Genomic DNA, 57,671 nt, shown 5'->3' with positions numbered 1-57,671 from the left:
TTTTTCCCACTTCAGTTCGGAGTTGGCAAACGAACTTACCACTTTACCGGCTGCGAAGGAGTTGCCCAAAATGTAGTTGTTGGCCCCTACGAACGCTAAGCTCGGGTAGTTACCGATGTCGTTGTTTCCCGTCACCCCAAAGCTGGCGCGCAGTTTCAGGTCGGTTAGCCAGTCGTTTTTCGGCATAAACGATTCCTCCGTTACCCGCCAGCCGATCGAAGCGGCCGGGAACGTCCCGTACTTGTTTTTGGCCCCAAACCGGGAGCTTCCTTCCCGGCGGAACGAGGCCGAGAAAAGGTATTTGTCTTTGAACGAGTAGTTTGCCCGGGCCAGTGCGGCCAGGTTGACCCAGCCGAATTCGTACGAATTGGAAGACCGGATGGAGGCCGCTCCTAAATAGGGAACCAGGTCATCGGGGAACGTATTTCCGGTGCCGGAAAACCCGCGCACCCGCTCCTGCTGAGCCGTGTAGCCGACCAGAAAGTCAAGGGAATGCTGATCGCCAATTTGGGGGTTATACGTTAGCAACTGATCCAGCGAGTAGTTGACCAGTTCTTCGGTCGTATTGGTTGAGGTGGCAATCCGCGGAGGGGCGCCAGCCGTACCGGATGCTACGGAAAGACCGATGGTAGACGGAATATATTCCTTGTACGTGTTGTTGTTCAACTTGACGTTAGCCGAGGTTCTGAACTTGAAATTTTTCAGAAACGATACCTCGACAAACGCGTTGGTCAGCAGGTCGGCAATGCTTCTTCTGCGAAGTACGTTTTCCAGCACATACAGCGGGTTCGGAAAGCCAAAAACACCATCGACGCCGTTGCTATACGGTTTTAGACTCCCGTCGGCATTGTAGGGCGTATCCCGCGGGTCCATCAGCAGCGCACCGCCCAGCAAGGCACTCCGGCCATTCGTGTTTGCCTGGTTTTGCCGGGTATAGGTTCCGTTGATGTTCAAACCTACATTGATGAACTTGTTGACCTGTCCGCCCAGGTTGGAGCGCACCGAGATCCGGTCGTAATCCGTATGCTTCACGACGCCATCTTCCTTGTAATAGCCGACCGACAACAGTGCCTTGAGGGGACCCTGACCGGACGAAATCGTCAGGTTGGCATCGGTGTAGGGCGCGTTGTTGTTCAGGATCAGGCCATACCAGTCGGTTGAGTATTTCGTCTGTTCCGGATAGCGGAAACCGATCGGCACCTCTTCCAGTGTTGGCTCCCGTTTCTGCAGGATACGAATCTGATCTTCAAAGATTTCCTTTTTAAACTGGGCAAATTCTACGCCATTCAGCATTTTCACCCGCCGGGAGTCGGGCAGGGTCTGAATCCCGTAATCCAGTGAAAAATTGATATTGGTTTTTCCTTCTTTGGCATTTTTGGTCGTAATCAGAACCACTCCATTCGAGCCCCGAGCTCCGTAAATGGCCGTCGATGCGGCATCTTTCAATACCGAGATGCTTTCAATATCATTGGGGTTCAGGTTCGGTCCAATGTCCGTTCCAACGGCAAATCCGTCGACAACATACAGGGGATTACTGCCCGCACCCAGCGAACCAACCCCCCGTACGCGCACCTCGAAGGTACCGCCGGGTGTTCCGCTTTTCTGCTTCACAACGACCCCGGCGGCCCGGCCCTGCAACATCTGGTTCATGTTGTTGGCCGGCTGTTCGCCGATGTCTTTCATATTGATGACCGATACGGCGGAGGTAATATCCTGTTTCCGCTGCGAACCATACCCCACCACGACCACTTCATCGAGGGAGCGGTCGCCTACGGAAAGTTGCACATCGACCCGGGTCCGGTTGCCGACGGCCACTTCCTGCGACAGATACCCCACAAAGGAGAAAATCAGGGTCGCGTTGTTTTCCGGAACATCCAGACGGTAGCTGCCATCGGCGTTGGTAGAGGTTCCTTTGGTAGAGCCTTTCAGCACGACGCTGACACCCGGCAGACCTTCGCCTTTTTCATCTTTAACGGTGCCGGTAACGGTCCGGTCGAGCGGGATATTTTCATTCGCATACAGACTCGTTACGGCCAGCATCAGCAGGCACAGCAGGAACGAAGCCCGAATGAAAGTACCCGGTATGGGTATGAATTGTAAGCGTTTTTTCATTGCTTTTTTGTTAAGGAAGTAGAACAATGGATACTTTTTTTGCGGTTTACACGCTGCCTGGTTGTGTGGCAGCGGGGTGGTTGCCCAGACGGGCTAACCTCAAATCATGGCGGTGCCGATCAGGATCGGTTCGGCCACTTTCGGGAGCATCGGTAGAGAATTTTACGCATCAGTCTTGGGTTTAGTGAAAAAGATAGGTCCTGGGCAGCGGCACGTTATCCGTCGTGCTGCCACCATTTGAAATGGATTGTGTGATTTTCGGATTCATTTTCCCGCTGAACCCGGTGCTGAATTTTTGTCCATAACCGTTCTTCCAGTTGCTGTCTGGAGAGCTTACCGGTTTTTTCTTCCTGATCCTGATCCAGCAAGCTATACCAGTAGTCCATCATCTGTTTTTCTTCCGATGAGCAGACGCCATCCATGTAGCGCTGGAGCAGTTCCAAAAAGCTTTTGTGATTCGTTTGCATTCTCAGTCACAAATCCGAAATCGTCAGTATAGGGAAAGGAATTGACTATAACGGTACGTCAATCCTGAGAAGATAAACCGCAAATCGTACTGTTAAATAATTAAATATTTATATTATTGTACAGGTAATTTCTAAAAATTCTTTGTTTTGTTATAGGCAAGCATACGCCACGAACGGACATTCAGGGAATGCAGGTGTGGAATAGGATAAATCTAAGAATTGGCTTATTGTGATCTATTTTACGGGTACGTAAACACAGGTAAGTACAGGATAGCGTGTAGGCACAAAATGGGAATCTTAGAATAATAATTTATTCTTTTTGGGGAGTGTTCTCCGCAAAAACGTCAAGGCAGACCCACTATCGCTATCTTCTATGGACTACTCGGTTTTATGTGATGCCGTTTTGGTAAAACTCTTCCAAACTGGGGACGAAGAGGCTTTTCAGGCGATTTACCGCAAGTATTGGCATCCGCTTTTTGCCGTAGCCCGGAAAAAATTGTACTCGCAGGAGAATGCAGAAGAGCTGGTTCAGGATCTTTTTGTGGATTTGTGGGAACGGCGGCAAACCATTCAGATCGATGATCTGAAGAATTATTTATTCGGAGCGGTCAAATATAAAATACTGAATCAGATTAAAGCCGTGTTGATTCGGCAGAAATACGAAAATATCAAGATTGCCAGCCTGTCCGACTACGATTGCCATACCGAAAATTTACTGGCCTACGACGATCTGACCAAGGCTTTGGAGCTGGGCATTGCGCATCTGCCCGATAAAACCCGGCAGATCTTCCGGTTAAATCGAATGGAAAATCACTCCGTTCGTGAAATTTCACTTCAGCTTTGTATTCCGGAACGAACTGTCGAATACCACATCATGCAATCGCTCCGAACGCTCCGGTGTCATTTGAAAGAGTATGTAGGGGCGGTTTAAAGAGTAGATACAACAGGATTCGCAGCCTGATTTTCATGCAAATTCGACTCTGAAGAAACCGTAAACGCCTAGAATCGTTGTAGATTTGACTAAAATCTACGTCCATGCGATTTCCCAAACCTGCCCAATTTTCTGTTTTGCTGTCTTTTCTACTGGTGCTGGACGCCGGTTTTGCCCAAACACAGCCGCTTTCCACCAACATTCGCCTGAATCAGATCGGCTTTTACCCCACTGCCGCCAAAGTCGCTGTGGTCGTTGGCGATGCCTCGGGTGAATTCCGGATCACCACGCCGGATTTGAAGAAAACGGTTTTTAAAGGCACACTGAGCGAAGCCCGCCAGAATGCGATTTCGGGCAAAACCGCCCGGACGGCGGATTTCTCCGCGCTGAAAACCACCGGCACGTTTGTCGTCCTGATTCCCGGTCTGGGGCATTCCTATCCCTTCGATATCAAACCCAATGTTCACCGCGCCGTCGCCGTCGGTTCGCTGAAAGGCTTTTATTATCAACGGGTTTCGACGAATTTGCCCGCCCGTTACGCCGGGCAGTGGAGTCGTCCGGCGGGCCATGTCCGGGAAGATGCGCAGGTGCTGGTGCATCCTTCGGCGGTTTCGGAAGGGCGTCCGGCGGGTACGGTTCTGTCGTCGCCGGGCGGGTGGTACGACGCCGGAGATTACAACAAATACATTGTCAATTCGGGCATTACCACCGGCACGCTGTTGGCCCTCTATGAAGACTTTCCGCAGTTTTGCCAGACCTTCAAAACCGCTATTCCCGAAAGCGAGAACAAGATACCGGACCTGCTGGACGAGTCGCTCTGGAACCTGCGCTGGATGCTCACCATGCAGGACCCGGCCGATGGCGGGGTTTATCACAAACTGACCAACGCCCGGTTCGACGGTATGGTGATGCCCGACAAAGCCACCAGGGAACGGTATGTCGTTCAGAAAAGCATCACGGCGGCTCTCGACTTTGCGGCTGTGATGGCGCAGGCCGGGCGGATTTTCAAACCGTTGAGCCGTGAACTGCCGGGATTGTCGGACTCCTGCGTGACGGCTGCCGTTCGGGCGTGGAATTGGGCAAAGAAAAACCCCGATCAGTATTACCGTCAGAATGCGATGAATGAAGCGTTCGACCCGGATGTGGTCACCGGCGAATACGGCGACCGCGACGCCAGCGACGAGTGGATATGGGCAGCCGCAGAATTGTACGTAACCACGAAGAACGATGCCTATTATACGGCGGTCAACCTGTTTCCGGACGATAAAATGCCCTTGCCCTCCTGGGCGCAGGTTCGGCTGCTGGGCTATTACACCCTGGCCCGGTTCGAAAAAAGCCTGACGCCACTGGGTCAGAAAGACCTTCCGCAACTCAAAAAGCGGCTGGCCGGTTTTGCCGATGAACTGATCCGGGGCGTTGACCAACAGGCTTATCAAACCGTGATGGGCAAGTCGGCGCGGGATTACATCTGGGGCAGCAGCGCGGTCGCGGCCAATCAGGGCATTGCGCTGGTTCAGGCGTATCGCTTGACGAACGACAAAAAATACCTGCGCAACGCCCTGACCAACTTCGATTATCTGCTGGGCCGCAATGCGACCGGCTATTGCTTCGTCACCGGTTTTGGCGATAAGCCGGTGATGAATCCGCACCACCGGCCCTCGGTTGCCGATGGCATTGAAGCCCCGGTTCCGGGCCTGTTGTCGGGCGGTCCCAACGGCAATGCACCCAAACAGGATAAATGCGAAGGCTATACGGTCACGTCGGCGGATGAGCTGTTCATCGATGCGTCCTGCTCGTACGCGTCCAACGAAATTGCGATCAACTGGAATGCTCCGCTGGTGTATCTGGCCGGGGCACTGGAAGCGTTGCAGTCGGCTCACTGAAGAAGCTAACCATTCGATTTTGCCATCTTTAGTTTCGCCTTGGCCCGGTAGTCCAGTGCCCCGGGTTGCACCCGGGGTTATCCAGCGTCAAGCCTTTCAGGCTTGTTTTTTATGACGGATCGGTACCAGCCGTTATTGCTTACTCTTCAGTATTTTAACGGTTTGGGCTTGGCGGGAGCTGGCAACCCGAAGCAGCAAGATACTCGGTGCGGCATGGTGTACGGAAAACCGTTGGTGTTCCACTTCGGAAGCCCGAACGACCTCTTTTTCGGCCAGCACCCGGCCTTGCAGGTCGGTTAACAGCAACCGTAAGGGTTCGCCTTCCGCCCCCCGGACGTCGAACGAAAGCTGGTCACCCTGGATCGGATTGCCGAGTACGACCACGTCGAGCGGTTTTGGCGTTTCGGCCGATTCGGTAGCGATGCGGCTTCCGTTCGGGCAGGTCAGGTTTTTGGGTGCCCACTTCAGTACATAATTGCTGTTGAAGACCTTGGCGCTGATGACGTACGTCAGGCCGTTTTTCAGACTTGCCGGGGTCGGGAAACTGTAGGCGTGAACCCCGTTGCCTTTGCCCGAATCCTTCAGGTCCTGCCGGAAAATGTTGGCGTCGATGGTGCCAATGGAATTGCCGTTCGCAAAGAATTCGACTTTCATGACGGTGTTTGGCAGGTTTTTATCCCAAACCCAGCCACGCATCGTGCCGCACTCTACCTTGTCGAGATACCCTTCGAAATTACCCGTTACCACCGGCCCGGGACCGGGGTTGTTGACGGCGGGCTGAACGATGACTGTGGCACTGGACGCCGGGCTGATGCAGCCGCTGACGACGCAGTGGGCGGTATAAACGAACGTGCCGGTCGCCGAGGTCGGAACGGTGATGTTGCCTGTGCCGGTCGCATTGTTTGGCCCGCTCCAGTTCAATTGTCCCGAGCAGTTGGACGCCGTGAGGACTACCGCCGGGTCATTTTGGGTAACAGTTACCTTGTTTTGACCACCGGAAGCCAGGTTCGGCGCGGGCGGACTGACGCAGGGATTCAGACGGAACAATTGCTTGGTGCCGTTTGAACCCGTGGCGGCAAAATACAGCACACCATTGAGGGGCGTTAATTCATACGGTGATGAATCGGCCACACCCGGATTGATGTCGGCAATCGGGAACGTCCCGGCTTCAGTGCCATCGCTTTTCCAGAGTTCAAAACCGGTCGTGGTGGTTTTGGCACTCATATACAGCACACCGCCCATCTCGGCGAAACTGGTCGCGTCCGATGCTTCCTGGCCGGGGTTGATGTCTTTCACCAGGGCGGTTCCGGCCGTCGTGCCGTCGGTTTTCCAGAGTTCCCGACCTTTGCCCAGCGTATTGGCGGTAAAGAAAATCTGGTTGTTGACCACCGTCAGAAAACCGGGTACGCCGTTGGCTTCGCCCGGTGCGCCGGGAAGAATGTCTTTCAGCAGCGTGGTTCCGGGGGCCGAACCGTTGCTTTTCCAGAGTTCGATTCCGGCATTCGGTTCATAGGCTTTAAAATAAGCGACACCGTTGAGGTTGGTCAGAAAGGAGACTTCCGAAGGAGAAGAACCGGGATAGATGTCTTTGACCAACACCGTTCCGGCGGCCGTCCCGTCGCTTTTCCAGAGTTCGCTGCCCGTCGCCGAAGTCCATGCTGCAAAATACAGGGTGCCGTTGATGTTAGCCGGGTAAGCAATGTTGGATCCATTGGCACCGGCATAGATATCTTTCACCAGTACTGTACCAAAAGAGGTTCCGTCGCTCTTCCAGAGTTCGGAACCGCTGGTGCCGTTGTTGGCCTTGAAAAAGAGCGTGCCGTTGACGTTGGTCAGGTACTGCGGATCGCCATCGGCGGTTCCGTAGTTGATGTCTTTGACCAACACCGTTCCGGCTTCGGTGCCGTCGGTTTTCCAGATTTCACTGCCATGGGTGCCGTTGTTGGCCCGAAAAAACAGCGTGCCGTTGACATCGGTCATCCAGGCGGGATTCGACTCGTAGCCACCGCTTCGAATGTCTTTCACCAGCACGGTTCCGGCGGCCGTTCCGTTGCTTTTCCAAAGTTCCTGGCCGTTGGTGCCGTTATTGGCCGCAAAAAACAGGGTGTTGTTGACCACGATCATGCGCACGGGTGACGAACTGGCCGCGCCGGGATTGATGTCTTTCAGCAACATGGTTCCTGCGGCTGTTCCGTCACTTTTCCAGAGTTCGGCACCGTTGATGCCATCGTTGGCGTTGAAATAAAGGGCGCCATTGTACTGAATGATTTCGGTAATACCGCCGGGAAATGTTTTGAGGGAAAGGGGCGCCTGAGCCTGAACGGGAAATGTACTGACAAAGCTGAGCCAGCACCCCAGAACGAGGTGAATAAACGTAGATTTCTTCATGGTGTTCAAAAGTAAATGGTGTGGAGAACGTAACGATGGCGTAAAACTAGGCAGGAAAAGCGCCGGGTAGGAATATGAGTTAACAACAGGGGAGTCCGAACGAATAATCGGTGACATTTGGCAATAGCTGACAACAAAAGAAACGACCCTACCCCGCGCTGTCGGTGGGCGGGGTAGGCAAAAACCGTTCGGAAACGTTAGTGAACGTGATCCGGTTGCAGGATTTTTTTGGATTTGTTACTTTGGACCGACAGAAAGACGTAGTAACTCAGTCCGAACAGCATGATGAGAAAACCGAGATTGCCGTAAAAACCGGGCCAGCCGACGCCTTTGAAAATGATCTCACCGAGCAGTGTAAAGAAGATGGTGGTAACCTGCGTCGCTTCGACCGTGGCCAGGGCCGTGGGGTTTTTCCGAACCAGTTGAATGGCTTTGAAGAATAAAACGCTTCCCAGAACCCCTGAAAAAAGAGCCGCCATCAAGGACGAAAACACCTGCACTTTGGCCGGAGGACCGGATTCATAAAAACCGTAAACTGCCAGGAGAATCAAAACCGGCAGGCTCCCCAGACACATACCCAGAACGCGTTGCCAGGCACTCAGGTGAATATTTCGGTGTTCCAGATCAAGCATCAGTTTGCGGTTGCCGAGCGGCCACAAGAAGGCGGCCACCAGCGTTAACCCCAGGCTGATCAGCGTTGAATCGCCCAGGTGGAACGATTGCATTTTCTCAAGCTGCATCACCGCAATGCTGACCACGAGCAGGGCCGAAAGCAGCAGGGCCTTCCGGGGAATGATGGCCCGGTGATCTGAATAAATGAATGGCGCCAGCAGCAGGCCCGCCAGAATGGTGATTTCAAAACCGGCGGCTACGAGCCAGCCGGGTGCGAAAAGCGAGGCAAACGTCAGGAAGGCGTAGAAAATTCCGAAGCCGACGTTGCCCCAGATCAGAAACGTGCCGGGCATCTGTTTCAGGACGACCAGCAGCGGTTTTAACTGACGGTTCCCGGCAACGATGATCAACAGAAAAGGAAGCAGCAGCCAATACCGGAGCGATGCCGTCCAGGCCCAGTGTGAACCGGAAAAAGCCATCAGACTGTTGACAATCAGCCCAACGGAGAGGAACAGGTTACTGACCAATCCCAGCGCAATGGCCTGGATTACGGTTTTGCTTTCTTTTGTCATTGATTTACAGTGGGTTGTATTCTTTCGGCCGAAACGCAACGCAATGACATGAACACAAATCCCCCTACCCGGTGTGTTCCGACCGGCCCCAGGCTGTATGGTAGGGGAATGAATTCGATCAGGCGGGAATCACGCCCAGTTCCTGACCAATTTTGGTGAAGGCAGCCACCGCTTTTTCCAGGTGCTCCGGCTCATGACCCGCCGAAATCTGCACCCGAATCCGGGCTTTGCCCTTGGGAACAACCGGGTAGAAGAAACCGATGACGTAGATGCCTTCTTTCAGCAACCGGGCGGCAAATTCCTGCGCCAGCGGTGCGTCGTAGAGCATGATCGGCACAATCGGGTGTTCGCCGGGGATGATGTCGAAACCGGCGGCCGTCATCGCTTCCCGGAAATACCGGGTGTTGGTTTCCAGTTTGTCCCGCAGGTGCGTCGACGCATTCAGCAACTCCAGCACTTTCAGCGATGCGCCGACAATCGATGGTGCCAGCGTGTTGGAAAACAGGTACGGCCGCGACCGTTGGCGGAGCAGTTCAACGATTTCTTTCCGGGCCGCCGTAAAACCGCCGGAAGCCCCGCCGAGTGCTTTTCCGTAGGTGCCGGTGATGATGTCGATTCGCCCCAGAACGTTGCGGTATTCGGCGGTGCCGCGCCCCGTTCGGCCCAGAAAACCGCTGGCGTGGCATTCGTCGATCATCGTCATGGCACCGTATTGGTCAGCCAAATCACAGATTTTATCCAGTTGGGCGATGGTTCCGTCCATCGAAAAGGCGCCGTCGGTAACAATCAATTTACGGCGTGACGAGGAAGCGGCCTGTAGCTGAGCCTCCAGATCGGCTATGTCATTGTGTTTATACCGGAACCGTTTGGCCTTGCACAGCCGGATGCCGTCGATGATCGACGCGTGATTGAGTTCGTCCGAAATGATGGCATCTTCTTCGTTCAGCAAGGGTTCGAACACGCCCCCGTTGGCGTCGAAGGCAGCCGCGTATAAAATGCAGTCTTCCGCTCCGACGAACTCGGCGGTTTTTTGCTCCAGTTCCTTGTGAATGTCCTGCGTACCACAGATAAACCGCACCGATGACATGCCGAAACCGTGGCTCTCAAGCGCCTGGTGAGCCGCTTCGATGACATCGGGGTGGGAGGAAAGTCCCAGGTAATTATTGGCACAGAAGTTCAGTACTTTCTGTCCGTCTTTCACGGCAATAATGGCCGACTGCGGGGAGACAATGATCCGCTCGGATTTGTAGAGACCGGCTTCTTTGATGCTGTCCAGTTCCTGCTGAAAGGATGCGCGGGTAGTTTCGTAAGGAGTCATGTTATTTCAGTTGGGATTGTGGATCGTAAATTAGGGTAAGTTGGGTAATCATTTCGCGGGTCATGGCGGGCAGATCGTAGTGCGGTTGCCAACCCCAGTCGTGCCGGGCCGCCGAATCATCGATGGTTTTGGGCCACGAATCGGCAATTTCCTGCCGGAAATCCGGTTTATAACGGGTCAAAAAATCCGGAAAATACGTTTGAATGGACGCTGTCAGTTCGGCGGGCGTAAAACTCATGCCGGTCAGGTTATACGAGGTCCGCACCTGAACCCGATCTTCGGGCGCTTCCATCAGTTCCATCGTCGCCCGAATGGCATCGTCCATGTAGATCATGGGCAAGCGGGTGTTTTCCGACAGAAAACACTCAAACGGCAGGTGTTGAACGGCTTTGTGGTAAATGTCGACGGCATAATCCGTGGTTCCTCCGCCGGGCATGGACTGGTAGCTGATGACGCCGGGGTAGCGCAGCGAGCGAATGTCCAACCCGTATCGTTTGTGGTAATACATCGACCAGTTTTCGGCGGCCACTTTGCTGATTCCGTACACCGTCGACGGGTCCATGTAGGCGGTTTGCGGTGTTTCGTATTTGGGAGAATGATCGCCGAAAGCCGCAATGGAACTGGGAACGAACACTTTATCGAGTTTATAGGTCCGGCCTACTTCAAAGACGTTCAGCAGGGTTTGCATGTTCAGATTCCAGGCATTGATCGGGTCGGATTCGCCTTTGGCCGAGAGAACGGCGGCCAGGTGGTAAATCTGGGTAACGTTATATTTCCGGACAATTCGGGCCAGCTCGTCCGGTTGCGTGGCATCCAGGATTTCAAACGGCCCCTGCGGCAGGGTCGGCATTCGTAAATCCGACGCCACCACGGAGTCGACTCCGAAACGATCCTGTAGGCAGGGGAGCAGAGCCGTACCGATTTGTCCGTTGGCTCCGATCAGTAAAATAGTGTCTCGCTTCATGTACGTGTGGTCTCAGAAAGCTGAAAAAGGGTTGTTGATGAAGTCGTTCGTGCGTAAAAAGAGGCAAATGTGCTTTTGATAATTTCCTTTACAAATCTAAATAATAAACGATTTTAACTTATGCATTGGATAAAACTCAATAAATATTACTGTATAAATTCGTATTGGTAGGAATTTAATCGGAATCTGCTTTCCGTCGACTCTACTGGCAGAAATTTTTTCTAGACGTATCTGGCAGGAACCAGCATAGCGGGGTAAAATGCCGGCAAAGAGGTGTTAATCGAGCGGGAAACAGGATAGGAAAACCATTCGGTAATGCGTTCCTGGTGGAAGCGAACGGTTTTATTGAAAACGGGACAGAGGGAACCCGGTAATGGGTTTTTCAATTCGTTCAGGCGGTTTTCGCCAGGAAATGCCTGAAGAAGAAATCCAATAAAATAAATAATTTCCGGCGAACAGATTTCGGTTAGAATCGGGACATTCCAGATGCTATACGGGTCGCTTAGCGACCGAATGTTTGTAGAAAGCAGGTTGATTTTGATTTTTTTGGTCGCGTTGCGATCTGACAAAAAGGATGCTGCGGTGAAATGTGTGCTATAAACATCTGGTCGCTATGCGACCTCTCAAAATAGGTTTCGGTGAGACCTGGTCTACACATATTTGGTCGCTATGCGACCACAAGAGAGGGGAAATGGGCTTGTTTTCTGAAGAAACCGCCTTGAAAACAAGTAGAGAAAAAGAAGAAAGTCGTGAAAGAGAGAAGAACTGGTCTTTGCTCTCACGTCTTTCTTCTCACCTCTCACAAACCGTTAGGGCGTAATGGCCGGGATGCGTTGCTCGGTTACCAGTCGGTTGAACTCCGGAACCTGCTGATTGATAATATCTTTCAGTTTTGTCAGCGAACCGTCGACCTGTTTTTCCAGGGCTTCGTAAACCGTGTAGGACGCTTTGGTCGGCTTGGTATCGGCCGACGAAACGACCGAACTAACCCCCGCCAGTTTGTCATTCAGGCGGATGGGATAGGCCAGCGCATCCTGTTGCGCTTTTGATTTGGGTTGCATCAGCTCCGACTCTAGTTTGTCCAGCGTTTCGAGCATCGGCTGCGTCACTTTCTTGAATTTTGCCGCCACTGCCGGGTCTTTCACGTCCTTCATATACCCGTTCACCTGATTCCGGATCTGCCGAATCTGGTTGACGCCCTTGTGCGTTTCCGACAACTTGTTGTTGATCTTCGACAACAGATCAAACTGCGCTTTGTAATCCGCATCCGTCAGTTTCAGGCGGGGATCTTTCAGGATTTCGAACGGTTGTTCGGCCACCAGCGAATCTCCCAGCAAAAGCCGGACTTTGTATTGCCCCGGAACCACTTTGGCACCCGTTCCGCGGCCGGTCCACATCACGTTGATGCCATCAACCGGGGTTACATCCGGATACCGCATGTCCCAGACAAAAGCGTTCATGCCCGAAAGCGCCGGAGCCGTTCCCGGTCTTTTGGCTGTCGCATCGTCGTAAAATTCCTTCGCGATTTTTAGCGGTGTTCCCTTTTTGTCTTTGGTATTGGAATACGTAATGATCGTGTCGCCTGCCGTGGTCATGAAGAGCAATTTCAGTTCTTTGGCTGGTTTGTTTTTCAGGTAATACCGCACCAGAACACCGTTGGGCGCGTTTTCGCCTTCGTCCAGCGAGGGGCCGCTGCGCAGGTTTTCGGTGCCGCCGTCCATCCGGTAAGCCGGACGCGGTTTGAATAAATGCACCGATTTGCCAGCCAACGTTCCCTTGGCTTGCTGATCGGCGATCTCGTGCAGGGGCGTAATGTCGTCCATGATCCAGAACGACCGGCCGTGCGTGGCCACCACCAGGTCTTTCTCCCGTTTGTGAATCTGGAGGTCGCGGATGGGCGTGATGGGCAGGTTCAGATTCAGCTTCTGCCAGGAAGTTCCATCGTTGAACGATACATACACACCACGTTCGGTACCGGCATACAACAGACCAGCTTTGTTGGGATCTTCCCGAACCACATGGCAATATTCGTCCGCCGGAATGCCTGCCGTGATCAATGTCCAGGTTTTTCCGTAATCCGTTGTTTTGAACAGATACGGTTTGCGGTCGCCCGACATGTAGCGTTTGGCCGCCAGATACGCTTTTCCGGTCGTGTGCTCAGACGGGTGAATCATGCTCATGATGGCCCATTCCGGCAGTTGCGAAGTGGGCGGGGTAATTTTCTGCCAGCTTTTGGCACCGTCGCGGCTGATGTGCATCAAACCGTCGTCGGAACCCGCCCAGAACACGTTTTTCTCGATGGGCGATTCGGCAAAGGTGAAAACCGTCGGGAACGTCTCGGCACCGGTATTGTCTTTCGTGATCGGCCCGCCCGTATCGCCCTGCGTTTTCGGGTCATTGCGCGTCAAATCCGGGCTAAGGTCTTCCCACGTATGACCGTAATCGTAGCTGCGGTGAACGTGCTGCGAGGTCACATACAGGGCTTTGGGGTCGTGTGGAGAAAAGACAATCGGGAACGTCCACTGAAACCGGTATTTCCGGTCGGCAGAAGGCGCTCCCATGCTGTAATCCGGGTAGACGTTGATGCGCTGGTTTTGATCGGTCGCCTTGTCGTAGCGGGTGATCAAACCGTCGTAGCTTCCCCCAAATGTCACTTCGGGATTGTTGGGGTCGGACGTAATGTAGCCCGACTCGCCACCGGCCACCTGATACCAGGCACCAGCCCCGATTGAGAAATCCGTCGTGCGGCTGGCAATCCGGATCGCCGAGTTGTCTTGCTGCGCACCGTAGAGGTTATACGGAAAGTCGTTATCGAGCGAAACGTGGTAAAACTGCGCCGTCGGAATGTCGATGTCGGAGAACGTTGCCCCGCCGTTATAGGTCACTTCGGCCCCGCCGTCGTCGGCAATGATGAAGTTTTGGGGGTTCTTCGGATTCCACCAGATGTCGTGTGTATCGCCGTGGTGAACCGGAATCCGGGAGAAGGTTTTACCGCCATCATACGACTTTAAGGCATTCACGTTCAGGATGATCAGGCCGTTTTCGTTCTGCGGGTCGGCTGCCAGCATCATGTAATACCACGGACGTTGCCACAGGTTTTTGTCTTCGTTGATCAGTTGCCAGGTCATGCCCGCATCGTCGGAACGGTACAAACCGCCTTTGGCATTTTCGACCATCGCATACAGGCGGTTGGAGTTAACCGGCGAAACCGTGATACCGATTTTTCCGAGCAGGCCTTTGGGCATACCCGGTTTGTCGTGCAGGCTGATCCAGGTGTCACCCCCGTCGGTTGATTTGTACAGGCCGCAACCCGGTCCACCGCTGCTCATCATGTAGCTATTTCGGTAGGCCTGCCACATCGACGCATAAACGATCGACGGATTGTTGGGGTCAAGTTCCACCACGGCAGCTCCCGTGCTGTCGTTTTTGGCCAGAATGTGTTTCCACGATTTGCCGCCGTCGGTGGTACGGAAAACACCGCGTTCCTTGTTCGGCGCAAACGGATTGCCCAGAGCTGCCACGTAAGCAATGTCCGGGTTTTGGGGATGGACTTCGATGTTGCCAATCGCGTCGGCCATCTTCAGGCCCATGTGTTTCCAGGTCTTGCCGGCATCGGTCGATTTGTAGACACCGTCGCCGTACGAAATGTTGCTGCGAATGTCGGATTCGCCCATACCGACGTAGATGATATTCGGATCAGAGGGTGCTACGACAATCGCACCAACCGAACTGGATTTGAATGTGCTGTCGGAAATTGAAAGCCAGTTGGCCCCGCCATCGACGGTTTTCCAAACGCCACCGCCGGTAGTTCCAAAGTAGTACGTCAGGGGTTGGTCGACGTGACCGGCGGCTGCCAGGGAGCGCCCACCCCGGAACGGCCCGATGTTACGCCACCGCAAGCCGTTGAAAAGGCTTTCCGAAATTGTAGAAACGGCGGTGGAGGGGGAAGCGGTTTTGGCTTTTCGCTGGGCCACGGCCAGGTCGGGGCTCAGGAGCAGACCCAGCACGACCCAAGCAACGGCGGCTGAGGCCCGATTGCCCAAAAAAGATGCTGATAAATGATTTTTCATGAACGAAAGATAAGAGTTGTGCAGGGCCGTACAAGTCGGGCATAGGCCCGGGAGCACGACATCTGTGGGAAGTTTTTTCTGGTAAAACACCGGGCAACGACTGCTCCGAACACGCCGGGTCAGGCCGCACATAACGCGTCGGTCGGAGACAGTCGGGCCGGTATACCAATCAAGCAAGATCTTCAGGTTTTTTGCTACAGACCCCAAACCGTTTTTCTGTGCTTTCCTGCAACTCCCCTTCCAGAGTGGCAATGCACACAAAATCCGTTCAGGCAGTAAAAACCTGTTACAGTACGCAATGATGATGATCTGGATTGTCAATGACAACCCGATACAGTTGTTATTTCAACTGCTGGTTTTCGCTACAGGCTTCGAGTGCGGCTGGAAGCGGGTAGCGGGTGGTAAGCCTTGTAAATATTTCGTAAACTCCTCCCAAATATTAGAAGCAATCCAACCGATGTCAAGTTTAATAGTATTTTAATTTTGGCAAGTAATGATTTTCGCAGATAGAAAAAACAATATAAAAGAATAGTGCAAAATTCGGTTTGCTTTGTTTTGGATATTCAGGGAAAAACCAATATATCTGCTCACCAATCCAATTGTTTCGATGTACAATATATTCCGTCTATTTGACAATGGGTGGAGAAAATAATAAGCTAAATTTTGTTTTAACAATAAAAAACACTGTTGCAAGTTGAAATAAAAGAAAATATTATTGATCTTTTTCTTTGTATTAAAATTGGCTTTTTCCTAAATTTGCCAAAGAATATTCTTCGTAGCTCTCCAAGTACATTCTCAGGGTTTGCTTCATTCGCCAGCTCTGTTTATTCCCTTCCAGTCAAGCAAGAAAAGTAGCCGTTTGGAACCAATTCAGACGGAGTTTCCCATTTCTAACCACGAGTTATCATGGCTACTACTTTCTTACATACCGCTGCCAGGCCTGTACATTAACAGGGGCTGGTTTTTCAAATACACGAATACCGACTCGTCTACGGCGTCCGATCTGCCCGCCCGGTACGCTGGCTTTGTGCTACGTGTGTCCGGCCAGAGCGTAACCTGTTTGCAAACGGAAATGAATCGACCCCAATCACCGGACTAGTAGATCCGGGAAGGCTGCTACGTCCGTTGCCCATCTCCACCGGAGTTTGTGTAACCCAAAATCAACTCATCAAATGAAGCAAATTGCTACTGTTCTTATTCTTATTTTTTCCGCCCATCTTCTGCATGCGCAGGACCGCATCCTGAAAGGGATCGTGAACAGCCAGGAAGAAAATACCGGCATACCGGGCGTGAATGTAGTGCTGAAAGGCACTTCGATCGGCACGACCACCGATGCCAATGGTGCCTATCAGCTCAGCATCAGTACCAAAGGCGGAACGTTGGTTTTTTCTTCCATTGGATTCCAGAATAAAGAAGTGGTCATCGGAAACCAGTCGAAAATCGACGTGGTCTTGGTGACCGATACCAAGATTTTAACGGAAGTGATTGTGACCGGCTATGGAACACAGGCCCAGAAAACCATCACGGGTTCCATCGCGTCGGTAAGCGGTAAAGCCATCGAAAACATTCCGGCTCCGAGCAGCGACCAACTCCTCCAGGGACGGGCCGCCGGGGTGCAGGTGAGCGCCAACTCCGGTACGCCCGGGGGCGGCATGATGGTGCGGGTGCGGGGAACGACCTCCATCAACGGCTCCAGCGATCCGCTGTACGTCGTCGACGGTATTCCGATTCAGTCGGGGAGCCTTTCGGCAATTGGCCTGGGCGGAAGCACCACCAACCCCATCGCCGACATCAACCCGGCCGACATTGCCTCCATGGAAATTCTGAAAGATGCCTCTGCCACCGCGATTTACGGGGCGCGGGCGGCCAATGGTGTCGTGCTGATTACTACCAAACGCGGAGCCAATAAGAAAGCAAAGATCAGCTTCGGTACCTACATCGGTACGCAGAACCTGTGGCGCAAACCCGCCGTGGTCGACGGAACGACCTTCGAAACGCTGATCAACGAAGCTTCGGTCAACAACGGCCAGGCGGCCCCGTATGCCAATCCGGCCGGAACCATCAACACCGACTGGCGAGAGCCGGTTTTCCAGAACGGACTCCTGCGCAACCATGACCTGTCGATTACGGGCGGTACCGACAAAATCCAGTACCTGGTTTCGGTCAACAACTTCTTTCAGGAAGCCGTCATCAAAGGCTCCGATTTCAAACGGACGAGCGGCCGGGTCAACCTCGACTTTACGCCCATCAACAAAGTGAAAGTCGGAACCAGCGTCCTGTTCTCCCGGAACTTCCGGAACCGGGTTCGGAACGACGACAACATTTCCGGTGCGCTGGAAGGCTCCTTCTTTCTGCCGCCTAACCTGCCTTTTTACCAGGCCAATGGTTCGTATACCAAATTCGGAACTTTCGAAAGCCCGCTGGCGGCTGTTGAACACAACGACATCACGATGTCGACCAACCGGTTTCTGGCTAATGTATACGCCCAATACGACATTATACCGGGTTTGAGTCTGCGGTCCAGCTTCAGCCTGGATTACAGCAACATCCAGGAAGATCTCTACGACGACACGTTTCTGAACAACGGTGCTGCGGTCAACGGCTCGGCCCGTTCGGTCAACACGCGGGATGATAACTGGGTGCAGGAGAACGTGTTGACGTTCCAGCGGAGTTTCGGCAATCACTCGATCAATGCGTTGGTGGGAACGTCGGTTCAGGAGTCGGTTTTCAGCCGGACGTCGGCTACGGGCCAACAGTTTCCCAGCAACGACTTCCGCAAAATCATCTCGGCGGCTGTTCAAACCGGTACGTCGGAAGGTTCCAGTTGGGGAATCGCTTCGGTGTTTGGCCGGTTTGTATACGACTACAAAAACAAATACCTGGCAACGGTGAACGTCCGGCGCGATGGTTCTTCCCGGTTTGGGGTGGCCAACCGCTGGGGAACATTCCCGTCGGTGGCCGTGGGCTGGCTGCTCTCCGAGGAGTCGTTCATGAAATCGGTGTCGGCAATCAACGTGCTGAAACTCCGGGCCAGCTACGGTTTTACGGGGAACCAGAGCGGGATTACGAATTTTCAGTCCCTGGGCCTTTGGGGTGGCAACCTGAACGACCTGGGCGATGTGTCCGGTTCTTCGGCGTATGTGAACTTGCCGGGAACGGCACCCGTCCAGTTGGCCAATCCCAACCTGAAATGGGAAACCACGGAGCAAACCAACGTTGGGCTTGATCTGGGTTTGCTGAAAAACCGCCTGAAAATTACCGCCGACTATTACGTCAAGAACACGCGGGATCTGTTGCTGGCTGTTCCGGTGCCCCGGACCTCCGGTTTCAATACGCTGGTGCAGAACTACGGTTCGGTGCAGAACAGTGGGGTCGAACTGGGTATCAATGCCGACGTCCTGCGCGGTGGAGCAGACAAGCTCGACTGGAATGTGAACTTTAACATTGCCACCAACAGAAACCGCCTGACCAAGCTGGCCGCGCCGTTCACCGTCTACAACCGGGATATTTACCGCTACGAAGAGGGTTACTCCATGTATTCGTTCTATTTCCACGAGCAAACCGGCGTCAACCGGGAAACGGGAGCGCCCATTTTTACGGATGTGAATGGTGATGGCAAGTTTGACGCCAACGTCGATCGCAAGATCGTGGGCAACGCCAACCCGGATTTCTTCGGCGGGATTACCAACACGCTGTCTTACAAAGGCTTCGACCTGATGTTCTTCTTCCAGTATTCTTATGGAAACATGCAGTTGCACTGGAACCGCTTTTTCCAGGAACACGGCGGTACGCGGAATACCAACTTCATGACGAGCCAACTGGATCGCTGGCAAAAACCGGGTGATGAAACGATGATCCCGAAAATGACGGCGGAAAACTATTCGGGCAATCTGCGCCCTTCGCGCTTTCTGGAAGATGGTTCGTACATGCGTCTGAAAAACCTGTCGATCGGTTACAGCCTGCCAGCTACGCTGTTGAGCAAAATTAAGCTGTCGAGTGCGCGGGTTTACGTGTCCGGCCAGAATGTCCTGACGTTCACGAAGTACACCGGTTTGGACCCGGAACTGACCGGAACGGCGGCCACCAACCTTACGCAGGGCATCGAGTTCTACACGATGCCGCAACCACGGGTGTATATGGCTGGTATCAACGTAAGTTTTTAACCGTTCTCAACCGCTACTGACAGGATGTACCCATTTAAAATTGACGCCATGAAAAGACTGAATCATATTCTTCTGACCACTGCTTTGTGCAGTGTATTGACGGCCTGTGATGTGCTGGATCAGGAACCGCAGGCCGAGGTGTCGGAAAGCGTTGCTGTTACCAACCTGAAAGGTGCCACGGCGGCCATGGCCGGGATGTATAACCAGCTCCAGGACGGAAACTATTACGGGCGAAACTTCATCCTGATGGGCGATGTCGCAGCCGATATTTCACAAAGCGTGGGAACCTGGGATTTTTACCGGGAAATGGACACCTACGTGACGGCACCGGCCAACCGGGAAAATGCCGCCATGTGGACCCGGGCCTACCGCGCGGTCAACATCGCGAACACGCTGATCGAAGCCGTTCCGACCCTGACGGACATTCCGGATGCCACCAAGAACGCCATTCTGGGGCAGGCGTATTTTATCCGGGGCCTGACGTTTTTTGACCTGACCCGTTCATACGGGGGCGTGCCGGGTGTAGTAGGGACGATGGGCATTCCGCTGGTGCTGAAGCCTTCCAAACAGGTCGACGATTCGTTGTTTCCGAGCCGGTCTACGCTGGTGGAGTCCTATGCGCAGGTGGAAAGCGATCTTCTGAAGTCACTTGAGCTATTGCCGGAAACGCACGCGAACATCACGACCACCCGTTCGCAGGCCGTGAAGGGAACCGCCCGGGCGCTGCTTTCCCGCCTGTATCTGTATACCAACCAGCCCCAGAAAGTGATCGAGTATGCCAACCTGGTCATCAACGACAGTAAATATGCCTTGCTGGGTTCTTACGAATCGATTTTCTCGGGGGCTTTTTCTACCGAATCCATTTTTGAACTAGCCTTTGGTTCCACCGACCAGAGCGGTCTTCGCAACTGGTATTTTCCGTCCAGTATGGGTGGCCGGGGCGACATTGCCATTCACGAAGGATTCTACGCCGAACTGATTGCCAATCCAAGCGATGTGCGGGGAAAAATGACGGCCCGTGACAATGTGGTCGGTGTCTATTACTCGACGAAATACCAGAAAGCCGGTAACATCGATAACGTTCATATTTTGCGGATTGCCGAGGTGTATCTGAACCGGGCGGAAGCCTTGGCCCAAACCGGAAACCTGACCGGTGCGTTGGCCGATCTGAACCGGATCAGAACGCGGGCCGGACTGGCCGCTTCGACGGTCACCGGTTTGCAGCCGACCTTGCAGGCCATCTGGCAGGAACGGAAAATTGAGCTGGCGTTTGAAGGCCACCGCTTCTTCGATCTGGTCCGGACCAACCAGGCCATGACCAAACTGGTGGCTGTTGCCCGGAAAAATGGTCCGCCGATTACGCTGACGAACGCGGGACGGCAGGTTTTCCCGATTCCCCTGGCGGACATCGATTCCAACAAGAATCTGGATCAGAACGAAGGCTACCGCTAGAGAATCGACCCGGAATTGGACGATCAATAAATAACCCATCCGGATCTCCTGATGAAGCGTTAAATTAACCCTACATACTTTTTTTGAAAAAACAGTCTATGAAATTACACCACTGTCTCATTCTGACGGCTTTAGGGGGGCTTCTGCTGACCGAGCCGGCCGCGGCTCAGTCGTCTTCGCCGGTGTTGGCGACCGACTCCCTGCATTTTAAAGGAATGACCTGGCGCAACATTGGTCCCAACCGGGGCGGTCGCTCCCTGGGGTCTTCGGGGAGTTCCTCGCGCAAACAGGAATACTATTTTGGCGCGGTTGGTGGTGGCTTATGGAAAACCGTCGATGGCGGGAATACCTGGGCACCCGTTACCGATGGTCAACTGCAAAGTTCTTCAGTGGGGGCGGTGGCCGTTTCGGAAACCAACCCGGATGTGGTCTACATCGGAACCGGCGAAACCCAGTTTCGGGGCAACATCATGCAGGGTGATGGCGTTTACAAAACCACCGACGCGGGCAAAACCTGGAAGAACATCGGTCTGAAAAATACGCAGGCCATTGCCCGGGTTCGCGTGCATCCCACCGACCCGAATACGGTTTACGTAGCGGCTCTGGGCCATCCGTACGGCCCGAACGAAGAGCGGGGTGTTTTCCGGACTACCGACGGCGGTACGACCTGGAAAAAAGTTCTGTACAAAGGTGACAAAGCTGGTGCGGCCGACCTCATCATCGACCCCACGAATCCGAAAGTGATCTACGCGTCGATCTGGCAGGTGTATCGCACGCCCTACAAAATGTGGGGGGGCGGTGGTGCCTGCGGTTTGTTCAAATCGACGGACGGGGGCGACACCTGGACCGAACTGACCAACAAACCGGGGATGCCCAAAGGGCCGGTCGGCAAAATTGGCGTGACGGTTTCGCCGGTCGATCCCAACCGCGTCTGGGCCATTGTGGAAGCCAACGACGGCGGTGTATACCGGTCTGACGATGCCGGGATGACCTGGAAATACGTCAACTCCGAGCGGAAACTGCGTCAGCGGGCGTTCTACTACTCGCGCATCTACGCCGATCCGAAAGACAAAGATGGCGTATACTGCCTCAATGTCGGTTTCTTCAAATCGTCGGACGGCGGGGTGAAATTCGACAAAACGATTACGGTGCCCCACGGTGACAACCACGACCTGTGGATCGACCCGGCCGACCCGATGCGGATGGTCTCGTCCAACGACGGCGGGGGAACGGTTTCGGTTAACGGCGGCAAAACCTGGACGGACGAAAACTTCCCGACGGCGCAGTTGTACCACATCACGGTGACCAATGATTTTCCGTACCATGTGGCCGGTGCCCAGCAGGATAACTCAACCGTGGCAGTGGCCAGCGAAGGCTGGAACCACATGCAGGCCCGGTCCAATTCACTCAAGAAATCGGAACGGTATTACGACGTTGGGGGAGGAGAGAGCGGCTACATTGCCCAGGACCCGAAAAACCCGGACATTTTCTACGCCGGTAGCCAGGGGGCGTTGTTGACGCGCTACAACCGGGCCACCGGTCAGGTGCGGGATGTGCAGGTGTATCCCCGGTTTTTCTCCGGCGAACCCTCCAGTGCGTTGCCCGAACGCTGGCAGTGGACGTATCCCATCGTGTTCTCGCCGGTCGATCCGAACCGCTTGTATGTTTGTTCACAGCACGTCTGGATGTCGACCAACGAGGGGCAATCGTGGCAGAAAATCAGCCCGGACCTGACGCTGGCCGATACGGCCTCCCTCGGAAAAAGTGGCGGGGTCATTACGATGGACATGAACGGCCCGGAAATCTACGCGACGGTTTTTGCGCTCGCGCCTTCGTTCCACGATGTCAACACGATCTGGGCCGGTTCCGACGACGGGCTGGTACACATCACCCGCGATCACGGCAAAACCTGGCAGAACATTACGCCGAAAGATTTGCCGAAACACACCCGGATCAGCATCATCGACGCGTCGCGGCACAAGCCCGGAACGGCTTACATTGCCGCCAAGCGGTATCAGATGGACGACCGCGCCCCGTATCTCTGGAAAACGGATGACTACGGAAAAACCTGGAAAAAAATCGTGACCGGCATTGGTGCCGGGCATTACGCCCACACGGTTCGGGAAGACATGACGAAGCCCGGTTTGTTGTATGCCGGTACGGAACACGGTGTTTATGTGTCGTTCAATGACGGCGACAACTGGCAGCCGATGCAACTGGGTTTGCCCGACACCCAAATCTCCGATCTGATCGTAACCGAAAAAGATCTGGTGATCGGTACCCACGGTCGTTCGATGTATGTGCTGGACGATGTGGCTCCGATTCGGGAATTTTCGCCCGAAGTCGCCAAAGCCGACGTGCATTTTTTCAAACCGTATAGTGCCGTCCGTCGGGTTCAGAATGCGGTTTTCCAGTACTACCTGGCGAAACCGTCCGACAAAGTGAAAATTGAAATTCTGGATTCGAAAGGCAATCTGGTTCGCAGTTTCGAAAGCGTCGATGCACCGGCAGCGGGAGAGAAAGCACCGGCGGCTGAGATGGAAGAGGACAATCCACGCGCTCCACGCGTAAAACCGCCGACGAAAAATGCCGGCCTGAACCGCTTCGAGTGGGACATGCGCTATCCGGGAGCCACCGAGTTCAAAGGCATGATTGTCTGGAGTGCGCGGCCCACGATGGGACCGCTGGCTCCTTCGGGAAAATACCAGATCCGGCTCACGACTGCTGGCAAAACCCTCACGCAACCGTTTGAAATCAAGCTCGATCCGCGTTTGAAGGGTGTAAGCGATGCTGATGTTCAGGAACAGTTCCAACTGGCGATTAAACTCCGTGACCAAACCAGCAAGGCGAACGACGCGGTGGTTCAGATTCGGGATTTGAAAGAAAAACTGGGCAAAACCAACAGCCCGGCCAACAAAAAGATCATCGAGCAACTGAGCATCGTGGAAGAAAACCTGTATCAGATCCGCAACCAGAGTGGTCAGGATCCGCTGAACTTCCCGATCAAGCTCAACAACCGCCTGGCGTCGTTGTGGCGGAGCGTTGAAACCGGGGATGCCAAACCGACCGACGGCTCGTATAAAGTGTACGAAGAACTGTCGGCAGAACTGAATCAGCACCTGGGCGAACTGGAGTCGATTCTGAAGACGAAGACTATCAAGAGTTTGTAAATTGACTAACTAACCCTGCCCACTACCAGCTAATCAGGACGAAAGTTCCGGTTAGCTGGTTCCTGTTTTTTTGAAACCAACCCGTGTTCCGCTTGCCATAACCTTTACCCATTTGCCGGATTGAGGACGTCGATACTCATACTGCTCCTGATGACGCTGGGTTTGCCTTTCTGGGGAACCTATACGCTCCTGCAATCCCAAAAATACCGGGTCAGGAAAGACGTGGAAAACCGTCTGGAAGAGGGCCGTACGGAATCGCAGCGGGTGACACTGAAACTGGCGGTTTCCGAAATCAAAACCAACCTGCGCTGGGAACACGACCACGAATTTGAATACCAGGGGCAGATGTATGACCTGATCGCAACGACGGTGGTCGGCGACAGTGTATTTTACGAGTGCTGGTGGGACAAAGAAGAAACCCGCCTGAACCGACAACTGGCGTCGCTGGAAGCGCTCGAAAAAGACGCACAACAGCAGGAAGAAGAATCGAACGAAGCCTCCCCCTTTTTACAACCGATTTTCTGCCAGGATCTGCTTTCCTGGATTTATCCCCCAACCAACTGGTTTCCTGAACAGAGGGTCGGCGGTTTTATCAACCAGTTTGCTCTCTACGTGGCCCTCACCCCTCCGCAGCTTCCGCCTGAACGGTCGTTTCACATCGTGTACGTTTGATTTCCGGGCTGACCATTTCCCGTCAGCTTTGAATAAGTGTGTCTGAATGCATGTGAAACGAATACCGAAGACAAGAGAATAAAGACAAAAGAGTAAAGAGCACGCCCTTGATGAACAAAGGGTTGTCGCTCTTCTCAGGTCTTTCGTGTCTTCCTAACCGGTAAGCTATGAAAAAAAATATAATTCTCTGGGCGTTGCTCGGGGCCTACGCGGAAAGCTACGCCCAGGTGATTGCCATCAAAGACCGGGAAGATTCCCGGCCGCTCGAACGGGTGACGCTTTCGAGCCAGGAACCGACGGTTTTGCTCCTTTCAGGAGCCAAAGGCAAGGTAGACATCACCGCTTTTAAAGGCGCTGACCGGATCGAAATCCGATCCGTTGGCTATCAGACCCAAACCGTCAGTTACGACGAACTGGCGAAAGCCGGGTTGTCTCTGTACCTCAAACCGTCGTCGCTGTCGCTGGATCAGGTGGTGGTGACGGCCAATCGCTGGAATCAGTCGAGCCGGGATGTGCCGGTCAAAATTACGACAATCTCGGCCAAAGACGTGGCGTTTCAGAATCCGCAGACTGCCGCCGATCTGCTGGGCCAATCCGGCGAAGTGTTCATCCAGAAAAGCCAGCAGGGCGGAGGAAGCCCGATGATTCGCGGTTTTTCGACCAACCGTCTGCTGATTACGGTCGACGGCGTGCGGATGAATACCGCTATTTTTCGGAGTGGGAACCTGCAAAATGTGATTTCGCTCGATCCTTTTTCCATCGAAAATACGGAGGTGGTTTTTGGGCCGGGTTCGGTCATGTACGGCAGCGATGCCATTGGGGGCGTGATGAGTTTCTATACGCTGATGCCTAAATTGTCGGACAGTGCAAAACCGCTGGTGTCGGGTTCGGTGGTGGGGCGGTATTCGTCCGCCAACAGTGAGCTGACGGGCCACGCCGACGTCAGTGTCGGCTGGAAAAAGTGGGGAATTGCCACCAGCATTTCCCACAACGATTTCGGCGATTTGCGCATGGGTTCGCACGGGCCGGAAGAATACCTCCGCAAGGAATACGTCGAGCGGATCGACAGCGAAGACCGGGTGATTCAGAACCAGGACCAGCGGGTGCAGCGTCCGACGGGCTATTCGCAGATCAATCTGATGCAGAAAATTCGGTTCAAACCGAACGATCGCTGGGATTTTAACTACGGTTTTCAGTATTCGACCACATCCAACTACGCACGCTACGACCGGCTTTTGCGCTACCGCCGGAATCTGCCGCGCAGTGCGGAATGGAACTACGGCCCGCAGGAATGGATGATGAACAACCTGACCATCACGAATACCGCAAGCGGAGGATTATACGACCAGATGAGCATCCGGCTGGCCCACCAGTTTTTTGAAGAAAGCCGCATCGACCGCGACCTGAACGATTCGGAACGGCGGACGACGCTCGAAAAAGTAAATGCTTTTTCGGCCAGTATCGACTTCAACAAGCAGTTGAACGACAAACAAAAGCTGTTTTACGGACTGGAAGCGATCTACAACGACGTGATTTCGACGGCTACCAATCTGGATATTTCCACAAATGTGTCCGTGCCGGGTGCCCCGCGCTACCCCAAATCGAACTGGGCGTCGTATGCGGCTTACCTGACGTACCAGCTAAAAGCCAGCGACAAAGTGACGTTTCAGGCCGGAGCGCGCTACAACCAGTTTGTCCTGAATTCGAAGTTCGAAACCACGTTTTACCCGTTCCCGTTTACCACCGCGAAACTTAACAACGGTGCCCTGACCGGCAGCGCGGGACTGGTTTATCACCCGGCCAGCACCTGGAGTTTGAGTGCGAATTTGTCCACCGGTTTTCGCTCGCCCAACGTCGATGATGTCGGAAAGGTGTTTGAATCGGAGCCGGGTTCGGTGGTCATTCCCAATCCGAATCTGAAGGCGGAGTATGCCTACAATGCGGAATTGGGCGTTGCCAAAGTCTTCGGAAACCGTGTAAAAGTCGACTTGACGGCGTATTACACGTATCTGGACAACGCGCTGGTTCGGCGGAATTTCACGCTGAACGGTCAGGACAGCATTCAGTACAACGGCGAATTGAGTCAGGTTCAGGCGATTCAGAATGCGGCCAAAGCGACGGTCTACGGGATTCAGGCTGGTCTGGAAATCAAGTTGCCAGCCGGATTCGGTCTTTCGTCACACTTTACTTACCAGAAGGGTGACGAAGAACTGGACGATGGCACCACCAGTCCGTTGCGCCATGCGGCTCCCTGGTTCGGCATCACGCGGCTGAGTTATACGGCCAAAAAGCTGCGGCTGGAACTCTACGGGATGTACAATGACAAGGTCGCCAACAACGAGCTGGCGCAGGAAGAGCAGGGCAAGGATTACATGTACGCCATCGACGCCGACGGAAAACCGTATTCGCCGGGCTGGTACACGCTGAATTTCAAGGCGCACTACCAACTCACGGATCTGCTGTCGATCAATGCGGGGGTGGAAAACTTCACCGATCAGCGGTATCGTCCCTACAGTTCGGGAATCGTGGCCCCGGGCCGGAACGTCATCGTTTCGCTGCGGGCGAGGTTTTAAGGCGGTTTTAAGTCGGTTTTCAGTTTACGGTTTACGGTGGCTGACGCAAGTTAGCCACCGTAAACCGTAAACCGTAAACCGTAAACCGTAAACCGTAAACCGTAAACCGTAAACCGTAAACCGTAAACCGTAAACCGTAAACCGTAAACCGTAAACCGTAAACCGTAAACCGTAAACCGTTATTGAATCACCGGTTTGGCCGACCGCGTCAGCTTCTCCTGTCGAATCCGTTTCGGGCCGTAGTAGAGGTAAAAACCGGTGACTGAAAACAGGATCAGCACGATGCCCATGATGCTGGTATAGAGGAGTTTGAACGGTTGTTCGTCCAGTTTGACCAGGGCGTCGAGGTAGGAACCGTCGTGTAGTTTTTCGATGAAATCGGACCGGCGGGTTTCGATGTGTAAGACCTGGCCGGTGGCGCAATCCAGTTGAATACCCGCGTAGTGATCGGCAAACACAAATTTCACCATGCCTTTCTGCGGACGAATGTCGATCCGGTCCAGTTCCGTCGACAGCTCGGCGGAAACCGAATCCCGCAGCGTGTTGAACGCAATTTTCTGGAGCGAATCGACGGGCAGCCAGGTTTTCGGATCGGCCGAAACGCCTTTGTACGATTTGGCCAGTAATACCCCGCCGGAATGTTTTTTCCAACCCAACAGCAGCCCCGTCACCGCAATGATTAAGAAAAAGAAGAAGAGGGTTCCGCCCAATACCCCGTGAATTTTTCGGTAGAATCGAAGCCTGCGCGAACGGTCTTTAATGTCTTTCATATGTAAAAGCAAGATACCAAATTCAGCGCGGGAACCCTACTGTTTTTGCCGCAAAAACCGGGTGGTTACGGGTGTAAACGCTGCCGGATTACGTATTCAGTTCCACCATCGCTTTGATCACGCCGTTGGCCGGATTCAGCCAGCCGGCGAATTCGTCCCGGACCTGACCAAACTGAACCCGGTGCGTAATGTAGGTAACCGGATCGATCAACCCTTTTTTCTGACAGGCCAGAACGTGTTCGAAATCCTGCCGGGTAGCATTCCGGCTGCTCATCAGCGTGGCTTCGCGTTTGTGAAATTCCGGATGGCTCAAAGAGACGTCACCCCGTTGCAAACCGACCAGGACATACCGCCCACCGTGGGCCATATACTGAAAGGCGTTGTTGATGGCCGTCCGGTTGCCGGTGGCGTCGACAATCACGGTCGGCATGTCGCCGTTGGTCATTTCGCGGAGTTGTTCAACCACATCGGCCGAGCGGGCGTCGATGGTGTAGGGCACCCGGAGTTTCTCCCGACAAAACGCCAGCCGGGATTCGTTGACATCCATCGCGATGACCTGACCACCCGCAATCCGGGCAAACTCCATGACTCCCAGACCGATCGGCCCGGCGCCCACCACCAGCACAAACTCGCCGGGCTGCACATCCGCCCGCCGAATGCCGTGGGCACCGATGGACAGCGGTTCGGCCAGGGCCAGTTCGTCCAGGCTCAGGCCGTCGCCGTGAATCAGCGAATAGCTCGGAACGCTCAGGTATTCGACCATACCGCCGTCGATGTGAACACCCGAAACCCGAAGCTGGGCGCAGCAATTGGTTTTTCCGACGCGGCAGGCCACGCAGGTTCCGCAGTAGAAATAGGGCATGAACGTAATCCGTTCGCCTTTCTGAAAACCGGGTGCATCGTCGAAATCGACCAGTTCTCCCGCCAGTTCGTGACCCAGAATCCGGGGATATTCGAAAAACGGCTGCGTTCCTTCAAAGGCGTGCAGGTCGGTTCCGCAGATGCCAATGCGCTGAATTTTTACGATGGCGTGGCCCGGAGTCAGCTCCGGTTTTATGCCGGGACGGTATTCAAACTGGCCGGGCGTGGTGCATACGAGTGTTTCCATTTCTTGTCGGGTGTCATTTGCCCCGCTTATATTTCTCCTGCAAAGGAAAAGTAAATAGTTGAAGATCGGTTCTGTTTTAATGCCCGATTCGTATGCTATTTTATCATACTGGCTGCGATCGACCGCATTTGGTGGACTGCACGGAGGACGAACCCGGAAGTGTTATTAATATATATATTTAATAGACACAGTATAAAATACGGTTTTCAACGTTATAAGATATACATTGTTAGCAAAAGCAGCAATACGCACAATTTAGAAGTAGGGGAGCGATACAGTCGTCAGTGGATAACCGGTTGACAGGTACCTAGTAACCCAAGAAGTTAAACATGACGACTACAAACGTAAAGTTTCTGAACAAAGACAAGTCTACTTTTTTTCCGGTACTCCGTACGAGAATTGAGCAGTACTTCCAGGAAAACGCCCTTTGCAAATCCGGCGGCTCGCCTATGGTGGGCAAAGCGATTTTTATGCTCAGCCTGTATCTGGTTCCTTACATCCTGATTCTGACCAATTTATTTCCGGCCTGGGCGATGCTGATTCTATCGGGCATCATGGGAATCGGGATTGCCGGCGTGGGGATGTCGGTCATGCACGACGCCAACCACGGTTCGTTTTCAACTTCACCCTGGGTCAATACGCTGTTTAGCGGCAGTCTGTATCTGCTCGGCGGCAACGTCTATAACTGGAAAGTTCAGCACAACACCCTGCACCATACCTACACCAACATCGACCAGTTGGACAGCGACATTACGGGAAAACCGTTCCTGCGGTTGTGCGACCAGCAACGCCTGCAAAAAATGCACCGCTACCAGCACATTTATGCCTTTTTGCTGTACGGTTTGATGACCTTCTCCTTTCTGGTGAAGGATTTTAAGCAGATCGGGGAGTTCAATCGGAAGTCCAAATCGAAACTGACCAAGCCGTTTTCGTCGCGCGAAATTCTGATTCTACTGGCGGGCAAACTGTTTTATGTGGTTTTTGTCGGCGTATTGCCGCTGGTATTAACCGACATCACGTTCGGACAGTGGGCGCTCGGTTTTCTGCTGATGAACTTTGTCGCGGGCTTCGTACTGAGCGTGATTTTTCAGTTGGCGCACATCATTGAAGAGGTTCACTCGCCGATTCGGAACGATCAGGGCAATATTGAAAATGCCTGGGCCATTCATCAACTGGAAAGCACCGCCAATTTCTCGGTTTCCCGGGTTTTGTCCTGGTTCATCGGCGGGTTGAATTACCAGATTGAACACCACTTGTTTCCGTCGATCGGCCACGTGCATTATCCGGCCATTGCGCCCATCGTGCAGGCCACGGCCCAGGAATTCGGACTCCCGTATTACCAGAAAACCTCGTTGATGGATGCGCTGGGTTCGCACGTCAACATGCTGAAAAATCTGGGACGACACGCCGGGCAAACCGTTGTTGCTCCGCGTGTCGTCTGTGTTCCGCAACCCGTTGCCAGTTCGCAACAGGTCTGAAAACCGGAAACTGCCCGTTTTTTTCTATCGTTTCAGAATCTTGATCGTCTGCACCTGATGGCTCCCGGCCACCCGCAGAAGATACATTCCCGCCGGTTGATTCAGGAACGGCAGGCGGTTTTGTTGGATGGCCTGATCGACCTCCAGCCAGGTTTCGGTAATCGTTCTTCCGTTCAGATCGGTCAGGTGAAACCTCAGGTGCTGGCCTTCCGCATTCTGTATTTCGGTGTCGAACGCCTGACCCGTTACCGGATTCCCCAATACCGTTACTTTCCAGGTTGTCCCGTTTTCCGCCGATTCTACAGCCCGGCGGGTGGCACTGGGGCAGGTCAGCGTCTTCGGTGCCCACTTCAGCGTATAATTGCTGTTCAGGACTTTGGCCGTAATGAGGTGTGGTTGGGCATCCCGTATGCTTTCGGGCGTCGTGAAGTGGTATACGTGCTTGCCATTGCCTTTTCCGGCGTCTTTAATGTCCTGCCGGAACAGATCGGCAACTATGGAGCCCAGACTCTGGCCGTCGGCAAAGAACTCCACCGAAACCGGCGTGTTGGGTTGACTTGCATCCCAGGCCCAGCCCCGGAACGAACTGCATTCGACTTTGTCCAGATAGCCTTCGTAATTTCCACTACCCACGGGCGGATCGACCACCGGCGGGTCAGGATTGGGATTGCCGTTGCTGCAATTCAGCATTTTCGGAGCCCATTTTAACGTATAATTCGAGTTCTGCACCTTGGCTGAAATGACGTGATTCTGGCCATCTTTCAGACTTTGGGGCGTCGTGAAACTATACGCGTGCTGTCCGTTGCCTTTCCCCGCATCCTTCAAATCCTGCCGGAAAAGGTTGGCAGAAATCGTACCGATGCTTTGGGCGTCGGCGAAGAACTCGAGCGTGATGGGCGTGTTGGGTTGATTTTTATCCCAGGCCCAGCCCCGGAATGAACCGCATTCGACTTTGTCCAGATAGCCGTCGAAATTCCCCGAAACTACGGGCGGTTCGGGTTCCTGACCGGGCGGCACAATGGTTACCGTTGCGCTGGCGGGCAAACTGACGCAGGTGCCGACCTTGCACAAGGCGGTGTAGACGTAGGTAGCGAGGACATCGGTAGGAACCGTAATCGAACCCGTACCCGAAGCCAGCGGATTGGTACGGACCCAGGCCAGTTCTCCGGAACAGTTTGGGGCCGTCAGCACGATATTCGGCGTGTTTTGGGCGACGGTTGTGTTTGTTTGACCGTTGTACGACAGGTTGGGGGCGGTCATAGCGGCTATTTCGAAAGCGCCCAGGTCGATGGCATTCTGCTGAATCCGGTTTTGGCCCGCCAGGTCTTTTTCGGTGGTGTTGGCCGATGCCAGACCGGTATTGAGAAGCGGTGAACAGGGCGACAACCGCAGGTCGTTGCCGGCCGGGTCGACAAACAGCGGATCATGATTGGTTATGTTGTTGCCGGCGTCGGTGTAATAGGTCGTCCCATCCTCAAGCGCCGAATACCGAATGGTCACGGTGTTGCCGGCTTCGCTGCCGATGCTGGTGGCCCCGCCGTTGTTCCACAAAATGCAGTTGGTCAGCGTTGGATTGCTGCGACCGGCGGCTCCATAGGTGTAGAGGACTCGTCCGTGCGACGCACTGTTGTTGTAGAAAGTACAGTTGGTAATGGTGGGAAAGGCATACTGGCTGTCGGAAGCATAGTTGAGAATAGCGCCACCGCCGTTAGACGAAACGTTGTCGATAAACGTACAATTGATGAGGGTCGGGCTGCCGTTGTAGTTGGCGATAGCGGCTCCAATGACGGCCCGGTTTCCGATGAAACGGCAATTTCGGATGGTCGGACTGCCACCGTCATTCAGAATGCCACCGCCCGCCGGATTGCCAACCGGTGCGTTGCCGCCCGTGATGACAAAACCGTCCAGTACGGCGGTATTGGAGGCATTCATCGTAAAAATGACGTGTGTCAGGTTGTCGGCCGGGTCCCCGTCCACCCCCGCTTCGCCACTCAGAACCGTGGCATGGAGCGTAGGATTTCGCTGCGCCATCGTTCCGCCACCTGCCGGAAAACCGCCGTAAATTGTTACGCCATCGGAAAGGTAAAAACTGGGATTGTAGGGCGGTTTATAGGTTCCCTGCGCCACCCAGACTTCGGCAGAACCGCTCTGGTAGCCTTCATCGATGGCTAGTTGAAGCTGCGTCTGGTTGTAGGCGTTGGCCCAACTGGTGCCATCGCCGTTGCCCGCCCCGGTTTCGGTGACGTAAAGCTTAAGTTGAGCCAGAGCCGGGAACCCGAGAAGACTCAAAAACAGAATTAAAAGGTTCTTTTTCATGGTAACGTTCAGATTGACAGGGCTAAAAGTAGCCGGGCTTTTCTCCTGAATGCAGATGAGGAAGTTACTGCCCGACGAAATGAGCCGTTGAAACGATCAAATGGCAGAATGAAGGATTGAATGATTGAACGGTCGTGGGAAGCAGAAACCGGTTTTTTTCGGCAAAGAGCGGTTTTCTTGAATCTGCTTCTTAATTTGAGAATCAACCTGAAAAACTGGACAACATGACTACATTCTACCGCATCGCTTTCGTATTGCTGGGCATCGCACCCGGTGTCTGGGGCCAATCGCTTTCGCCGGTTGAAAAAAAAATACTTTCAACCGTCCGGCAAATTCACCCCGAAACGGAGAAGTTTCTGGAGAAAACCGTCAACATCAACAGCGGAACGCTCAATCTGGAAGGCGTCCGGGAAAACGGTAAACTGCTGGCCGACGAATTTGAAAAACTGGGCTTCAAGACCGAGTGGGTGGCCCTGCCCGATTCCCTCAACCGCGCCGGGCATCTGGTGGCCACCCGGCAGGGCAAACGCGGCAAAAAGCTGTTTCTGATCGGACACCTGGATACGGTTTTTGAAAAAAGTCTTCCCTTCGATCCCTTTACGCGGGTGAATGATTCGACGGCTACGGGTCAGGGAGCCAACGATATCAAAGGCGGTAACGTGCTCATTTTGGCCGCATTGAAAGCGTTACACGCCCAGAAATTGCTGGATGACGTGTCGATAACGGCCTATTTTACGGGCGACGAAGAAAGCAGTGGCGGCCCCGAAAGCCGCAGGGATTTCATCGAACGGGCCAAAAAATGCGACCTGGCGCTGGCGTTCGAAGGGGCGCAGGGCTTGACCCACGTCACCACCGGTCGGCGCGGTTCGAGTAGCTGGACGCTCAAGGTGGTGGCCCGAACGGGGCATTCGTCGCGGATTTTCAGTGATCTGGGCTACGGTGCCATTTTTGAATCCGCCCGGATTCTGAACGAATTTCGGCGCGCCCTGGGGCAGGAGCAATACCTGACGTTCAATCCGGGCCTGATGATCGGTGGTTCGGAAGTACGGTATGACAACAAATCTGCCAAAGGCGAAACCACCGGAAAAACCAACATCGTGGCCCCGTCGGCGCTGGTGAAAGGGGATCTGCGGTTTATTTCGGAAAAACAGAAAGAAAGCGCCCGCGCCCGGATGCGCGACATTGTGGAAAAAAGCCTGCCGCTGACCAAAGCGACGATCACGTTTCAGGACGGCATTCCGGCCATGGAACCGTCGGAAAAGAACGAAAACCTGCGGAAAGTGGTGGATCAGATCAGCCGCGACATGGGCCTGGGGCCGGTGCTGGCGGGTGATCCGGGGTCGCGGGGAGCGGGGGACGTTTCGTTCGTGGCGGAATACCTGCCGTGTCTGGACGGACTCGGCGCGTCGGGAAAAGGCGCGCATAGCATCGAGGAAAACATCAACCTGAAAGAATACCCGTTTCTGATTCAGCGGGCGGCTTTGCTGCTGTATCGCCTGACGCGCTGACGCATCCAACAAAACCCTGCAACTCTTTAATGACGATGAACCCTTCTCCTGAAACCCTGATCATTGGGGCCGGTCCGTTTGGGCTGGGCCTGGCATCCTATCTTCAAAACCGGCAGCACGATTTCCGGGTGATTGGGCACCCGATGGAATTCTGGAAACGGCACATGCCCGCCGGAATGCTGCTGCGCTCGGGTGTCGAATGGCACCTGGACCCCGACGGGCAGTGGACCATCGAACGGTTTCTGGCCGAACGCGGAGAATCGCCCAAGCCGGAAAAACCGCTCTCGCGGGAATTGTATCTGGCGTATACGGACTGGTTTCTGGAAAGAACGGAAATTCCGGTGCAGACGGCCTATGTGACGCAACTGAGTCGGGATAATGGTCATTTTCGGGCGGTATTGAATGACGGCTCGACGGTGGAAGCCCGGCAGGTGGTGATTGCGACCGGGTTTTATTCCTACAGCCATATTCCGGCCCCGTTGTCGAACCTGATTCCTTCGGACCGGCTCCGGCACACCCGTGACGTGGTGAATATGGCAGATTATCAGGGTAAACGGGTGTTGATCGTGGGCGGTCGCCAGAGTGCGTTCGAGTGGGCGGCCCTCCTGCGTGAGGCCGGTGCTGCCCGGATCGATCTCTCTTACCGGCACGATACGCCCCAATTCATTCCATCGGATTGGTCGTGGGTCGAAACGCTGGTCGAAGGCATGGTCGATCAGCCCGGCTGGTTCCGGAACCTGTCGGCCGAGGAGCAGGAAATGCATCGCCTGAATCTGTGGACGGAGGGACGGCTGAAGCTGGAACCGTGGCTGGCGGAGCGGATTTTCCAGCCGGAAGTTGGCCTCCATCCCCGGACGCAGGTGACGGCCGTGACCGAAAAACCGGATGGTTTAGCCATAACGCTGGATTCGGGCGAAGAATTGGCGGTGGATGCGGTGATTGCCGCAACGGGCTATCAGGTCGACATTCGGCGGCTGCCCTTTCTGGATGAATCGCTGCTGAATGAGCTGACCATCAACAACGGTTTTCCGGTGCTGGACGAGGGTTTTCAGAGCAGCGTGCCCGGTTTGTACGTTACCAGTTTTCCGGCCGGTTTGGCCTTCGGGCCTTTTTTCGGGTTCACCATCGGCGTTCGGGTAGCGTCCCGCCTGGTTGGCGCGGCACTGAACCGGAGCGAACCGACGCCCGTATAAATCGGCAAAACCATTTGGCTCGTGGAGGGTTTAGTTGGTATCCACATGCTCAACGCTATGAACTTTCTTTCTTTTTCGCGGGCGCTTGCCCCGGTTTTATTGCTGTTGCTGACGTTGCCCTTGAAGGCCCAATTACGAGTTGATCTCGAATCGGGGGTAGTTCTCGGAACGGCTTACACGGACGTTCGGATTCCTAATCAGGGGGGTACGCTGGTTGATTTATCGAAGCAGCTCAGCGCCGAACCCCAGATTTTTTACCGCGCCCGGTTGGGGTACACCATTGCCAACCGGCACACGATTTCGGCTTTGTATGCGCCCCTGACGGTTCGGTATCAGGGCCAGTTCGACCAGGATATTAATTTTAACAACGTCCTGTTTCCGGCCAACCAACCGACGACGGCCTATTACAAATTCAATTCTTACCGGCTTACGTACCGCTACGATTTTGTGACCAACGACCGCTGGCGGGTGGGAGCAGGTTTTACGGCCAAAATCCGGGATGCCGACACGCGGTTTGAAAATGAGGTAAGTAAAGCCAATTATGACAATGTAGGCTTCGTGCCTTTGCTGAATTTCTACGCGGCCTATTCGCCCGGCGACCGCTGGAGCGTGCTGCTGGAGGGCGACGCGCTGGGGGCAAAGGCGGGTCGGGCCGAAGATATTTTTCTGGGAGCGGTCTACCAAGCCAGCCCGAAACTGGGTTTCAAACTGGGCTATCGGGTCGTCGAGGGTGGAGCCGATACCGACGAAATTTACACCTTTACCTGGATCAATTACGCGTCGGCGGGGGTGTTGCTGAGACTTTAAGCCGAAGCGGATCGTATAAAAGAAACGGCCAGCCTGAATCGTTCAGGCTGGCCGTTTCTTTATTCTGAAAACCCAAATCAGTTAGTTTGTCGCGTTTAATTTGACAATTAATCCTGGGCCATAATACACGACGTAATAGGTGTCAGCCATGTCACTTCTCAGAATATCAACCGGAGTTGGAATGACTGATAACAGCGAAACCGAGGCATCCTCACCGCTGGCGATACGACCGGTTGGATCTGCAGGAGGAGGAGGACCAAATCCAAACTCAGTTGCAATGAGTTTGCCGCCGGGCGTAAAGGTCAGATCGGTCAATCCGGAGAATCCGGTTGTATGAACGGTGGGTGTCACCGGGGCGCTGCCCATAGCGTTCACTTTGTAGATCGTTGCCACGTTCGTCGGAAATGGATAGCCGACCAATGTCGATACGTAAAAATCGGTGCCGTTGAAAACAATGCCGGTTGGCACGGCATCGATTGTCTCAGGGCCATTTTGTGGCATCAGCGGGTCGTAGATTGCATTCGGCACATCCGGAAAAACCGCATAAATACTCAGATTGCCGGTGTTCATATCCCGACGCACAATGGCGTTCCCACCGGCATCGACAATGAACAGATCGCCATTCGGGCCAAACGTTAAATTGTATGGGTTCGAGTCTTTATCGTCAGGGGCATTCGGATGTTCTTGACGAACAAATGTACCAATGTCAATTTTGGTCAATGAACCAAACGGAATCGGAGCCGATACGCCCGGAACGAACGACGAAACATCGGCAATGTACAGCGCATCATCGACACCGTGCAGAATATAGAGTTTGCCATCTTTGTAGGCCAGGTGGTTGAGCCCTTCGGGAGAACCTTCCGGACTTTCGGCGGACAGAAAACCGGTAATGGCGGTAAAAGTACCACTAGGGGTAATGACCGAAACCCGGCCACTGGCGGGGCTGGCGGTTCCGCTGCCGGCTTCCGTAACCCACAGATACCCTTTGTTATCCTCGGCCAAGCCAATCGGCGAACTGAGGTTGGCCGCAACCGGTGGTCCTTGAGCGGCCGAGAAAGTAGTCGGATTCGGGAACTGGTGATCTTGAATTGCCTTAAAACAACTGGTTACGCCAAAAAGCAGCGTGCTGACCACCAAGAGAGCCAGCAGGGATCGGAGTGTAAAATGTCTGGTATTCATGCGTAAAAATGGTTAGGAAATGAAAATTTGAACTGCACTGAGTAGAATTGAACAGAAATTACAGGAGCCGCAAGATAGTCTGGTAAAAGAGGAATTGTTACGTTAACTTATTATCTGGTGACATTTTTCGAACGTAGAACCGCATTTTTTGGTCAGTCAAGCGGTTTTTAACCAATTTGTACAAAGGTACTTCGACGGTTCACCAGACCGAGGTTTCCTTTCGCTTCAAGCTAAGTAGTTCGGTAAGTAATTATAAAGTTTGGGGCAGGAAAATACATTACGGAAACAAGTAGCCAGTTTTAAGTATAAGACTTTCGCTTTTGCCCCTAAATCCCCTAAAGGGGACTTGGACGCGGGTTAATCCGGGTGCGCAAAGTCCCCTTTAAGGGCAAAAAGCAAGTGCATCAAAATTATCAGACGTAAGTCTTAAAGTATAAAACCGAACAGGTAGATGCCGGGAAATTTCCCGTATTTTTTGGGGAAGCTCCCGTAAAACAATGTCCCCTTTGGTCTATTTGTTTGATAATCAATTGCATATGTTTTTTCTTGAAAATTCGTGAAAAATGAACCTAATTTTGTTTTACGGATAATTACTCAACTTTATGGAAAGTTATTTCTAACCATAAACGTGTACGACTATGCCCGTAATTATTCCTCATCAAAAAGATCCAAAGTGTGAATTAGTACTACAGCCTAATACCGGGCCTATCACTGGAGAAGATTTCCATAAATGGAAAGATGAATTTTATAGAAGAAAGACTACTTGGATTAACATTACTGATGTTGACTTAAGTACGGATAAGGAAAAAAAATATTTCGATGCTACTATATTTGATGGAATACTTAAATCTCCTGGAATAAGCAAGCTTGTTGTCTTTTTTGGATGTAAGTCTAAAATAGAGAAACATAGAGATCTAGATGTATATACTGCAGGTGTAGATCAAAATTGTAAAATTATTACTCCCATATACAAAGGAAGAATTGATAAAGACGGTAAGGATACTTCTGTTGAATTTGATGATTTAAAAAAAGGGCAAATAAACTGGATAAGTAGAAATTTGCATATGAATGCTCCTGGTTTATTTGATCCATATAACGAATTCAATGGATATGCGCATGACCCAAGTTTTCTAAAAAGATGCTTTTTTGAAACTGAAAAGCCTGAAGAAGAACGATTATACAAAAAAGTCGCTATCTACTTTGGAGTAGATACAAGGAAGCAACACAGGAATACGGTTATTTTTATCGGTATAGATAAAGATGGAAATGAAGATCTTCCGGTAAAAGATGCAATTACGATATTAGCCGTCGACAATGGCGCCCAATGCTGTCCTATTCCTGACGATCCGACTCCTTTTGAAACCCGCCATGCTTGAAGTTTATCTTGGTTTCTTACTCATTAGCCTGATCATCGCCGTCAGCCAGCAGAAGTTTTTAACTATGAACTTCCGCTGGCTGATGTGGTCGCTGGTGGTGACGTGCATTGTAGAAGGAATCGGGTATTATCATCTGCGGATGATAAAAAACTCCAACTTCATTTATCACTTTTATCAACCGGTTGAGTATACATTAGTCGCTTTGTTTTATATCAACACCCTTGATCGCACTCTCGTCAGGAAAGTGATTCGTGCTTCTATACCGGTTTTTGTTATCTTTTGCTTGCTTAATTCATTGTTTTTTCAGAGTATCCACTCGCCAAATTCGAATTGTTTCATGGTTGAAGCGGTTCTGTTGATTGCATGGTCAGGGTTTTATTTTTATGAATTATTTAATAGTAATACTGAAGAACGCATTTGGAGTATCCCTGATTTTTGGGTGTGTACGGGTGTGCTTTTTTTCTACGCGGGTACTTTTTTTCTAATGGGTTTGCTGAATTATTTATACAAGGTAGATATGGGATTGGCCAAGAAGCTATATGTTATTAATCACATTTTAAATATATTGCTCTATAGCCTTTATGCAGTTGGATTTATATGCAAAGCCCGGCAGACGAAGTCGTCATTGTGATCATAGCGGGTACCGTCCTTATGCTATTGCTGGTGACTTTTGTTACTACGTTCTTTTTTCTATACCAAAAGAGAAATTTTCGCTACCAGCAGGAACTCATGCAAGCCAAAGAATCCTACGCACGCGAACTCCTTAAGTCACAACTCGAAATTCAGAACCACACCCTTGAGCAAATTGGGCAGGAATTGCATGACCACATTGGTCAGATGCTCTCGCTGGCCATGATCCAGCTTAGTGTTTTGGAAGAAGAATTGGCAGAAAGTTCTCACGCGCCGGCGATGAAGCAAACCTTCGAAACCGTGGCCCGCACCATGGAAGATGTGCGCCAACTCTCCAAAACACTCGACAGTGGCACCGTGCAACGACATGGCTTGCAGGAGAGCCTCGCGCTGGAAATGGGGCGGATTCAGCGTACGGGTCGCTTTCAAACCCAGTTTCAATGTATTGGTGCACCGTATTCGCTGGGCGAACAGACGGAGACCATCCTCTTTCGTATGGTTCAGGAATCACTCAACAACGCCATGAAACATTCCGGAGGGCGAAACCTGGCGGTCAGTGCCGATTACGCACCCGATCAATTTGTGCTCATCATCACCGACGACGGTCGTGGCTTCGATGCCGGCGAAGTCGCCGAACGTGCTCTGAGCAAGTCCGGTTCGGGCTTACTGAATCTGAAACAGCGTGCCCGGTTGCTGGGTGGTGAATGCGCGCTCGTTAGTCAGTCGGGTTGGGGGACACGCGTTGAAATTCGATTGCCGCGTGGATGAGCTTGACTCTGCACAGTAAGTAAAAATACGGTCTGATAATTGGTTAAGACGACTTGCATGGAGTGCGGATTTGCCTTAATTTCAAGCCATTGACTAAACGATATCTCTGTGGAAACCTCCATCGCCTTAAAAACCTCCATCGCCATTGTCGATGACCACCGCCTGCTGGCTCAGGCCCTGGCTGACCTGATTCAGAAATTCGACAACTACGAAGTAAGCATTGTGGCCGAAAATGGCCGCGATCTGATCCGGCACCTCGGCCAGGGCAACTGTCCTGACATTGTGTTGCTGGACATCAACATGCCCGAGATGGACGGTTTTGAAACCGCAGCGTATCTGAAAGAACATTGCCCGGCCTGTAAAGTGCTGGCTCTCTCGATGATGGACCGCGAGGAGAACATCGTGCGGATGATTCGGAATGGCGTTCGGGGCTACCTCCTCAAAGGCTGCCGACCCGCCGAACTGCGGCTGGCGCTCGACGACCTGCGCACCAAAGGCTATCATTATTCCGAGTTCATGACCACCCAGCTCGTCCGGAGCCTGAATCCCTCCGAAAACGGCCCACCGTCGGCTCTTTTCCACCTTAACGAACGCGAACTATCGTTCCTGAAGCTGGCGTGTAGCGAGCTGACCTACGTCGAAATTGCCGATAAAATGTGCGTTAGTGCCCGAACCGTCGATGGCTACCGGGAGTCGGTTTTTCTGAAAATGCAGGTAAAAACCCGTGTAGGGATGGTGCTAGAAGCCATCCGGTGGGGTTTGGTCCAGCTATGAGCCGGTTATCTCCGATTTTTCCCGTACTTTTGTGCCAACGCAAGTCTGGGTGGTAACTACAGCCTTGCCGGGTTTATTGTCGGTGCCGGGTGACCGGTATCGTTCTACTGTTCCAGATAAAAGCACATGGCTAAAGTTTCTGATCACATCCGTCAGGCGAACGGAAAGACGATCTTTTCAATTGAAGTTATCCCACCGATCAAAGGCGACAATCTCAAAAATCTGTTAGACAATATCGAGCCGTTAATGGAGTTCAACCCTCCGTTCATCGACGTGACGTACCACCGCGAGGAGTACATCGAACGGGTCGAGCCCGACGGGACGGTTAAGAAAATCATCACCCGAAAACGCCCCGGAACGGTGGGCATCTGTTCGGCCATCATGCATAAATTTGGGGTCGATCCGGTGCCACACGTGCTTTGTGGCGGTTTTACGAAGGAAGAAACCGAAGATTTTCTGATCGATTTGCATTACCTGGGCATCGACAATGTGCTGGTTTTGCGGGGCGACCCGGCCAAACCGTTCGATACCTTTAAGCCCAAAACGAATGGCTATGCCTACGCCAGTGAACTGGTGACGCAGGTGGCCAACATGAACCGGGGCGTGTACCTGCACGAAGGTTCGCACGCCATGACCCCCAGCAATTTCTGCATCGGTGTGGCGGCTTATCCCGAAAAACACTTCGAAGCGATCGACCACGATACCGACTTCAGGTACCTGAAACTGAAAATCGACAAAGGTGCCGATTACATTGTGACGCAGATGTTTTTCGACAACCAGAAATATTTCGATTTTGTCCGGCGTTGTCGGGAAGCGGGCATTACCGTTCCGATTATTCCGGGCCTGAAACCGCTGAGCACGCGCAAACAGTTGCAGGTGTTGCCCCGGCTGTTTCACCTCGAAATGCCGGCCGATTTTGTGAAAGCCGTGGAAGCCTGTGAGGACGACAAGCAGGCCCGGCAGGTCGGCATCGACTGGTGCATTCAGCAGTGCCGCGAACTGACGAAAGCCGGTGTGCCGGGACTCCATTTTTACACGATGGGAAAATCGGATAATATCGTTAAAATTGCCCGGGAAATATTCTGATCGACTGGCCGCATCGACTGGTGCATTCGTCAAACCATACTTCTTCCTAAACCAAACTCTTCTTTCTATGAAATCCTTCCTATTTTTTTGCGGGATACTGATCTCCCCGTTGGCTTACGCCCAATCCTCCACGGGTGAGAAAGCGGTTCTGGATATTGAAAAACAGCGTTTCGAGGCACAAGTCACTAAAAACTACGCGGTTCTGGAAAAAGTGCTGGGCGACGATCTGATTTACAACCATTCCAACGGCAACCAGGACACCAAACAGTCGTTCATTCAATCGATCCGAGACGGGAAACAAAGCTACGATGCGATCGAAATGCTGGAGAGCAAAGTGCTTCTGTATGGCAATACGGCGGTGGTAAGCGGTATTTGTCAAGTCAAGGCTGCCAACAACGGGCAAACCATCAACACCAAACTGCGCTACACGGATGTTTACGTCAAGAAAGGTCCGCAGTGGCAGATGGTCGCCTGGCAATCACTCCGCCTGGCGAATTAGGAGTGAAGAGTTATGAATTAAGAGTTAAGAGTTGGCTGACGCACCCTTTTTAACTCTTAATTCATAATTCATAACTCTTCACTACACAGCGTTCATTTTTCAGGACTTCCAGCCCGCCGTCTTCGACGCGCAACCGGGATTTTTCGTTGTCAAATTCTTCCCGGTGAATTTCCTTGAGTTCTTTCCGTTTCATGGCTTCCAGAAACCGGCGGGTGTCATCCGGTGATTCGAGCAGGAGGGGAGGCACTTCGGTCGGTTTGTGGTCGTCGTCGGTGGCCACCATCGTAAAATAGGAGGTGTTGGTGTGTTTGACCGATCCGGTTCGAACGTTTTCGGCGATCACTTTAATCCCAATCACCATCGACGTCCGGCCGACGTAATTGACCGATGCCATCAGTGAAACCAACTCGCCCACTTCGACAGCCTGCCGGAAGTTGACGCCTTCCACCGAAACCGTTACGCAGTAGGCCCCGGAATGTTTGGACGCGCAGGCGAAGGCGACTTTGTCCATCAGGGACAGCAGAATACCGCCGTGAATTTTACCACCGAAATTGGCGTAGGAGGGAATCATCAGCTCAGTGAGCGTGGTGCGGGAGGAGGTTACGGATTTGGGAGCCATTTTTGATTATTTTGTGGCAAATTAACCGATATACCATAGCAATGAAAAAATTGGTGCTGATTCTAGGGTTTTGGGGGCTAATCGGAAGTGTGTATGGGCAGCAGCAAAGGGTGGAAGTCAAAATTAAGGATGCAAAAGACAGGACATTCGGGCCGGTTGAGACGAGTCCTGAGTATCCGGGAGGCATAGAGCCTTACTTTAAACAAAACACACGGTACCCGAAAGAGGCTCGACAAAACGGTATCAAAGGCCGCGTTTTTGTTAGCTTTCGAATCGACTCGCTGGGTTATATTCAGGATTCTACCGTTCGGGTATTGAGAGGGATTGGCTACGGCTGTGATGAAGAAGCCGTCCGTTTGGTCCGAAATATGGCGCGCTGGAAACCGGGAACCGTTTTGAATAAACCCGTATCGGTCAAGTATAACATTCCCGTGTTGTTTCCACCAAAGCCCTAAAAAAAGGCACCGCGTGGAAGCCGACGGTGCCTTTAACAAATCTAATCAAGAATAGTGTCAGTCGCTGCTTACACGGAGAAGCTTTCTCCGCACCCGCAGGTCCGGCTGGCGTTGGGGTTTTTGAACTGGAATCCTTTGCCGTTCAGGCCGTCGGAAAAATCCAGTTCGGTGCCGGCCAGATAGAGCAGGCTCTTTCGGTCGACGTAAATTTTAATGCCTTTGTCTTCGACGATGTGGTCGTTGGGTTGCTGCGCCGTATCGAATTGCAAATCGTACATCAGACCGGAGCAACCCCCGCCCTGCACCGCCACGCGGATGGCATAGTTGTCGTTCAGGCCATCTTTCTGGCGGAGTTCAACAATTTTATCTTTGGCTTTATCAGTTACCGAAACCATAATCTTACGTAGTAGTTGGACGCTAAGGTAAAAACCGTGTACGGAAAAGAAAAGTTTCTTCAAAAACTCCGCTTAACTCTGCGGTTCTCTGCTCAACTCTGCGAAATAACTTTATAACTTGAAAGCGGTTTCGCGGAGATAAGCAGAGAACTAAAGAGATTAGCGGAGAAATGTTGACGAATGTAGAGCATATCGGCATTGCGGTAAAGAGCCTGACGGCTTCCAATGCCTTGTTTACGAAGTTGTTGGGCGAAAAACCGTACAAGGCCGAAACCGTGGAGTCGGAGGGGGTCACGACCTCGTTTTTCAAAGTAAACCAGACCAAGATCGAACTCCTGGAAGCCACCCACCCCGACAGCCCGATTGCGAAGTTTCTGGAAAAAAAGGGTGAAGGCATCCACCACATCGCCTTCGAGGTGTCGGATATTTACGCCGAAATCGACCGCCTGAAAACCGAAGGATTTACGCCCTTGAACGAAACCCCCAAACGGGGTGCCGACAACAAGCTGGTTTGCTTCCTGCACCCGAAAGAAACGAACGGCGTGTTGGTGGAGTTGTGTCAGGAAGTGAAAGAGAGCAAGGAGTAAAGAAGAAAGAAAAATGAACAGCCCAAGGCTTTAGCCGTGGGTATCGATCAAAATCAACCCGTTCAATAAAAACCGTTTCAATGGTTTAGCCAGTACGATTATGCTAAAGCGCGTTTCCATCCAGAATTTCAAAAGCCTGAAAGACGTGACTCTCGATCTTCAGAAAGTAAACCTGTTGATTGGTCCCAATAACTCGGGGAAAACGAATTTTTTGAAGGCGCTGGAGTTTATAAGTTTATGGATGGATGGTAAAATAGACAATGAATTTAACTTTAGTCAGTATATATTTAGGCCGCAATTAAATTCATCCAAAGGAATGAATTTAGAACTATCGGCTATTAGTGACGATATAAAGAAAGAGCATAACTATAAATTACAACTTAAACCTTTAGGGAAGAGCATTGATCTGACAGAACAACTGTGGGATATTTCGCTGGAAAATAATGAAAAAATCGAAAGTACAGAATCAGAGATTAGTTACCATCCCTTTTTCGGTTTAACGTTAAACGGTAAACAAATAGAAGGCGATGATTTCTTACCAAGTCGTTTCATCCGAGTTAATAATAATGCTCATACAATAGGTTCACAAGTATTAAGTGAGTTGCTAAATAATGTATATATATATAAGCCTGACCCTAACAAATTGAATAAACCAGGCCCAGTTGGCACAGGTGAAGCTTTTGTGAATTCTGATACATCTAATATTGTAGGCTTTTTGGACTTAATGTTAAGCAGGTACAGGAGGACCATATTTAATCAAATTGAATTGGATTTACATAAATGTATTAATGAATTTATTGAAATAAAGCTAGATGATGTGATCCTTACATCGGAATTGAAAAAACTTTATAATGAAGATAAAAGCAATAATTCATTTAAGAAATTTGGGCTGACAAACGAAATTCAGAATATTACATATTGGGCTGATGAGCTTTCAGAAGGAACGTTATACTTTCTTTCTTTGCTCTGTATTATTCATCAGCCAAATCCCCCCAAACTTCTCCTTCTCGAAGAACCAGAAAAAGGCATTCATCCACGCCGTATTCATGAAGTTATGAATTTTATTTTTCGCTTAGCTGATGAAAAAGATATTCAGATCATTCTGACTTCTCACAATGAGAATGTCTTGAATGAGTTTACATCCATGCCCGAAGCGGTTTTTGTCTTTAACAAAGATGAAGAAGGAGCAACTTACGTTAGGAATTTGCAGAAAGACATTATAGAACCTTCTCATCAACGGAGTCTTGAAGATGGGCTTGAGGAAATCGATTTTACAGATGATTTAGGCAAAAACTGGATGTATGGATTATTAGGAGGAGTTCCCACCGAAGAATTATGAAATCAATTAAGTATGCCTTGATCGCTGAGGGATATTCCGAATACAAGTTTATTCCGGTTTATCTCCAGCGCATGACTTCGTCACTTGGATTGCAGGTTAAACGAAGTAAAATTGACCTGTTGAAAAAACAACCAAGTAAATCCAAAGTATATACCGAAGCTGCCAAGTTAGGGCAAAGCGCTTTTCAGGATGATGCTGTTTTGTGCTTAATTGGCGTTGATTTAGACCGACCCGATCAGACACCCGAGCAAAGCGATCATACAAAAGAGTTGAAAAAACTTGAGAATGCCGTTAAGCCAATCTTGAAGAAATACGGTCACCAGATTAAGCTTTATGTACCTGTTCAAGCGATCGAACATTGGTTGGCTTATCAAAAGTACAGACTGGATGCTGGAAAAAGACCTGCCAATAATAGTCTTGAAAAAAGACATCAGGATGACTTAAAGGCGTTTGTTTATGGAGATAAGAAAGCAAAACAATGGAAAATAGAGGAAGTCGCGCAAACCGTTGCCGAAAAAGCCGATTTCGAAGAACTCGCGAAACAATCCCGTTCGTTTGACCATTTTCATAAACAAATCGTTACTTTTCTGGTGTCGTACAACACCACAAAACCATGAAATACTACAATTCCATCATAGATACCATCGGCGACACGCCTTTGGTGAAGCTGAATAAGGTAACCAAAGGCATCCGGGGGACGGTTTTGGCGAAAGTCGAGTATTTCAATCCTGGCAACTCGGTGAAGGATCGCATCGCTGTTCGGATGATCGAGGACGCGGAGAAGGCCGGAACCCTCCAGCCGGGCGGCACCATCATCGAAGGTACGAGCGGCAATACCGGTTTTGGCCTGGCGCTGGCGGCCATTGCGAAGGGCTACAAGTGCATTTTCACGATGGCCGATAAACAGTCGAAGGAGAAAATCGACATTCTGCGGGCGGTGGGCGCCGATGTGGTGGTGTGCCCGACCAACGTCGAACCCGATGATCCGCGCTCGTACTACTCCGTGGCCAAACGCCTGAACCGCGAAATTCCGAACTCGATTTACCCCAACCAATACGACAACCTCTCGAACACGGCGGCCCATTACGACACCACCGGTCCCGAAATCTGGCGCGATACCGAAGGCAAAATCACCCACTTTGCCGCGGGCGTCGGAACGGGCGGGACGATTTGCGGAACGGCCAAATTCCTGAAAGAACAGAATCCGAATGTCGTGACGGTCGGCATCGATACCTACGGTTCGGTGTTCAAAAAATACAAGGAAACCGGTATTTTCGACCAGCGCGAGGTGTATCCGTATTTGACGGAAGGCATCGGCGAAGATATTTTGCCGCAAAACGTCGATTTCAGTTTGATCGACCATTTCGTGAAGGTGACCGACAAAGATGCGGCCATTATGGCCCGGCGGTTGTCGAAGGAGGAAGGGCTTTTTGTCGGCTGGTCGACCGGTTCGGCGGTGCACGGGGCGCTGGAATGGGCGCGGGAACACCTGACCGACGACGATGTGCTGATCATTCTGCTGCCCGACCACGGCACGCGCTACCTGGGTAAAATCTACAACGATACCTGGATGAAAGACCACGGTTTTCTGGAATCGCGCGAATTTTCGACGGCCCGCGACATTGTGCGCAGCAAAAACGGAAAGGGCGTGTTGACAACCGTCGGCCGGGATCTGAAAGTGGGCGACGCCATCCGGCTGCTCAACCAGCACAGCATTTCGCAGATTCCGGTGACCGAAGCCAACGGCGACATCGTCGGCAGCCTGACCGACTCGACCATTCTGAGTAAACTCATTGAAGACCCTGCCGTGAAAGACCTCACCGTCGGCGAGGTGATGGACAAACCGTTCAAGTTTGTGGCGCTCGATAACACCGTCGATGTGCTGTCGTCCCTCATAGACCGCGACAACAAGGCGTTGCTGGTGCGCGACGAAAACCAGCAGGTGCATATCATCACGCAAGCGGATTTGCTGGCAGCGATAACAAGTTAAGAATTAAGAGTTAAGAATTAAAAATTAGGAGATCACCTCTGCTATGGACAAGCCGCAATCGGGTCGTAGGAATTTTCTAAAAACCGCCGTTGCTGGCGTGCCAATTCTGGTTGGTGAAACGCCTTCGGTGATTCCTTTGCTAGCAGACAAGCCGGAGCGCGTTCGGCTCAGTTGCAACCTCTACTCGTTTAACGAACCGCTGATGAGCGGGCAGATGACGCTGGAACAGGTGCTGACTTTTTGCGCGGAACTGGGCTTCGACGCCGTTGATCCGACTGCTTATTACTTCCCCGGCTACCCGGCTTTGCCCGACGATAGTTTTCTTTACGACATCAAACGAAAAGCGTTTCGTCTGGGCCTCGACATCAGCGGAACCGGCGTGCGGAACGATTTCACCTTGCCCGACTCAACGCGCCGAAAAGCCGAAATCGAGCTGGTCAAAAAATGGGTGGGCTTTGCTGCCCGGTTCGGGGCGCCCGTCTTGCGGGTTTTTTCGGGCGTTGGCAAGGAACTCAAAGCCGGGTATAATCGCGAAGAAGTTACGACCTGGGTTGTTGACGCGCTTCAGGAATGTGTCGAGTTCGCGGCCCGGCAGGGCGTGATCATTGTCCTGCAAAACCACGCGGATTTTATTCAGACGGCGGATCAGCTTCTGGACGTTGTCAGACGGGTAAACTCGGAATGGCTGGCGGTTAATCTGGATATTGGCAGCTTTAAAATCGGCGATCCCTACGCGCAGATCGCCAGCGTGGCTCCGCACGCAGCAACGTGGCAGATCAAGGAAAACCTGTTTGTCAACGGGCAGGAAGTCGTGACGGATTTGCCTAAAATCATGCAGATTGTCCGCGAATCGGGTTATCGCGGTTATCTCCCCATCGAAACGCTGGGCAAAGGCGACCCCAAACTGAAAGTCCCCGTCTTCTACGAAAAAGTCAAAAAAGCCCTCAAGAGTTAAGAGTGATGAGTTAAGAATGAAGAGTTACAACAAGACTGGCCTGAATTATGCGTCAGCCAACTCTTAACTCATCACTCTTAACTCATCTCCGGTTGTCATCCCCCGAAACCATCCCCAGATAGCTCCAGTAGCGGCTTTCGGCGATTTCTTCGGTGCCGACGGCTTCTTTGATGGCGCAACCCGGTTCGTTGATGTGCAGGCAGTTGTGAAACCGGCACTGGTTCAGGCGGTCGCGCATTTCGGGGAAATAATGGCTGATTTCTTCTTTCGCCATATCGGCCAACCCCAACTCTTTGATGCCGGGCGTGTCGATGATGTAGGTGTCGGGCGCAATCTCGAACATCTCGGCGAAGGTCGTGGTGTGAACACCCTTGTTAGCAAAGGTCGAAACCTCATTGGTGCGCAGGTGCAGATCGGGAGCCACGGCGTTGACCAAAGAAGATTTCCCAACACCCGAATGGCCCGCCAGCAGGCTGATTTTCTGGTTCAGCAAATTCCGGAACACGTTGACGTTTTCGCCTTGGGTGGCCGAAGTTTCCAGACAGCGATAGCCAATGTTTTCGTATAAGTCGATGATTTCGCGCTGGTAGTCCAGCGCTTCGTCTTTCAGAATATCAGCTTTGTTGAAAACCAGCGTAGTTGGAATGCGGAACGATTCGGAGGTGACCAGAAACCGGTCGATGAAACCGAGTGACGTGCGCGGAAAGGCCAGGGTGACGATCAATACCGCCTGGTCGAGGTTGGCGGCCAGAATGTGTCCGTGGCCGGTTTTGTGGACGGATTTGCGGATGATGTAATTGTCGCGGGGCTCGATGTCGGTGATGACCACGGTATTTTCGAGTTCATCTTCCAGGTCGAAGCGCACGCGGTCGCCCACGGCAATCGGATTGGTGACCTTCAGGCCCTGAATCTTGAATTTGCCTTTCAGCCGGGCGCGGTAAATGTGTCCGTCGTTGTTGCGGACTTCGTACCAGGAGCCGGTGGAGCGTAGGATTAAGCCGGTTTGCAAAGTTGTTTTTGGGTTGTTACACAGGGTTTATCAGAGAACATCAGAGGGCTTAAATTCGGGATTGACCACTCGGCGAACCCCATCTTTTAACAAAGTAACATGAAAATTGATTAGTAAACCTAAGTGAAAATGACCCAATTTTAGGTATGTCAGAATCTGGGCAAGATGCACATCGGTCAATTGCTCAACGGTTTTGAGTTCCACGACAACTTCTCTTTCCACCAATAAATCCATCCGGTAACCGTGATCGAGTTTGATTTCTTTGTAAATGATTGGCATCGGTTTTTCCCGCTCAACGAATAAACCGGTCTTTGTTAGCTCATAAGCTAAACATTCCCGGTAAGCAGATTCCAGTAAACCCGGCCCAAGCGCCCGGTGAACCTCGATCGAACATTGCAAAATCTTCTGAGAAATTTGATTCAAAAGCATACTCTGATTCCCTCTGGTAATCTCTGATTAACCCTGTGTAACAACCTTTGCTACAATCTCCATCACTTTAGACGTAGCACCGGTATTCAGAGTAACGTAATCACCGGAAATAGCGGAAGCCGCTGAAGAATCCTCATACAGCCGCGTAAAAACCGTCTCCAGTTCTGCGGAGTTGGAAACCGGAAAAGCCGCCCCCGCCTTCACCAGATCCACGGCTTCCTGAAATTTTCCGTAGTTCGGCCCGAAAAACAGCGGCATCCGGAAGGTCGCAGCTTCCAAAATGTTGTGCAACCCCTTCCCAAACGCCCCCCCGATGTAGGCAAAGTCGCCGTACTGGTAAAGCGACGAAAGCATACCGACGTTGTCGATGATTAAAGTGCTAAATGGTTCAATGGTTTGATGGTTAAGAAATTGCGCTTCGGAAAACCGGATGGTCTGGCCGGGGAGTTGGCTGCGCCAGCGTTCAATTTCGTCGTCGTGAATTTCGTGGGGCGCAATGATGACTTTCAGCGGTTTTTCGAAGCGGTTCAAAAACGGAATCAGCACATCCATATCGGCCTGCCACGCGCTGCCCACTACCAGCAGGGGCGTATCGGCTTTGAACAGCCGAGCCACTGGAATGTCCTTTTTGGCATCGGCCACCTGCTTCACCCGGTCGAATCGCGTGTCGCCCGCCAGCGTCACGTTGGTCACGCCGATGCGCTTTAGCAAATCGACCGATTCCTGATTTTGCACCAGAATGTGGTTGAAAAACCGCAAAAAGGAGCGATAAAAACCGCCGTAGGGTTTGAAAAAGATCTGGTCGGGCCGGAAAATCGCCGAAAACGAAAAAATCGGAATCTGCCGGGCTTTCAGCTCCCGCAGGTAATGATACCAGAATTCATACTTGATAAAAAACGCAATCGCCGGGTTGATGCGCCCGACAAACTGCCGGGCGTTGGCGGCCGTATCGAAGGGAAGATAAACGATATAATCAGCCCCCGCATAGTTTTTCCGAACCTCATAGCCCGACGGCGAGAAGAACGTCAGCAGGATTTTATACCCGGGATACTGTTGCCGAAAAGCCTCCATCACCGGACGCCCCTGCTCAAATTCACCCAGCGAAGCCGCATGAAACCAGGCAATCGGTGCTGTATTATCAGCCAATTTTGTGTTTATTTGTTCCATCCATCCACGTCGCCCCTCCACCGCCAGCCGGGCTTTGGGGTGAAACCGGGCCGCAACCTGAAGCGCAGCCTGGTAAAGTCGGATGGACGTCGTATACAGTGCAGAAAGCAAGCGGATGTTCGTTGGTTCGATCTGTAAAACTACAAACTCAATCGGTAAATTTTAACTCATCAGCCTATGCAATCGTACGATACCCTCGTTGAAGCCCTCGACGACCTCACTAAAAAAGGCTACACGCACGACTTTAATATTGCCGACGACTGCCTGATTTGCCACACGCCAAACGTCCAGCTCCGGCCCGAGCAGTTTCACATTGTGGACGTGTTCCGTTTCGAAGGCATGAGCAACCCGGACGACAGTTCGATTCTGTACGCGATCGAGTCGACCGATGGCATGAAAGGAACGTTGGTCAGCGCTTATGGGGCCTACGCAGACGAAGTGTCGAATGAAATGATGGAAAAATTAAAGATTCACTGATTCCGAAAGAAACTTTTCCAGCGCAATCGGGCTTATAAGCACGTAGTTACGTGTGAACAAGCATCATGAACTGGAACAAACTGCAAGACAACGCCCAATTAGCCCAAATCAAGCAAGAGTCGGCTGAACAGCCGGTATTGATTTTCAAGCACAGCACCCGCTGCTCCATCAGTTCGACGGCTTTAAGCCGAATGGAACGCAACTGGAGCAATTCGGCCGGCATTAAACCGTATTATTTGGACCTGATTGCATTCCGTTCCGTGTCGGGACAGGTGGCCGAAGAGTTCGGAGTCGATCATCAATCTCCTCAGGTTCTGTTGATTCAGAATGGCGAATGTATTTACGACGCTTCGCATTTTGAAATTTCGTTCGATGATCTGAAACAGCAGGTCGTATCGGCATAATCCAATTTAGATCGAATTGACAAGCGCCGTCTTCCCTGGAAGACTGGCGTTTTTTTATAGCTCTTTTGTGAAATTGCCATGCTGAAATCCGTCTTTTTCATCGAAGAATGGACCGAAGACCACCCCCGGTATTCGGAATTTCTGAATTGTCTGGAACAAACTGCACCGGATCAGCGGGAATTTGTCGTCGGCGATTATTCCCGTGCTCATCCCTGCTATCTGTTCGTTGCATTGCAAGCCAATACCGTTGTCGGATTTCTGCGGATTGCGGTTCAGCCGATCGGGCCGGAAGCCAACTGCCCGCCCCTGTATTTGAAAGGTGAATTGTTGACAGAAGCCAAGATCCACGCGTTTGCCGTTCGGGAAGAAAGCCGTAATCAGGGAATTGGAACGGCCTTGCAGCGGGCAGCCATCCAAAAAGCACGGGCATTGGGTTGTTACCAGGTCTCGTCCTACAGCCTTTACGAAAAAAACGCCAATCATCAGGTAAAGCTCGCTTTGGGATTTGCCGCGCAACCGGAAGTCCACGGCGATTCTATTCAGGGCGTTTATTTCGTCATGCCGCTCCGCATTCCTGAATAGATAACCAGACATTTTGCACTTTGGGCAAGACTACCGTACTTTCGGTTGTGAAACAATACTTTTCAGGGCGGAGTCAACTTCTCGGCAATCGGGCAGTGAATGGTTTTTATAGTTAGCAGCAGAAATGAAATCAAAATTCATTGCAATCAGCGATAGCATTATCGAGAAAATTAAAACCGGCGAGTTGCAGCCGGGTGACCAGATTCCTTCCGAAAATGAGCTGATTAAATTTTTTAACATCAGTAATACAACGGCGCGGAAAGCCCTGCTCGAAATCGAATCAAAAGGCTGGGCAAAGCGGATAAAGGGCAAGGGAACGTACGTATTAAACCGCACCGACGATCATCATTTAATCCGTACGCTGGGTTCCATTTATGCGACCCGGCGTGGTTTTCACGACAGTTTAATTGCCGAAGGTTTTACGCCTAAAAACATCGTTTTAGAAAAAACCATTCTGGATGATGGAATTTCCTCCGAAATAAACGGGCGACATTTTATCATCGACGGCCCGGTTTTAAAACTGCACCAACTCCGCTATGCCGATGATTTATTGATCAAGGATGAAGTGAAATACATATCCCTTACCTTGTGTCCGAAGATCAATAAAATGCCGACGGAAATTTCGTATTTCAAAGTCTACGAAAATAGCTACCATCTGAAAATCAACGAGGTGCAGCAAACGCTGGGCGTAACGATCATGCAGCCCAATACCAACAATTTCGAGATTAGTAAACCCACACCGGCTTTTGTGCTCGACAGTGCGGTCATCTGTACGGGCGAGAAAGTGGTTGAAATTGAACGCTCGTATTATCACGGTGATAAATACAAATTCGCCGTCATTGCCAGCCCCGAACACGACTACCGACCCGCCAAACCGATCACTTCATAAACCACTTGACCAATTCGTTGACAATCAGTTGATGCCCTTCCAGGTTGGGGTGATTCACGTGCGACATGTACTTGACTAAATCCCCCTTCGCAGCCACTTTTTTGAATTGGGCATACGAATCGACCAGGCCGATGTGGTGCGTTTCAGCCAGTTTTATAATCTGATTGGTGTGCTGTTCCAGCGGATTTCCGGCGGCCAGAATATCGACCCGCTGATCGGGTGAAGGTGTCAGTAAAATGATTTTTATATTTTTGGAAAGCGCCGACTGAATCATTTTCTCCCAGGCTTCTTTGGCTTTTTCCAATCCGGCTCCCCGGTCGTTCAGGGCGTAGTCGATGAACAGAATATCCGGTTTATGTACCAGCACATCCCGTTCAAACCGTTCCTGACCCTTCAACGAATTCTCTCCGCCGATCGCCGTCACAATCACATTGATGACCGCATAGGGATAGCGTTCCTTCAGTTTCGCCAGCACCAGATTCGGATACGATTCCAGCGTGTGGACCTCGTGGTTGTGCCAATACCCGGCGGGAACCGAGTGGCCGTGAAAGACCAGATTGATCGTCCGGTTTTTGGGCCACTCGATGACCAATTCCTTCTGCAAATCCGCTAAATAGGTTTCCGGATCGGCTGCGGCCGGTTTTTGAGCTTTCGCCATAAAGGTAAAACTCACGACGAAAGCGAAAAGTAAATGGGTCACTCGGCTCATTTTACGGCTTGTGTTTTGATCGTTTGAATGGTAACCGGCCCCAATAAACCGGATTCGATGAGTGGAACCTGTTTCCAGGGCGTCCCTTTGTACCCAATGGCAATGTTGGTGTTGGTAAATTTTTCGCCGGTGATGGCGTCGCCCGTCAGCCGGTTCGACCAGGTGTTGGCTATTTCAATTTTCAGCGTATTCTCACCGGTTTTCACCAAGTTCGTGATGTCAAAACGGTGCGGTTCGGCCCAACTGATGCCGAGGTGCTGACCGTTCAGCCAAACATCCGCTAGTTCCGACAATTTTCCGAGATTTAAAAAGACCCGCTCGTTTTGTGACGAATCAAAATCCGAGGAAAATTGAAAGGTTTTCTCGTAGGTGCCAATGCCCGAAAAATACCGGATGCCGGGTTGGTCGGATTCCGTCCAGGAGATGAGTTTCGGCAACGTAACCGACTCCGGCGCTCCCCAATTCTTTGCAAACTTAAGCAGCCAGGAACCCGTTAGGTCCTGCGCTCTGATGTCAGTGTCCATCCGCTTCATGGCGGCTTTAGCATCTGTCAGTTCGACCGTCCCCGGTTGCAAAAACCGCAAACCGTTGGGTGTGTATTCAAACAGCGGCAGTGGATTGGCTGATGCAAAACCGGTATAGGGCGGTTTGGAAACGGACGGATTGAATACGATAAAAAAGGAGCCATACGCCGGTAAAGTTAATGGTAACCGGAGCTGTTGTTTCTCCTGATTAAAGATGGATACCGGCACCATTTCGCCCGTAACCGGGTTCCAGATTTCCGGTGTTTTACCCGTTTGTCGAAACGAAACGTTGGCCGAAAGGGGCTGATCGGTGGTGTTTCGAACCAGGTAATAATCCGTAGTCTGATGGCGGTAATGAACAAAATCCAAAGCAGATAAGGGCAGATTCGTAGCACTGAAATCCGGCCCAATGGTACGTTTTTTAAGCAAAGATAAAGCGGTTTCACCGGAAAAATCCTTTCCACTGATCACCGCGCCTTTTTTCGCCAGCTCCCGGAGTTTGGCCCGGATTTTTGGCGATAGATTTTCCACATCACCCAACGCCAGCACGCTGAACGTTGCGCCATTCGATAACGCCAGTTTTCCGTTTTTTACGGTCAGATCGTTGAGCAAAATGTCGGTGTTGATAATCTCATAATCGTAGCCCGCTCCAACCGAAAACCGGGTGTTTTTGGGCGGCACAAAATTCGGGACTTTATCGCCGTAATAATACACCACATCGGCCACGAAATCCGTGTTTTGCAATACGTGCGAAATCCGGCCGAGGTAATCCGTGAACGGTTTTACTTTCGACCACCACGTCTGTTTGGTGTTGAAGTGCGTGCCGGCTCCGTAGACGATGCCCGGAAAACCAGTACCTTCCGGATTGTGGCTAAAGCCGTGAATAACAACGCGATTCATGCCTTCGCAAAAAGCGCGGTCGGCGATGGATTTCAGGTCGAACGGTCCTTCCTGCCAGTGGTGAAAACTCGTAAACGATTCTTCTTCCACCATCCGGCGTTTATAAATATGAGCCGCTGCCGCCACTTCCTTCACCAGCCACATGATGTCCACACTGTCGGCGTCGTAGTAGTGATACCGGCTCCAGAACTCCCCGCGCGGCACATCCAGCGACCCCAGGGCCTTCAGCGTTTCGACCGGAACGTTGTGCAACGGTGGCCCTGGACCACCCGCTTCCGACGCGATTTGCAGGCCATACTGATTCGCAATTTCTTTGGCTTTCCGGTAGTGATTCTGGATCATCAGCTCGGATAACGTCCGGTTATAATCCTGCTGAAAATGGGCAGTTCGTTCTGGACTGAACAGCGTCTTGTCGAACAATACCGGCAGAAATTTGTCGATCGAATACCCGTTTAATTGAAAGAATTTATTCGGTAAGGAGGGCGTCCAGACAAAACCGGTGGCTTCATAACTCGCCAGATATAACGTCTTCAAGGCGGTTTTTGAAAAATCCCCGAAGAGCGGTTTCAGTCGGTCGATAAAATACTGGAAATGGGCGCGGGTGGCCGTCGAATCAAAATGGTCGATAATCGGTCCGGTGGAGTTGGGACTGGGCAGTTTTAACGGTTCGCCCGAATTGGAACAAACGTAGCGGTGAATTTCCCATTTTCCGGGCGGAACCGGCCAGTTCAAGGTCTCACTTTTAGCGTCGAAATACCGGGAGAGCGAGATGATTTGGGTCGTATCCAGAAAGCCGGTTTGGTCTCGAACCGGCAGGGCGACCACGGCGATTTCCTGGTGAAAAACCGGTTTGCCATCCGCACCAAATTCGATGAGCAGCGGTTTGCCTTTGGCATCGGTTTTGGCGATGATCGGGAAGGGAAGTTTGATTGGTTTTTGCGCGGAACCCTCCACCATCAGCTTCGAAACATAAATCGACTTGGCCGCGTGTTGGGCTGACGTCCAGCTACCGCCCGCGTTCCAGCTACTGGCCAGGTTCAGGCCCACTTCCAGCTTTAACCGGGTGGCTTCCCGAATGGCGATTTCGATGGCTTTCAGCGATTCCGTCCCCATAAAAGCCGGGCCAGCCTTCACCATATTGTTGGGGTTGTTGTAGGCCGGAACGCCAATTTCAAAGATATCCACCCCACCGATCCCGGCGGTTTTCATGGCCCTCAGTTCTTCCTTTAACCGGGTCGTATCGACGTTGCCGTTCAGCCACCACCAGTAGGTTTTGGGCCGGGCTTGCGGGGGCGGGTTTCTGAAGCCGTCGCGAATGGATTGACTCGTGGCGGTTTGCCCATTTGCACAGATAGTTACAAACGTTAGGGCAACAGAGAGCAATACTGTTTTCATGCGATGA

45 protein-coding genes (1 of these 45 only partly in view) are annotated in these 57,671 nt (G+C 52.1%); 27 read left to right on the top strand and 18 right to left on the bottom strand.

Features of this window, described 5'->3' with window-relative positions; all coding sequences use genetic code 11:
* Positions 1-2,040, bottom strand: partial view of a SusC/RagA family TonB-linked outer membrane protein gene (locus ACS5NO_RS21880; protein WP_439417351.1) — the 5' portion only. It extends 1,014 nt beyond the left edge of the window; only the first 2,040 of its 3,054 coding nucleotides appear in the window; it begins with the start codon at positions 2,038-2,040; the stop codon falls past the left edge of the window.
* Positions 2,041-2,327: 287 nt separating this feature from the next.
* Entirely contained in the window at positions 2,328-2,579 is a 252-nt protein-coding gene (locus tag ACS5NO_RS21875) for a hypothetical protein (RefSeq protein WP_439417112.1), read from the bottom strand.
* A 373-nt stretch (positions 2,580-2,952) separates the two neighbouring features.
* Between ACS5NO_RS21875 and ACS5NO_RS21870 the strand changes: the two genes are divergently transcribed.
* Positions 2,953-3,510 (top strand): RNA polymerase sigma-70 factor, encoded by a 558-nt coding sequence (locus ACS5NO_RS21870; RefSeq protein ID WP_439417111.1) that lies wholly within the window; start codon positions 2,953-2,955, stop codon positions 3,508-3,510.
* Between the two features lie 104 nt (positions 3,511-3,614).
* Positions 3,615-5,393: a glycoside hydrolase family 9 protein gene (locus tag ACS5NO_RS21865; RefSeq protein WP_439417110.1), complete on the top strand. Its 1,779-nt coding sequence runs from the start codon at positions 3,615-3,617 to the stop codon at positions 5,391-5,393.
* Positions 5,394-5,525: 132 nt separating this feature from the next.
* Here the strand turns inward: ACS5NO_RS21865 and ACS5NO_RS21860 are convergent, their stop codons facing one another.
* From ACS5NO_RS21860 to ACS5NO_RS21840, 5 genes are all read right to left on the bottom strand, one after another.
* Positions 5,526-7,781 (bottom strand): ELWxxDGT repeat protein, encoded by a 2,256-nt coding sequence (locus ACS5NO_RS21860; RefSeq protein ID WP_439417109.1) that lies wholly within the window; start codon positions 7,779-7,781, stop codon positions 5,526-5,528.
* A 197-nt stretch (positions 7,782-7,978) separates the two neighbouring features.
* Positions 7,979-8,965 (bottom strand): DMT family transporter, encoded by a 987-nt coding sequence (locus ACS5NO_RS21855; protein ID WP_439417108.1) that lies wholly within the window; start codon positions 8,963-8,965, stop codon positions 7,979-7,981.
* A 118-nt stretch (positions 8,966-9,083) separates the two neighbouring features.
* Positions 9,084-10,283 (bottom strand): glycine C-acetyltransferase, encoded by a 1,200-nt coding sequence (kbl, locus tag ACS5NO_RS21850; RefSeq protein ID WP_439417107.1) that lies wholly within the window; start codon positions 10,281-10,283, stop codon positions 9,084-9,086.
* 1 nt (position 10,284) lies between these two features.
* Positions 10,285-11,247: an NAD-dependent epimerase/dehydratase family protein gene (locus ACS5NO_RS21845; protein ID WP_439417106.1), complete on the bottom strand. Its 963-nt coding sequence runs from the start codon at positions 11,245-11,247 to the stop codon at positions 10,285-10,287.
* Between the two features lie 809 nt (positions 11,248-12,056).
* Positions 12,057-15,317 carry a WD40/YVTN/BNR-like repeat-containing protein gene (locus tag ACS5NO_RS21840; RefSeq protein WP_439417105.1) on the bottom strand — a complete coding sequence of 1,087 codons (3,261 nt, stop codon included), beginning with the start codon at positions 15,315-15,317 and terminating at the stop codon, positions 12,057-12,059.
* Positions 15,318-16,489: 1,172 nt separating this feature from the next.
* On the opposite strand from ACS5NO_RS21840, the gene ACS5NO_RS21835 reads away from it, so the two are divergent.
* The 5 genes from ACS5NO_RS21835 to ACS5NO_RS21815 all read left to right on the top strand — a co-directional run bounded on the left by ACS5NO_RS21835 (position 16,490) and on the right by ACS5NO_RS21815 (position 27,347).
* Positions 16,490-19,480: a SusC/RagA family TonB-linked outer membrane protein gene (locus ACS5NO_RS21835; protein ID WP_439417104.1), complete on the top strand. Its 2,991-nt coding sequence runs from the start codon at positions 16,490-16,492 to the stop codon at positions 19,478-19,480.
* A gap of 48 nt (positions 19,481-19,528) precedes the next feature.
* The gene (locus tag ACS5NO_RS21830; protein ID WP_439417103.1) at positions 19,529-20,932 is read left to right on the top strand and encodes a RagB/SusD family nutrient uptake outer membrane protein; all 1,404 of its coding nucleotides are present in this window, start codon (positions 19,529-19,531) and stop codon (positions 20,930-20,932) included.
* A 98-nt stretch (positions 20,933-21,030) separates the two neighbouring features.
* Entirely contained in the window at positions 21,031-24,102 is a 3,072-nt protein-coding gene (locus ACS5NO_RS21825) for a WD40/YVTN/BNR-like repeat-containing protein (RefSeq protein WP_439417102.1), read from the top strand.
* Positions 24,103-24,222: 120 nt separating this feature from the next.
* Entirely contained in the window at positions 24,223-24,774 is a 552-nt protein-coding gene (locus ACS5NO_RS21820; RefSeq protein WP_439417101.1) for a hypothetical protein, read from the top strand.
* A gap of 167 nt (positions 24,775-24,941) precedes the next feature.
* Positions 24,942-27,347, top strand: coding sequence for a TonB-dependent receptor (locus tag ACS5NO_RS21815; protein ID WP_439417100.1), 2,406 nt, complete (start codon positions 24,942-24,944; stop codon positions 27,345-27,347).
* A gap of 179 nt (positions 27,348-27,526) precedes the next feature.
* Here the strand turns inward: ACS5NO_RS21815 and ACS5NO_RS21810 are convergent, their stop codons facing one another.
* The gene (locus ACS5NO_RS21810) at positions 27,527-28,117 is read right to left on the bottom strand and encodes a PepSY domain-containing protein (RefSeq protein ID WP_439417099.1); all 591 of its coding nucleotides are present in this window, start codon (positions 28,115-28,117) and stop codon (positions 27,527-27,529) included.
* Positions 28,118-28,205: 88 nt separating this feature from the next.
* The gene (locus ACS5NO_RS21805) at positions 28,206-29,225 is read right to left on the bottom strand and encodes a zinc-binding alcohol dehydrogenase family protein (protein ID WP_439417098.1); all 1,020 of its coding nucleotides are present in this window, start codon (positions 29,223-29,225) and stop codon (positions 28,206-28,208) included.
* A gap of 329 nt (positions 29,226-29,554) precedes the next feature.
* Between ACS5NO_RS21805 and ACS5NO_RS21800 the strand changes: the two genes are divergently transcribed.
* Positions 29,555-30,703 (top strand): fatty acid desaturase family protein, encoded by a 1,149-nt coding sequence (locus ACS5NO_RS21800; protein ID WP_439417097.1) that lies wholly within the window; start codon positions 29,555-29,557, stop codon positions 30,701-30,703.
* Positions 30,704-30,727: 24 nt separating this feature from the next.
* On the opposite strand, the gene ACS5NO_RS21795 is transcribed toward ACS5NO_RS21800, so the two are convergent.
* Complete coding sequence (locus tag ACS5NO_RS21795; protein ID WP_439417096.1) at positions 30,728-33,019, bottom strand: right-handed parallel beta-helix repeat-containing protein; 2,292 nt, start codon at positions 33,017-33,019, stop codon at positions 30,728-30,730.
* 224 nt (positions 33,020-33,243) lie between these two features.
* On the opposite strand from ACS5NO_RS21795, the gene ACS5NO_RS21790 reads away from it, so the two are divergent.
* From ACS5NO_RS21790 to ACS5NO_RS21780, 3 genes are read left to right on the top strand one after another with little or no spacing between them, the layout of a single operon-like run.
* Positions 33,244-34,527, top strand: coding sequence for a M20/M25/M40 family metallo-hydrolase (locus tag ACS5NO_RS21790; RefSeq protein ID WP_439417095.1), 1,284 nt, complete (start codon positions 33,244-33,246; stop codon positions 34,525-34,527).
* A 35-nt stretch (positions 34,528-34,562) separates the two neighbouring features.
* Positions 34,563-35,720: an NAD(P)-binding domain-containing protein gene (locus ACS5NO_RS21785; protein WP_439417094.1), complete on the top strand. Its 1,158-nt coding sequence runs from the start codon at positions 34,563-34,565 to the stop codon at positions 35,718-35,720.
* 57 nt (positions 35,721-35,777) lie between these two features.
* The gene (locus tag ACS5NO_RS21780) at positions 35,778-36,527 is read left to right on the top strand and encodes a hypothetical protein (protein WP_439417093.1); all 750 of its coding nucleotides are present in this window, start codon (positions 35,778-35,780) and stop codon (positions 36,525-36,527) included.
* A gap of 81 nt (positions 36,528-36,608) precedes the next feature.
* Here ACS5NO_RS21780 and ACS5NO_RS21775 read toward each other — a convergent pair whose 3' ends face one another.
* Positions 36,609-37,706 carry a ScyD/ScyE family protein gene (locus tag ACS5NO_RS21775; RefSeq protein ID WP_439417092.1) on the bottom strand — a complete coding sequence of 366 codons (1,098 nt, stop codon included), beginning with the start codon at positions 37,704-37,706 and terminating at the stop codon, positions 36,609-36,611.
* 638 nt (positions 37,707-38,344) lie between these two features.
* Between ACS5NO_RS21775 and ACS5NO_RS21770 the strand changes: the two genes are divergently transcribed.
* The 6 genes from ACS5NO_RS21770 to ACS5NO_RS21745 all read left to right on the top strand — a co-directional run bounded on the left by ACS5NO_RS21770 (position 38,345) and on the right by ACS5NO_RS21745 (position 42,839).
* Positions 38,345-39,082, top strand: a complete 738-nt coding sequence (locus tag ACS5NO_RS21770; protein ID WP_439417091.1) for a hypothetical protein — start codon at positions 38,345-38,347, stop codon at positions 39,080-39,082.
* Positions 39,075-39,713, top strand: a complete 639-nt coding sequence (locus ACS5NO_RS21765; RefSeq protein WP_439417090.1) for a hypothetical protein — start codon at positions 39,075-39,077, stop codon at positions 39,711-39,713. The genes ACS5NO_RS21770 and ACS5NO_RS21765 overlap by 8 nt, the downstream gene beginning before the upstream one ends.
* Positions 39,680-40,480 carry a sensor histidine kinase gene (locus ACS5NO_RS21760; RefSeq protein ID WP_439417089.1) on the top strand — a complete coding sequence of 267 codons (801 nt, stop codon included), beginning with the start codon at positions 39,680-39,682 and terminating at the stop codon, positions 40,478-40,480. The genes ACS5NO_RS21765 and ACS5NO_RS21760 overlap by 34 nt, the downstream gene beginning before the upstream one ends.
* Before the next feature lie 108 nt (positions 40,481-40,588).
* A complete protein-coding gene (locus ACS5NO_RS21755) occupies positions 40,589-41,254 on the top strand; it encodes a response regulator (protein WP_439417088.1) in 666 nt (221 codons plus the stop codon).
* A 126-nt stretch (positions 41,255-41,380) separates the two neighbouring features.
* Positions 41,381-42,340, top strand: coding sequence for a methylenetetrahydrofolate reductase [NAD(P)H] (metF, locus tag ACS5NO_RS21750; protein ID WP_439417087.1), 960 nt, complete (start codon positions 41,381-41,383; stop codon positions 42,338-42,340).
* Between the two features lie 67 nt (positions 42,341-42,407).
* The gene (locus ACS5NO_RS21745) at positions 42,408-42,839 is read left to right on the top strand and encodes a nuclear transport factor 2 family protein (RefSeq protein WP_439417086.1); all 432 of its coding nucleotides are present in this window, start codon (positions 42,408-42,410) and stop codon (positions 42,837-42,839) included.
* Between the two features lie 61 nt (positions 42,840-42,900).
* Here ACS5NO_RS21745 and ACS5NO_RS21740 read toward each other — a convergent pair whose 3' ends face one another.
* Positions 42,901-43,458, bottom strand: coding sequence for an acyl-CoA thioesterase (locus tag ACS5NO_RS21740; RefSeq protein WP_439417085.1), 558 nt, complete (start codon positions 43,456-43,458; stop codon positions 42,901-42,903).
* A gap of 41 nt (positions 43,459-43,499) precedes the next feature.
* Between ACS5NO_RS21740 and ACS5NO_RS21735 the strand changes: the two genes are divergently transcribed.
* Entirely contained in the window at positions 43,500-43,913 is a 414-nt protein-coding gene (locus ACS5NO_RS21735) for an energy transducer TonB (protein WP_439417084.1), read from the top strand.
* Between the two features lie 68 nt (positions 43,914-43,981).
* Here the strand turns inward: ACS5NO_RS21735 and ACS5NO_RS21730 are convergent, their stop codons facing one another.
* Positions 43,982-44,308 (bottom strand): HesB/IscA family protein, encoded by a 327-nt coding sequence (locus tag ACS5NO_RS21730; protein WP_124879477.1) that lies wholly within the window; start codon positions 44,306-44,308, stop codon positions 43,982-43,984.
* A 170-nt stretch (positions 44,309-44,478) separates the two neighbouring features.
* Here ACS5NO_RS21730 and mce point away from each other — a divergent pair, with 170 nt between their 5' ends.
* The 5 genes from mce to ACS5NO_RS21705 all read left to right on the top strand — a co-directional run bounded on the left by mce (position 44,479) and on the right by ACS5NO_RS21705 (position 49,179).
* On the top strand, positions 44,479-44,895 hold the full coding sequence (gene mce, locus ACS5NO_RS21725; RefSeq protein ID WP_439417083.1) for a methylmalonyl-CoA epimerase: 417 nt from the start codon (positions 44,479-44,481) through the stop codon (positions 44,893-44,895).
* Positions 44,896-44,995: 100 nt separating this feature from the next.
* Positions 44,996-46,234 (top strand): AAA family ATPase, encoded by a 1,239-nt coding sequence (locus ACS5NO_RS21720; protein WP_439417082.1) that lies wholly within the window; start codon positions 44,996-44,998, stop codon positions 46,232-46,234.
* Positions 46,231-46,851, top strand: coding sequence for a DUF4276 family protein (locus tag ACS5NO_RS21715; protein WP_439417081.1), 621 nt, complete (start codon positions 46,231-46,233; stop codon positions 46,849-46,851). The genes ACS5NO_RS21720 and ACS5NO_RS21715 overlap by 4 nt, the downstream gene beginning before the upstream one ends.
* Positions 46,848-48,224 (top strand): cystathionine beta-synthase, encoded by a 1,377-nt coding sequence (locus tag ACS5NO_RS21710; protein ID WP_439417080.1) that lies wholly within the window; start codon positions 46,848-46,850, stop codon positions 48,222-48,224. The genes ACS5NO_RS21715 and ACS5NO_RS21710 overlap by 4 nt, the downstream gene beginning before the upstream one ends.
* Positions 48,225-48,267: 43 nt before the next feature.
* Positions 48,268-49,179 carry a sugar phosphate isomerase/epimerase family protein gene (locus ACS5NO_RS21705; protein ID WP_439417079.1) on the top strand — a complete coding sequence of 304 codons (912 nt, stop codon included), beginning with the start codon at positions 48,268-48,270 and terminating at the stop codon, positions 49,177-49,179.
* A gap of 82 nt (positions 49,180-49,261) precedes the next feature.
* Here ACS5NO_RS21705 and rsgA read toward each other — a convergent pair whose 3' ends face one another.
* From rsgA to ACS5NO_RS21690, 3 genes are read right to left on the bottom strand one after another with little or no spacing between them, the layout of a single operon-like run.
* A complete protein-coding gene (gene rsgA, locus ACS5NO_RS21700) occupies positions 49,262-50,188 on the bottom strand; it encodes a ribosome small subunit-dependent GTPase A (protein WP_439417078.1) in 927 nt (308 codons plus the stop codon).
* A gap of 30 nt (positions 50,189-50,218) precedes the next feature.
* Positions 50,219-50,617, bottom strand: a complete 399-nt coding sequence (locus tag ACS5NO_RS21695) for a GxxExxY protein (RefSeq protein WP_439417077.1) — start codon at positions 50,615-50,617, stop codon at positions 50,219-50,221.
* 27 nt (positions 50,618-50,644) lie between these two features.
* Entirely contained in the window at positions 50,645-51,895 is a 1,251-nt protein-coding gene (locus ACS5NO_RS21690; RefSeq protein ID WP_439417076.1) for a 3-deoxy-D-manno-octulosonic acid transferase, read from the bottom strand.
* Positions 51,896-51,961: 66 nt separating this feature from the next.
* Here ACS5NO_RS21690 and ACS5NO_RS21685 point away from each other — a divergent pair, with 66 nt between their 5' ends.
* The 4 genes from ACS5NO_RS21685 (at position 51,962) to ACS5NO_RS21670 (ending at position 54,136) form a co-directional block, all read left to right on the top strand.
* Positions 51,962-52,261 (top strand): phosphoribosylpyrophosphate synthetase, encoded by a 300-nt coding sequence (locus tag ACS5NO_RS21685; RefSeq protein WP_114407330.1) that lies wholly within the window; start codon positions 51,962-51,964, stop codon positions 52,259-52,261.
* Between the two features lie 65 nt (positions 52,262-52,326).
* Positions 52,327-52,665, top strand: a complete 339-nt coding sequence (gene ytxJ / locus ACS5NO_RS21680) for a bacillithiol system redox-active protein YtxJ (RefSeq protein ID WP_150880697.1) — start codon at positions 52,327-52,329, stop codon at positions 52,663-52,665.
* 78 nt (positions 52,666-52,743) lie between these two features.
* Complete coding sequence (locus tag ACS5NO_RS21675) at positions 52,744-53,247, top strand: GNAT family N-acetyltransferase (RefSeq protein ID WP_439417075.1); 504 nt, start codon at positions 52,744-52,746, stop codon at positions 53,245-53,247.
* Between the two features lie 124 nt (positions 53,248-53,371).
* Positions 53,372-54,136 carry a GntR family transcriptional regulator gene (locus ACS5NO_RS21670; protein ID WP_150880696.1) on the top strand — a complete coding sequence of 255 codons (765 nt, stop codon included), beginning with the start codon at positions 53,372-53,374 and terminating at the stop codon, positions 54,134-54,136.
* Here the strand turns inward: ACS5NO_RS21670 and ACS5NO_RS21665 are convergent.
* Entirely contained in the window at positions 54,126-54,794 is a 669-nt protein-coding gene (locus ACS5NO_RS21665; protein WP_439417074.1) for an SGNH/GDSL hydrolase family protein, read from the bottom strand. The genes ACS5NO_RS21670 and ACS5NO_RS21665 overlap by 11 nt on opposite strands.
* A 47-nt stretch (positions 54,795-54,841) precedes the next feature.
* Positions 54,842-57,664, bottom strand: a complete 2,823-nt coding sequence (locus ACS5NO_RS21660; protein WP_439417073.1) for a glycosyl hydrolase — start codon at positions 57,662-57,664, stop codon at positions 54,842-54,844.
* Between the last annotated feature and the right edge of the window lie 7 nt (positions 57,665-57,671).

This window comes from Larkinella fluvii, from assembly GCF_051857545.1.
Classification (GTDB): domain Bacteria; phylum Bacteroidota; class Bacteroidia; order Cytophagales; family Spirosomataceae; genus Larkinella.
The sequence above is the reverse complement of the archived record's forward strand: the minus strand, read 5'-3'. Positions and strand labels throughout refer to the sequence as shown.

Bases quoted from the DNA above. Each gene is read 5' to 3' on its own strand.
- ACS5NO_RS21790 (WP_439417095.1), top strand. From the start codon at position 33,244: ATGACTACATTCTACCGCATCGCTTTCGTATTGCTGGGCATCGCACCC.
- ACS5NO_RS21720 (WP_439417082.1), top strand. From the start codon at position 44,996: ATGCTAAAGCGCGTTTCCATCCAGAATTTCAAAAGCCTGAAAGACGTG.
- ACS5NO_RS21815 (WP_439417100.1), top strand. From the start codon at position 24,942: ATGAAAAAAAATATAATTCTCTGGGCGTTGCTCGGGGCCTACGCGGAA.
- ACS5NO_RS21740 (WP_439417085.1), bottom strand. From the start codon at position 43,458: ATGGCTCCCAAATCCGTAACCTCCTCCCGCACCACGCTCACTGAGCTG.
- ACS5NO_RS21735 (WP_439417084.1), top strand. From the start codon at position 43,500: ATGAAAAAATTGGTGCTGATTCTAGGGTTTTGGGGGCTAATCGGAAGT.
- mce (WP_439417083.1), top strand. From the start codon at position 44,479: ATGTTGACGAATGTAGAGCATATCGGCATTGCGGTAAAGAGCCTGACG.
- ACS5NO_RS21845 (WP_439417106.1), bottom strand. From the start codon at position 11,247: ATGAAGCGAGACACTATTTTACTGATCGGAGCCAACGGACAAATCGGT.
- ACS5NO_RS21660 (WP_439417073.1), bottom strand. From the start codon at position 57,664: ATGAAAACAGTATTGCTCTCTGTTGCCCTAACGTTTGTAACTATCTGT.
- ACS5NO_RS21860 (WP_439417109.1), bottom strand. From the start codon at position 7,781: ATGAAGAAATCTACGTTTATTCACCTCGTTCTGGGGTGCTGGCTCAGC.
- kbl (WP_439417107.1), bottom strand. From the start codon at position 10,283: ATGACTCCTTACGAAACTACCCGCGCATCCTTTCAGCAGGAACTGGAC.
- ACS5NO_RS21785 (WP_439417094.1), top strand. From the start codon at position 34,563: ATGAACCCTTCTCCTGAAACCCTGATCATTGGGGCCGGTCCGTTTGGG.
- ACS5NO_RS21730 (WP_124879477.1), bottom strand. From the start codon at position 44,308: ATGGTTTCGGTAACTGATAAAGCCAAAGATAAAATTGTTGAACTCCGC.
- ACS5NO_RS21855 (WP_439417108.1), bottom strand. From the start codon at position 8,965: ATGACAAAAGAAAGCAAAACCGTAATCCAGGCCATTGCGCTGGGATTG.
- ACS5NO_RS21870 (WP_439417111.1), top strand. From the start codon at position 2,953: ATGGACTACTCGGTTTTATGTGATGCCGTTTTGGTAAAACTCTTCCAA.
- ACS5NO_RS21835 (WP_439417104.1), top strand. From the start codon at position 16,490: ATGAAGCAAATTGCTACTGTTCTTATTCTTATTTTTTCCGCCCATCTT.
- ACS5NO_RS21810 (WP_439417099.1), bottom strand. From the start codon at position 28,117: ATGAAAGACATTAAAGACCGTTCGCGCAGGCTTCGATTCTACCGAAAA.
- ACS5NO_RS21685 (WP_114407330.1), top strand. From the start codon at position 51,962: ATGCAATCGTACGATACCCTCGTTGAAGCCCTCGACGACCTCACTAAA.
- ACS5NO_RS21805 (WP_439417098.1), bottom strand. From the start codon at position 29,225: ATGGAAACACTCGTATGCACCACGCCCGGCCAGTTTGAATACCGTCCC.
- ACS5NO_RS21670 (WP_150880696.1), top strand. From the start codon at position 53,372: ATGAAATCAAAATTCATTGCAATCAGCGATAGCATTATCGAGAAAATT.
- metF (WP_439417087.1), top strand. From the start codon at position 41,381: ATGGCTAAAGTTTCTGATCACATCCGTCAGGCGAACGGAAAGACGATC.
- ACS5NO_RS21800 (WP_439417097.1), top strand. From the start codon at position 29,555: ATGACGACTACAAACGTAAAGTTTCTGAACAAAGACAAGTCTACTTTT.
- ACS5NO_RS21715 (WP_439417081.1), top strand. From the start codon at position 46,231: ATGAAATCAATTAAGTATGCCTTGATCGCTGAGGGATATTCCGAATAC.
- ACS5NO_RS21760 (WP_439417089.1), top strand. From the start codon at position 39,680: ATGCAAAGCCCGGCAGACGAAGTCGTCATTGTGATCATAGCGGGTACC.
- ACS5NO_RS21795 (WP_439417096.1), bottom strand. From the start codon at position 33,019: ATGAAAAAGAACCTTTTAATTCTGTTTTTGAGTCTTCTCGGGTTCCCG.
- ACS5NO_RS21705 (WP_439417079.1), top strand. From the start codon at position 48,268: ATGGACAAGCCGCAATCGGGTCGTAGGAATTTTCTAAAAACCGCCGTT.
- ACS5NO_RS21695 (WP_439417077.1), bottom strand. From the start codon at position 50,617: ATGCTTTTGAATCAAATTTCTCAGAAGATTTTGCAATGTTCGATCGAG.
- ACS5NO_RS21665 (WP_439417074.1), bottom strand. From the start codon at position 54,794: ATGGCGAAAGCTCAAAAACCGGCCGCAGCCGATCCGGAAACCTATTTA.
- ACS5NO_RS21825 (WP_439417102.1), top strand. From the start codon at position 21,031: ATGAAATTACACCACTGTCTCATTCTGACGGCTTTAGGGGGGCTTCTG.
- ACS5NO_RS21840 (WP_439417105.1), bottom strand. From the start codon at position 15,317: ATGAAAAATCATTTATCAGCATCTTTTTTGGGCAATCGGGCCTCAGCC.
- ACS5NO_RS21875 (WP_439417112.1), bottom strand. From the start codon at position 2,579: ATGCAAACGAATCACAAAAGCTTTTTGGAACTGCTCCAGCGCTACATG.
- ACS5NO_RS21775 (WP_439417092.1), bottom strand. From the start codon at position 37,706: ATGAATACCAGACATTTTACACTCCGATCCCTGCTGGCTCTCTTGGTG.
- ACS5NO_RS21770 (WP_439417091.1), top strand. From the start codon at position 38,345: ATGCCCGTAATTATTCCTCATCAAAAAGATCCAAAGTGTGAATTAGTA.
- ACS5NO_RS21765 (WP_439417090.1), top strand. From the start codon at position 39,075: ATGCTTGAAGTTTATCTTGGTTTCTTACTCATTAGCCTGATCATCGCC.
- ACS5NO_RS21780 (WP_439417093.1), top strand. From the start codon at position 35,778: ATGAACTTTCTTTCTTTTTCGCGGGCGCTTGCCCCGGTTTTATTGCTG.
- ACS5NO_RS21710 (WP_439417080.1), top strand. From the start codon at position 46,848: ATGAAATACTACAATTCCATCATAGATACCATCGGCGACACGCCTTTG.
- ACS5NO_RS21865 (WP_439417110.1), top strand. From the start codon at position 3,615: ATGCGATTTCCCAAACCTGCCCAATTTTCTGTTTTGCTGTCTTTTCTA.
- ACS5NO_RS21745 (WP_439417086.1), top strand. From the start codon at position 42,408: ATGAAATCCTTCCTATTTTTTTGCGGGATACTGATCTCCCCGTTGGCT.
- ytxJ (WP_150880697.1), top strand. From the start codon at position 52,327: ATGAACTGGAACAAACTGCAAGACAACGCCCAATTAGCCCAAATCAAG.
- ACS5NO_RS21675 (WP_439417075.1), top strand. From the start codon at position 52,744: ATGCTGAAATCCGTCTTTTTCATCGAAGAATGGACCGAAGACCACCCC.
- ACS5NO_RS21830 (WP_439417103.1), top strand. From the start codon at position 19,529: ATGAAAAGACTGAATCATATTCTTCTGACCACTGCTTTGTGCAGTGTA.